46 protein-coding genes and 1 pseudogene (1 of these 47 running past the window's edge) are annotated in these 57,671 nt (G+C 52.5%); 20 read left to right on the top strand and 27 right to left on the bottom strand.

Annotation, left to right across the window (positions count from 1 at the left end):
• The 7 genes from VE954_RS29255 to VE954_RS29225 form a co-directional block, all read right to left on the bottom strand.
• On the bottom strand, window positions 1-91 hold the 5' portion of the coding sequence (locus VE954_RS29255) for a hybrid sensor histidine kinase/response regulator (protein ID WP_324959615.1). Its footprint begins 1,457 nt before the window's first position; 91 of the gene's 1,548 nt are visible here — the first part of the coding sequence; it begins with the start codon at window positions 89-91; the stop codon falls past the left edge of the window.
• A 78-nt stretch (window positions 92-169) separates the two neighbouring features.
• Entirely contained in the window at window positions 170-1,270 is a 1,101-nt protein-coding gene (locus VE954_RS29250; RefSeq protein ID WP_324959613.1) for an ROK family transcriptional regulator, read from the bottom strand.
• A gap of 415 nt (window positions 1,271-1,685) precedes the next feature.
• Entirely contained in the window at window positions 1,686-2,414 is a 729-nt protein-coding gene (locus VE954_RS29245; protein ID WP_324959612.1) for a PA14 domain-containing protein, read from the bottom strand.
• Window positions 2,415-2,657: 243 nt separating this feature from the next.
• Window positions 2,658-3,191, bottom strand: coding sequence for a hypothetical protein (locus VE954_RS29240; protein ID WP_324959611.1), 534 nt, complete (start codon window positions 3,189-3,191; stop codon window positions 2,658-2,660).
• Between the two features lie 319 nt (window positions 3,192-3,510).
• Entirely contained in the window at window positions 3,511-3,882 is a 372-nt protein-coding gene (locus tag VE954_RS29235; RefSeq protein ID WP_324959610.1) for a DoxX family protein, read from the bottom strand.
• A gap of 66 nt (window positions 3,883-3,948) precedes the next feature.
• Window positions 3,949-4,548: a tRNA-uridine aminocarboxypropyltransferase gene (locus VE954_RS29230; RefSeq protein WP_324959608.1), complete on the bottom strand. Its 600-nt coding sequence runs from the start codon at window positions 4,546-4,548 to the stop codon at window positions 3,949-3,951.
• 43 nt (window positions 4,549-4,591) lie between these two features.
• Window positions 4,592-5,614 carry a GGDEF domain-containing protein gene (locus VE954_RS29225; protein WP_324959606.1) on the bottom strand — a complete coding sequence of 341 codons (1,023 nt, stop codon included), beginning with the start codon at window positions 5,612-5,614 and terminating at the stop codon, window positions 4,592-4,594.
• Window positions 5,615-5,816: 202 nt separating this feature from the next.
• On the opposite strand from VE954_RS29225, the gene VE954_RS29220 reads away from it, so the two are divergent.
• On the top strand, window positions 5,817-6,743 hold the full coding sequence (locus tag VE954_RS29220) for a histone deacetylase (RefSeq protein ID WP_324959604.1): 927 nt from the start codon (window positions 5,817-5,819) through the stop codon (window positions 6,741-6,743).
• A gap of 72 nt (window positions 6,744-6,815) precedes the next feature.
• A complete protein-coding gene (locus tag VE954_RS29215; protein ID WP_324959602.1) occupies window positions 6,816-8,171 on the top strand; it encodes an aromatic amino acid ammonia-lyase in 1,356 nt (451 codons plus the stop codon).
• On the opposite strand, the gene VE954_RS29210 is transcribed toward VE954_RS29215, so the two are convergent.
• Window positions 8,172-9,422, bottom strand: coding sequence for a hypothetical protein (locus VE954_RS29210; RefSeq protein WP_324959600.1), 1,251 nt, complete (start codon window positions 9,420-9,422; stop codon window positions 8,172-8,174).
• Window positions 9,423-9,807: 385 nt separating this feature from the next.
• Between VE954_RS29210 and VE954_RS29205 the strand changes: the two genes are divergently transcribed.
• On the top strand, window positions 9,808-12,567 hold the full coding sequence (locus VE954_RS29205) for a TonB-dependent receptor plug domain-containing protein (protein ID WP_324959598.1): 2,760 nt from the start codon (window positions 9,808-9,810) through the stop codon (window positions 12,565-12,567).
• Between the two features lie 118 nt (window positions 12,568-12,685).
• Window positions 12,686-12,967 carry a hypothetical protein gene (locus VE954_RS29200; RefSeq protein ID WP_324959596.1) on the top strand — a complete coding sequence of 94 codons (282 nt, stop codon included), beginning with the start codon at window positions 12,686-12,688 and terminating at the stop codon, window positions 12,965-12,967.
• A 10-nt stretch (window positions 12,968-12,977) separates the two neighbouring features.
• Here VE954_RS29200 and VE954_RS29195 read toward each other — a convergent pair whose 3' ends face one another.
• Complete coding sequence (locus VE954_RS29195; protein ID WP_324959594.1) at window positions 12,978-13,841, bottom strand: hypothetical protein; 864 nt, start codon at window positions 13,839-13,841, stop codon at window positions 12,978-12,980.
• Between the two features lie 216 nt (window positions 13,842-14,057).
• Here VE954_RS29195 and VE954_RS29190 point away from each other — a divergent pair, with 216 nt between their 5' ends.
• From VE954_RS29190 to VE954_RS29170, 5 genes are all read left to right on the top strand, one after another.
• Window positions 14,058-15,251, top strand: a complete 1,194-nt coding sequence (locus VE954_RS29190) for a saccharopine dehydrogenase family protein (protein ID WP_324959590.1) — start codon at window positions 14,058-14,060, stop codon at window positions 15,249-15,251.
• A 32-nt stretch (window positions 15,252-15,283) separates the two neighbouring features.
• Window positions 15,284-16,453, top strand: coding sequence for an acyl-CoA dehydrogenase family protein (locus VE954_RS29185; protein ID WP_324959588.1), 1,170 nt, complete (start codon window positions 15,284-15,286; stop codon window positions 16,451-16,453).
• Between the two features lie 15 nt (window positions 16,454-16,468).
• Entirely contained in the window at window positions 16,469-17,590 is a 1,122-nt protein-coding gene (locus VE954_RS29180) for an acyl-CoA dehydrogenase family protein (protein ID WP_324959586.1), read from the top strand.
• Window positions 17,591-17,608: 18 nt separating this feature from the next.
• A complete protein-coding gene (locus VE954_RS29175; protein WP_324959584.1) occupies window positions 17,609-18,400 on the top strand; it encodes a crotonase/enoyl-CoA hydratase family protein in 792 nt (263 codons plus the stop codon).
• Window positions 18,401-18,511: 111 nt separating this feature from the next.
• On the top strand, window positions 18,512-19,594 hold the full coding sequence (locus VE954_RS29170; RefSeq protein WP_324959582.1) for a BamA/TamA family outer membrane protein: 1,083 nt from the start codon (window positions 18,512-18,514) through the stop codon (window positions 19,592-19,594).
• Here VE954_RS29170 and VE954_RS29165 read toward each other — a convergent pair.
• A complete protein-coding gene (locus VE954_RS29165) occupies window positions 19,591-20,214 on the bottom strand; it encodes an HAD family phosphatase (RefSeq protein WP_324959580.1) in 624 nt (207 codons plus the stop codon). The genes VE954_RS29170 and VE954_RS29165 overlap by 4 nt on opposite strands.
• A gap of 65 nt (window positions 20,215-20,279) precedes the next feature.
• On the opposite strand from VE954_RS29165, the gene VE954_RS29160 reads away from it, so the two are divergent.
• Window positions 20,280-21,050: an SDR family oxidoreductase gene (locus VE954_RS29160; RefSeq protein ID WP_324959577.1), complete on the top strand. Its 771-nt coding sequence runs from the start codon at window positions 20,280-20,282 to the stop codon at window positions 21,048-21,050.
• Window positions 21,051-21,354: 304 nt separating this feature from the next.
• Here VE954_RS29160 and VE954_RS44485 read toward each other — a convergent pair.
• The 6 genes and pseudogenes from VE954_RS44485 to VE954_RS29135 all read right to left on the bottom strand — a co-directional run.
• Window positions 21,355-21,699 (bottom strand): annotated as a pseudogene (locus VE954_RS44485) (response regulator); the annotation flags it as partial.
• A gap of 443 nt (window positions 21,700-22,142) precedes the next feature.
• Window positions 22,143-23,195 carry a hypothetical protein gene (locus VE954_RS29155; RefSeq protein ID WP_324959575.1) on the bottom strand — a complete coding sequence of 351 codons (1,053 nt, stop codon included), beginning with the start codon at window positions 23,193-23,195 and terminating at the stop codon, window positions 22,143-22,145.
• A 528-nt stretch (window positions 23,196-23,723) separates the two neighbouring features.
• Entirely contained in the window at window positions 23,724-24,611 is an 888-nt protein-coding gene (locus VE954_RS29150; protein ID WP_324959573.1) for an endonuclease/exonuclease/phosphatase family protein, read from the bottom strand.
• 146 nt (window positions 24,612-24,757) lie between these two features.
• Window positions 24,758-26,023 carry a serpin family protein gene (locus tag VE954_RS29145; RefSeq protein WP_324959571.1) on the bottom strand — a complete coding sequence of 422 codons (1,266 nt, stop codon included), beginning with the start codon at window positions 26,021-26,023 and terminating at the stop codon, window positions 24,758-24,760.
• A 66-nt stretch (window positions 26,024-26,089) separates the two neighbouring features.
• A complete protein-coding gene (locus VE954_RS29140) occupies window positions 26,090-26,752 on the bottom strand; it encodes a hypothetical protein (RefSeq protein WP_324959569.1) in 663 nt (220 codons plus the stop codon).
• A gap of 72 nt (window positions 26,753-26,824) precedes the next feature.
• Complete coding sequence (locus VE954_RS29135) at window positions 26,825-28,159, bottom strand: hypothetical protein (RefSeq protein WP_324959567.1); 1,335 nt, start codon at window positions 28,157-28,159, stop codon at window positions 26,825-26,827.
• Window positions 28,160-28,501: 342 nt separating this feature from the next.
• Here VE954_RS29135 and VE954_RS29130 point away from each other — a divergent pair, with 342 nt between their 5' ends.
• A complete protein-coding gene (locus VE954_RS29130) occupies window positions 28,502-29,248 on the top strand; it encodes a hypothetical protein (RefSeq protein ID WP_324959565.1) in 747 nt (248 codons plus the stop codon).
• A 76-nt stretch (window positions 29,249-29,324) separates the two neighbouring features.
• Here VE954_RS29130 and VE954_RS29125 read toward each other — a convergent pair whose 3' ends face one another.
• The gene (locus VE954_RS29125; protein ID WP_324959563.1) at window positions 29,325-30,113 is read right to left on the bottom strand and encodes a TerC family protein; all 789 of its coding nucleotides are present in this window, start codon (window positions 30,111-30,113) and stop codon (window positions 29,325-29,327) included.
• 162 nt (window positions 30,114-30,275) lie between these two features.
• Between VE954_RS29125 and VE954_RS29120 the strand changes: the two genes are divergently transcribed.
• Window positions 30,276-31,472: a hypothetical protein gene (locus tag VE954_RS29120; RefSeq protein ID WP_324959561.1), complete on the top strand. Its 1,197-nt coding sequence runs from the start codon at window positions 30,276-30,278 to the stop codon at window positions 31,470-31,472.
• Window positions 31,473-31,501: 29 nt separating this feature from the next.
• Here VE954_RS29120 and VE954_RS29115 read toward each other — a convergent pair whose 3' ends face one another.
• Window positions 31,502-32,245: an SDR family oxidoreductase gene (locus tag VE954_RS29115; RefSeq protein ID WP_324959559.1), complete on the bottom strand. Its 744-nt coding sequence runs from the start codon at window positions 32,243-32,245 to the stop codon at window positions 31,502-31,504.
• Window positions 32,246-32,255: 10 nt separating this feature from the next.
• Window positions 32,256-33,548, bottom strand: a complete 1,293-nt coding sequence (locus VE954_RS29110; RefSeq protein WP_349263844.1) for a family 1 glycosylhydrolase — start codon at window positions 33,546-33,548, stop codon at window positions 32,256-32,258.
• Window positions 33,549-33,679: 131 nt separating this feature from the next.
• On the opposite strand from VE954_RS29110, the gene VE954_RS29105 reads away from it, so the two are divergent.
• Window positions 33,680-35,353, top strand: a complete 1,674-nt coding sequence (locus tag VE954_RS29105) for a hypothetical protein (RefSeq protein ID WP_324959555.1) — start codon at window positions 33,680-33,682, stop codon at window positions 35,351-35,353.
• Window positions 35,354-35,460: 107 nt separating this feature from the next.
• On the opposite strand, the gene VE954_RS29100 is transcribed toward VE954_RS29105, so the two are convergent.
• From VE954_RS29100 to VE954_RS29090, 3 genes are read right to left on the bottom strand one after another with little or no spacing between them, the layout of a single operon-like run.
• Window positions 35,461-35,961: a hypothetical protein gene (locus tag VE954_RS29100; protein ID WP_324959553.1), complete on the bottom strand. Its 501-nt coding sequence runs from the start codon at window positions 35,959-35,961 to the stop codon at window positions 35,461-35,463.
• Window positions 35,958-36,689 carry a hypothetical protein gene (locus VE954_RS29095; RefSeq protein WP_324959551.1) on the bottom strand — a complete coding sequence of 244 codons (732 nt, stop codon included), beginning with the start codon at window positions 36,687-36,689 and terminating at the stop codon, window positions 35,958-35,960. The genes VE954_RS29100 and VE954_RS29095 overlap by 4 nt, the downstream gene beginning before the upstream one ends.
• Before the next feature lie 22 nt (window positions 36,690-36,711).
• The gene (locus VE954_RS29090) at window positions 36,712-37,749 is read right to left on the bottom strand and encodes an alkaline phosphatase D family protein (protein ID WP_324959549.1); all 1,038 of its coding nucleotides are present in this window, start codon (window positions 37,747-37,749) and stop codon (window positions 36,712-36,714) included.
• A 438-nt stretch (window positions 37,750-38,187) separates the two neighbouring features.
• Between VE954_RS29090 and VE954_RS29085 the strand changes: the two genes are divergently transcribed.
• The gene (locus VE954_RS29085) at window positions 38,188-40,695 is read left to right on the top strand and encodes a 7TMR-DISM family protein (protein ID WP_324959546.1); all 2,508 of its coding nucleotides are present in this window, start codon (window positions 38,188-38,190) and stop codon (window positions 40,693-40,695) included.
• Window positions 40,692-43,334, top strand: coding sequence for a 7TM diverse intracellular signaling domain-containing protein (locus tag VE954_RS29080; RefSeq protein ID WP_324959544.1), 2,643 nt, complete (start codon window positions 40,692-40,694; stop codon window positions 43,332-43,334). Before VE954_RS29085 ends, VE954_RS29080 begins: the two co-directional genes overlap by 4 nt.
• Here VE954_RS29080 and VE954_RS29075 read toward each other — a convergent pair whose 3' ends face one another.
• Window positions 43,335-44,123 (bottom strand): HEAT repeat domain-containing protein, encoded by a 789-nt coding sequence (locus tag VE954_RS29075; protein WP_324959542.1) that lies wholly within the window; start codon window positions 44,121-44,123, stop codon window positions 43,335-43,337.
• A gap of 22 nt (window positions 44,124-44,145) precedes the next feature.
• Window positions 44,146-44,802 (bottom strand): glycoside hydrolase family 104 protein, encoded by a 657-nt coding sequence (locus tag VE954_RS29070; RefSeq protein WP_324959541.1) that lies wholly within the window; start codon window positions 44,800-44,802, stop codon window positions 44,146-44,148.
• A gap of 637 nt (window positions 44,803-45,439) precedes the next feature.
• Between VE954_RS29070 and VE954_RS29065 the strand changes: the two genes are divergently transcribed.
• Both VE954_RS29065 and VE954_RS29060 read left to right on the top strand, forming a co-directional pair.
• On the top strand, window positions 45,440-47,629 hold the full coding sequence (locus tag VE954_RS29065; RefSeq protein WP_324959539.1) for a glycoside hydrolase family 9 protein: 2,190 nt from the start codon (window positions 45,440-45,442) through the stop codon (window positions 47,627-47,629).
• A gap of 229 nt (window positions 47,630-47,858) precedes the next feature.
• Window positions 47,859-48,116: a hypothetical protein gene (locus VE954_RS29060; protein WP_324959537.1), complete on the top strand. Its 258-nt coding sequence runs from the start codon at window positions 47,859-47,861 to the stop codon at window positions 48,114-48,116.
• Window positions 48,117-48,124: 8 nt separating this feature from the next.
• Here the strand turns inward: VE954_RS29060 and VE954_RS29055 are convergent, their stop codons facing one another.
• Window positions 48,125-49,171 carry a CorA family divalent cation transporter gene (locus VE954_RS29055; RefSeq protein ID WP_324959535.1) on the bottom strand — a complete coding sequence of 349 codons (1,047 nt, stop codon included), beginning with the start codon at window positions 49,169-49,171 and terminating at the stop codon, window positions 48,125-48,127.
• Between the two features lie 215 nt (window positions 49,172-49,386).
• Between VE954_RS29055 and VE954_RS29050 the strand changes: the two genes are divergently transcribed.
• The 3 genes from VE954_RS29050 (at window position 49,387) to VE954_RS29040 (ending at window position 53,685) form a co-directional block, all read left to right on the top strand.
• On the top strand, window positions 49,387-50,526 hold the full coding sequence (locus VE954_RS29050) for a glycerophosphodiester phosphodiesterase (protein ID WP_324959533.1): 1,140 nt from the start codon (window positions 49,387-49,389) through the stop codon (window positions 50,524-50,526).
• Window positions 50,527-50,695: 169 nt separating this feature from the next.
• Complete coding sequence (locus VE954_RS29045) at window positions 50,696-52,657, top strand: alkaline phosphatase D family protein (protein ID WP_324959531.1); 1,962 nt, start codon at window positions 50,696-50,698, stop codon at window positions 52,655-52,657.
• A gap of 200 nt (window positions 52,658-52,857) precedes the next feature.
• On the top strand, window positions 52,858-53,685 hold the full coding sequence (locus VE954_RS29040) for a S1 family peptidase (protein WP_324959530.1): 828 nt from the start codon (window positions 52,858-52,860) through the stop codon (window positions 53,683-53,685).
• Between the two features lie 42 nt (window positions 53,686-53,727).
• On the opposite strand, the gene pepN is transcribed toward VE954_RS29040, so the two are convergent.
• Both pepN and VE954_RS29030 read right to left on the bottom strand, forming a co-directional pair.
• Window positions 53,728-56,349, bottom strand: coding sequence for an aminopeptidase N (gene pepN / locus VE954_RS29035; RefSeq protein ID WP_324959528.1), 2,622 nt, complete (start codon window positions 56,347-56,349; stop codon window positions 53,728-53,730).
• A 170-nt stretch (window positions 56,350-56,519) separates the two neighbouring features.
• A partial coding sequence (locus VE954_RS29030; protein ID WP_324959526.1) for a M20/M25/M40 family metallo-hydrolase occupies window positions 56,520-57,671 on the bottom strand: 1,152 nt, incomplete at its 5' end.

The raw sequence follows: 57,671 nt of genomic DNA, 5'->3' as shown, positions 1-57,671 counted from the left end.
CCAGGGCCTGTTCAAACAGCACTTCATCGGGAAGAAGGACGAAATCCGTGTCGAGAATCTGCAACACATCCAATTGGGATTTTGGCTCCATACTCTCTTCCTCGGTAGCAACGGGCAATTAAGTCCTTATGATAGCAACCCCTATCCCATTTGCATACCAAGAAGGGCCTCATGGCGTGACGGTAGGCTCGCGGCTCCAGGACCAGGCGTAGCTCATCGACGGCGTCGTCGGAAAGAGCGTAAAGTCTTCCAGAGCGTGGTTCAGAATCTGGGTCGATGCGCCCAGCGCGACCTGACGATCCCCCATGCTGCCAAAGTCAATGCGCGGCATCCTTTGACCCAAGCCACGCAATGCCCCCAGCACCTCATGACGGACATCGCTTAAACGTTGCTCACTGCGATCCAAAAGACTCTGATCCAACACCACCGTATCAAGATCAAGGACAGCCAAAAGATTGGACAGGAGTTGGACCAACGCACGATCGTCAGCCACCGGACCGTTTTTGGTCAAGAGTGGGCCCAGGTCGCCAGCAAGGCCATGACTGCCGCGATGCATCCGACCTTCAAAGACCAGGCCAGCATGTTTCTGGGCATTTATGTAAGCAAGGTTACCGGGTCCTTGGGGATTCTTCCACCAATGCTCGGAGAGAGCACCAAGGTTGGCATCTTTTTCCAAGGCCAGGGGCAATTGAATCTTATCGCGCAGAATATTTTGCAGCAGTCGGCCTTGCCACTTGGGAAAAAGATCCTCGCTCATGGCATTGACGGTTTTGTCGGGATGCACGGGTCCCGGCAGCCCCAGGCCGATTCCAATCAGAGGCTTGCCGTCATCGGCACATTGGGTTTTGGCTTTTTGAATCAAAGCAAACAGCATATCGAGACAGGCATCGGGATCATCCCGTACCGGACAGGGCTGCTGCCACCAGTGCCGAATGCCAGCACGCAGGTTGGTGATCGCCACACGAACTTCATCCACCTGCAGGTCGATTCCCAGAATGGAATAAGCATCCTCATTAAAAGACAGGATCACGGGTCGCCGGCCACCATTGGAATGCCCTGTGCCTGTTTCGGTCACCAATCCGCGACGAATCAAGTCGGCAACAATGGTGGAAACCGTTGATCGACTCATGCCTGTTCTTTGCGAGATATCGGCCCGCGATATTTCCCGATCGCGCCAGATCATTTTTAAAAGTGTGCTGCTATTGAGAACGCGCATGTGGGCCGAATCCAAAGTCTCCATATCAGGCTTATCTCCACTCACAATATCCACGACATTCCCCCATCGTTTGCCCTGAAACGAAATGTAAGGGCTCGGAGATTGATACCTTTTTGCGTGCACTCGGGCAAAGGGATTTCCACCACCTGACATCGGCGAACACAAACGCATTCGTCATGATGAGCGATCTGAGTCGCGCGATGAGCTTTTGATTTCATACCGATGTGAAGTGGGGAGAGACGTCCATCCGGCCCTTAAAAATTGCGCTATACTTCTTACGCAATCTCCAGGAAGCGACTGCTATATAAAGGATTGGTCAGCGTATATTTTTAAATAAACGCAGCTCGGCGGGATACTTTTTGGGAACGACCACTATCAAAACTGACGATTCGTACGGTCGTCGCCCAAAGTATTTTCCAACTTTTCTCTTGCTCTACTTACCATTTAAAGTTCAAGAATCTCGGCCTTGTTAGTTCAGGGGCCGCTTCATGAAGGCTCGGGGTATATAAGTGAATTCCGTATCGTTGGGACCTTTCCACATCAGCTCCAGAGCGATATCAAAACGCGGGCCCTGAAAGTAACTGACGTGAAAGTTCGCATCGCCAGCTTTCAACTCAACGGCACCGGTTTTTTCCGTGGCCGGATGAAGGCCATCATTGTTGACGATGATCTGATCCGCGATGTAAAGATTGGCTCCATCATCAGCAACCAGTTTGAACGTCCAAAGGCCCTCTTGCGGCACGTTGACGATAAACTTCATATCGAGACTGAACCATTCGAAAAGGTTGGCGACGCCGGGAAATCCGTCGGAAAATTTTCGAACTTTAATATCAAGCTGCGAGAGGCAGATCTTTTTTATGGATTTCAGCTGAGCATAATCAGGCAGCTTCTGCGTCTCGGGTGCTAGTTGGTAAAGGTCAGCGACGATCATGCGATCAGGTTCATTGGCGCAATCGGCGAACAGAGGTTTCTTCGGAACTTCAGTCGTGGAGGTGTCCACTTCTTTCGCTTCAACCTCGACCGGCACCGGTGAACTCACGTCCTCAGATGTGGTTGGAATATCTTCCTCGACCGTCAGGTCTTCACTGGCCGGTGGCAGAAGTCCGGATATTTCCGTACCTTCCTCGAACTTACTTTTGGAACAGCTGAGGCTGAGCAGCGTAACCATTACCGTTGCAGACACTTGAAGCTTGAGCATGGTCCCTCCATGGCTTGCATCACCGTCTCTATAATATCGGCGATGCCGGACCGGCCCTGCAGGAAGGCTTTTTTACATTGTGGAAATACAGGTCTTTTCAGGATGATTTTCAACGCTTGAAATACGCGGGCAGAGGGTCGAGGCCGCGAAAGGACTGCACTTTTACCGCAAGGCAGAAACCAAAAAGGGCCTCTTTTTAGGGGAGGCCCTCGCCAGTCAATAGAGGTTGCAAACCATCCGGACTTACGCCCCGATAGCCGCGACGAGATCCATAATAGCATCTACGATACCAGCCACATCAGCGTCCGCTGCAGCTGCAATCAGATCCATGATCGCAGCGACGATGGCTGCAGGATCCACCAGACCGAATCCAATAATACCTTTGCCAAGCAAAGCCTGCTTCGCCAGTTTATTGGACAAATCCTTAACAGCGGCTTGATCACCAGCATTGGCGGCGGCAATCAAAGCCATCGAAGTGTCAGACATGGCACTGTTCTGCTCAGGGGTCAATTTGCTTTGAGCGAAAGCGGATTGAACCTGCTGCCCCATGGCAGCCATATCCATGGCTGCTGGTGCTGCAGAACCGGAATTCATCGCAGCCTCAATATCGGCCGCTGGAATCTGATCAGCGGCGGATTCAGCAGCAGCGTCTTCAGCTGTTGCGGTCGACGTTGTGGACACTGCAGGTGCCGAGGCAACTGGTTTTCTCTGAACGGGTTGTGGTGCCTGGGCACAGGCCACACAAGTCATGATGAGACTCAGGGTAAGAATACGCATGCGCTCATTCCTTTCACTAAAAAAAGTTCGTCAAGCCCTTGAGCCTAAGACTATTCAAGTTCAGGGCCAGATAACTTGCCCGGCAATGTCCTGGGGTTGACGCACGGTATTCCGTTTGAATATGCGCAGGCCTAATCGCATTTCCAGACGATCTCCATTTATCTTATGAATTTTGCTTGGGATTTGCCGGCTGTTGAAAGCCCGAGAGCAATTCGAGTGAGCTCAAACCGATTCAAATCTGCAGAAGGGCTGGAATATCCGAATCTTAATGGTCCAAGCGTGTTTTGGAAAGAGGTTGGCAGCGGATGCTGCCAGGACTTCAGCGAGTGGGTTTTCGCATACCGAGCAAAGGCAAAACTTCAGAATAGTGACGCAAACCGAAACCGATCCAGATGAGAAACGCCACCGCAACCTGCATGAAGTAGGGATCGCCCACGCGCACATGCGTGAAGATCGCCCCACCCATCCAACCCGTAAGCAGGATCGCACCGATGAAGGAAGTGCGTGGAATGAGATAAAGAAGAGTTATCATAATTTCCAACACACCAAGGCCTTTGATGTGAGCGGGATCGATACCGAAGTGCGTAAGACCCGCGAGCACTTCCTCAGTTGCCATGATTTTATTGAATCCACTGAAGAGCAGAAGCAAACTCGGCAAAACGGACAATACCCAACCTATCTTTGATCTCATCGTCGAATCCTCGCATAAAAGCTGCTATAACTCGATGATAACGCCGTGGATCGATGAGTGCAATGATCAACCTTTCTCAACGCCTCGGCTGGCCAACGTGCGTTTGACCATCAAATGAAACACATCTTCCAGCGCCTTTTGGATCGCCGGGCCTTCCAGCACACCCAGAGCGCGGGCAATCGCTTCGATGGTGGCGAGGCCTTCCGTTTTCGTTTCCTTGCGCACATGATATTCGGTCGGCGCTCCTGCTGGCAATCGCACGCAAGGCAGCGTGGCCATGACGGGATCACGGCGTCGCATCTTGCTGGTCTGCCGCCAATTCCCATCGGGAACCACCAAATGAAACGGCCCTTCCGCAGCGACCCACTCCGGTGTCAGCAGCGTAGCGTCATCGGCGGGATAAAGCAGAATACTGGGCCGATCCCTGGGCAGATGGTCCGCAAGATCATAGGGCGCGTCTTCCACACCCCGACTGAGAATCACGCTATGAGGTAACGCCAACGCTGCCAGCCGACCGGTATTGGTGGGAACTTTGATTTCTCTTTTATTCATGACGATGATCAATTTCGTCGCCAGATTCAACTGGGGGATCTGGGCGCAGAGACACAGTTCCTGCCGCATCAAACAACGCGTGCAACGGGCCTCGTATTTTTTTCGTGAACTCATGGCACCCCCTTAGGCAAAGGGAGGCAGGTTAGCACAAAGCTTGTCACGCCGCCAGGATCAGGCGATCACGTCCTTGCTGTTTGGCATCATACAGAGCCTTATCCGCGCGTTGCAACCACTGCTCCATCGGTTCCCCTGGCTGGTAAAGAGCGACGCCAGCGGAAGCGGTCACGGCAATATCCTGATCATTATGACTGATTTTCAGCGCCCGGACCCGCACCAAAACCTTGGCTACCAGTTCCCGACTTTCTGACAAATCCGTGCCTTGCAGGATGATCGCAAACTCTTCGCCACCATAACGGGCCACAAAATCGGTTTTACGGGGAAAGGATTGCGCCAGGGTCCGAGCCAGGGTTTGAATCACCGCATCTCCGGCCGGGTGACCATAGCTATCGTTCACCTTTTTAAAATGATCGATATCAAGCATGATCAAACAGGACTTCTGACCCGTTAAAAAAGAAAACTGAGCCGTTTTCCGCAGCTGCTGATCGAAGGTGGCCCGATTGTAAACCTGCGTGAGGCCATCGAGCTGCAGTTGACTTTGCACCGTTTGCAGTTCGGACTGCAAGGTTTCCATTTGTTTTTTAAAACTATTCTGCAAGGAATTAAAAACCTGCTGACGACTTTTTTCGAGTTCAGCCAGTGAAGTCAGCACCTCTTTGACCGTCTGCCGGGCCGAGGATAGATCCTGGGCCACCAAAGCTTTCTGCAGATTCGAGCGCACGTTCAAAAGCACGCCATCATCCTTTTTGTGGACGTCCAGCAGCGAAAAAACCTGATCCACGCTTTGCCACATCAGACCGCGCAGTTCGCTGAGGTAACGTTTGCCGTGTGCATTCTCCTGCAAGCGTGATTCATGGAAGCTTTCCCGCAGGCGATCCAAGGCCTTCTGCGCATCACCGCCGAAGCGGGCTTTGATGACATTTTCAAAGACGTTTTTATAGTCCCACTTGTCGAGCTTGAAGATCTGACTGCGGGTCTGGCTATAGTAATCCAGCACATCGCGAAAGACGGCTTCAAACGGCGAAAGCAAGGGGGCTTCATTAGGGTCTTTGCTGCGGCTCATGCGTCTTCTTTCCAGGAGTTATAACAGGATCTTCGGCACTTTTTTACCGGTGATTGAGCGGGACCCATGGCCATCCAGGCAGGAGACTCTTGATACGACTGGGATATAAGTCTCTTTTAGGTGAAAACAACAGCGCTTTACAAGCCCCTGACCTTTTGCGAGAATACGGCGTTCATGGAACCCACCGGAGGATTCGTGCGTTATGGTCTGCGTTATCACCGACCCGCTTTTTGAAAAACACCGCACAGGGTATCACCCCGAGTGTCCCGAGCGCGTCCAGAATACAGCACGTTATCTGGAAACTGTCCCCTGGTTTACGAAGCTGCCGCGCGCCCGCATCGCTGCCGCCAATGATGAGTGGATCCGCCGCACGCACAGTGAAGCGATGCTGGAGCGAGCTCGTGACATGTGTGCCGCGGGTGGTGGGCATCTGGACCCGGATACCTTTGTATCCCCGGATTCGTTTCAAGTGGCCATGCATGCGGCGGGCTCCGTTGTGGCTGCTGTGGATCGCGTGCTCAAGGGCCCGGATCGCACGGCCTTTTGTTTGATCCGTCCGCCCGGGCATCATGCGACGTCCACCGAGAGCATGGGTTTTTGTATTTTTAATAGCATTGCCATCGCCGCGCATTATGCCCGCGATGTGCTGCATCTGGATCGCGTGTTGATTGTGGATTTTGATGTGCATCATGGCAACGGCACACAGGATATTTTTTACAGCGATCCTGCGGTGCATTTTTTCAGTATCCATCGCTATCCCTTTTATCCAGGAACCGGTCATGAATCCGAAACCGGAACCGGCGCAGGACTCGGTACGACCCACAATATTCCGGTTGAATTCGGAACCTCGCGCGAGAGCTATCGGGATCAGTTCAGAAAGGGTCTTGAAGCCAGCGTGGAACAGGCTCGGCCGCAATTGATCTTAATCAGTGCCGGCTTCGATGCGCACAAGGATGATCCGATTGGGTCTCTCGGCCTTGAAATCGAGGATTATGAAATCATGACCCGCTGGATCCAGGAAGCCGCGGATGTCCATTGCGAAGGGCGGATTGTGAGCTGTCTGGAAGGTGGTTACAATCTGGATCAGCTGCCACTTTTGGTGGCGACGCACCTGCAAAATCTAAGCTGATGTCTTCCCTTGTCAGGTCTCCCATTCCTGCCTAAGCTATCGTTTTTATGCAAAGGCTCAAGGGAGAGAATCATGCAGCTGCGCCTGGATCACCAAACCGAATTGGCCGATCTTTATCGTCTTGGTGAGACAGAAACCCGCTGGACCCTGGATGCGGATGCCCCGCAGCGCATTCAAAAGGCTTACGAGCGCCTGATGCAGCATCTGGAAACCGACGGGGCCGCCGTTTATGGCCTGCATACCCACTTTGGGCACAATCTTTCCACCCGTGTTCCCATCCAGGATTGGCAGACTCATCAGGAAGCCTTGCTACGCTATCTGTGCGTTGGTGTCGGTCCGACACTTCCCATACGTATTGTACGCCGGGCCTTGCGCCTGCAGTGTCATAAAATGGGTCTGGGATTTTCCGGTCTGCATCCTGCTACGTTTCAAAAACTCCAGCGCCTGGCGGATGATGTTACCCTGCCCTCCGTGCCCAACCTCGGCAGCCTCGGCGCCAGTGGGGACCTGATTCCCATGGCCCACGCTGTCCAGCCGATTTTTGCTGAAGTCCGGCCCCAGGGACCGCGTGATGTCCTGGCTCTGGTGAATACCAATGCGATGATGGCTTCGCTTGCCATTGATGTTTGGCATGATCTGACCACTTTGCAAAACCAGGTCAGCTACGGGTGGCTTTTGCATGCCGAAGGTCTCGGTTGGCAGAAGCAGGGTTTTGGACATGCGGGCTGGCAGGCCGGCAATCAATTTTCGGTGGCACAGACCCGCTGGCTCGATCAGGTGCGCACCTGGCAAACCGAATTGCAATCGAGGCGCACACCTGAAACGCGTGCCCCATCCATTCTTCAGGAGAGATATTCGATTCGCTGCGCGCCGCAGATTTTTCTGGATATTGAAGATAACTTGCAATTCGCAGCGGGCAAGATTCAAAGGGAAGCTCTGAAATTGGCCGACAATCCTGTCGTCCTGGACGAAGGCATCTGGCATGGTGGGTTGTTTTATACAGCATCGCTGGCCAGTGCCGCCGAGCTGATGCAAAACGCGATCGTGCGCCTCGCGGACCTCATGGATCGACAGATTCTGCTGACGGTCACCCCGGAAACCAATCATGGCCTGCCGGAAAATTTAAGCACGGATGAGCCCGGCAACCATGTAAAGGGTTTGCATCAGCTGGCTTCAGCTGTTTTACAAAAAATCAAAGGCATGAGCCTGCCCGCCTGCCTGCTAAGTTTCTCGTGTGAAAGCAATAACCAGGATGTGGTGCCGGCTTCCATGTCGTCGCTGCTGCTCGTCCAGGAATCGCTGGTCCTTTTGAAAGACGTGGCGCGCATCCACCGCTTTGTGGGTGAACGCGCGATCCGCCAGCGTCACGGCCACGCTTTGCCACCGGAACTGAATCTGTCTCAGTTTCCGGTTTTTCAAGTGCCGTGATCAGGCGCCGCAGGCGAGTACGGTCGGCTGATCCGGATTCGAAATATCGTCCAGCTTCACATCGACCTTACCAATCAGAGGCACGTCCAGGATGGTGATCTTATCCGCGCTCAGCTCCACGCGCTTTAGCTTGAGGGGGATGCCGAGGGCTTTTTTCGCGCTCGCTTCCACACCGTAAAATTCAAGACCCAGGGTCGACGGACTCGGTTGATAGATCCGCTTCACACCGAATTCAGGCGAGAACTTCACCTTGATCTCGCCGTTGTTCATATCACACTTTGCCGTCATGCCTTTGACCAGCGACACCGCACCCAGATTATTCTTCGCATCACTGGACGTACGCAGCGTCTCGAACCGGCTGAGCAGATTGCCGAGGGCCTGCCCCATATTATCCTCGGGCAAAAGAACGCCGAGCTGTCCTGAAGCCGTCGCAAAGAACGAGCGCTGCAACGTGATCTGCCGCGAACTTTGATTCAGCCAACCCACAAGAGGCGCACCGGCCGCGATGAGATCAGGCAGCGCAATCTCCTGATCGCTGACCTTGGTCACATCCAAACCAAAAGCCAACAGGAGATTATCCAGGGCAAAATCCAGCGGGACCTGCTGGACCGAACGATCATTCAATCCAAGACTGAACGTTTCATCACTGGCCACAGTCATGGATTGCAGCACGGTAGCTTCCTTGGCTGCATCGGCGCTCAGACCCAATCCGGAGAGCTGAATCGCACCGGGCATGAACGTCACGTTCTGCACAGGTTCAAGATTCCAAACCAGACCCTCGGCCGTGCGAAGGCTCGTCGCAGCCGCATGCCGGGACACCAGCGCTCCATTTTCCAGCCCAGCCGACTGCCATTGGCTGGCATCGAGACGAGTCTGTATATCCTGGTAGACAGCCTCCAGATGCAAAGCCGTCAGCGCTTGCTTCAGACTGTCAGCACCCAACTCCTGGCGGGTGACACTGAACACCGAAGTACTTGTCAGGGCGCTACTCAGAATCGTACTGAGCGCCTGAAACTGAGCGGCGCTCAGGCTTGTTGTTTTTCCCGGATCAGGAACACGACAGTTCAATTGCCAGTCTGCACACCATTCCTGATAAGATTGCGGCGTAGCCCCTTCCTGTTTAAGAGACGTCTGCTCCAACGAAGCCTGCGTCCCACATGCATTCAGACCCATTCCCAGGGCCAACAGCAAACTCACAGAATAACCCGCACCAACACCAAAGCTTCGACTACGAAGACTCGTGACGCTCATTGCGCTCTCCTTTGTGATACTGAACTGTCAAAGACGAATTTTTTTCTACACTGCAGAAGGCTGTTCCGACAGAAAAGGCATTTTTTCTAAATTGTGGTAAGGGTTTGATCGTTCGCACACCCTGCACATGATTTCGCAGTCTGCATGGCTCGATACGCTGACAGCAAATCCTTCTGCACCAAGATTTACAAAGTTCATACTCTCTATAGGTTAAGCATCACGAGCGATCCAAGCAGTCGGCATGATTTACGACTCATCAATTTTCATTTTTTGTTTACTCCAAGCAGCCCTTTGTGTATCCACACAATTACATTTAATCGCATTCTCATATACCGCTGGAAACGACGGTCCGGCGGGCTTTTTCGCGATTTACTAGGGAGTCCGCATGTCATACCATACTGCCAGGAAGCAACACCTATTGTTTGCTTGTGCCATCGGGGGTTTACTGCCTCTTAATAGTTCTGTGTTCGCCCAAGACACGGGAGTCATCGAGAAAAAACCTGAAACAACCCAGGAAAAAAAGGCGCCCAAAAAATCCGACGAAAAAACCGGCGAGAAGGTGCAAGTGACCGGCTCACGTCTGAAAAAAATTGATATTGAAGGCAGCGTGCCGATCAAGGTCATTGATCAGGCAGAAATTCAGAAAGCTGGTATTACCAGCATTTCGGACCTCTTCCGCAACCAGACTGAAAACTCCTTCGGCAGTTTCAACGGTGGTAGCGGCAATATCTCCGAAGGTCAGGCCACGATCAATTTGCGAGGTATGGGCGCCGACCGCACCTTGATCCTGATCAATGGTCGTCGGCTACCTTCCGAAGCTTCGCTGGGTGGCGTGAACGTCAACAATATTCCCATCGAGATGGTGGAAAAAGTTGAAATCGTCAAGATGAGTAATTCTGCCGTTTACGGCGCAGATGCTGTAGCCGGCGTAATGAACGTGATCCTGAAAAAGGATTTCCGCGGAGTCGCCACAGCCTTGACCAGCACAACCACGCAACAGGGCGGTGCTGACAACCAGACCATCAGCGTTGCGGGTGGAACGGATTTTGGCAACACCAACGTCACCGTCTCGGTCGGAGCAGGGAGAACCACTCCCCTCTACTCGCGCGATCGCGATCAGCTTTGGGCTTATAAAGGCAACTATGGTTACAGTGCTTATTCCAACCCCGAAGGGACCTATAGCTGGGCGATCGTCGATCCCAAAAACGTGAACAACACCCGTGGTGATTACGTTTACCGCCCCAGCCCGAACTGTCCTGTTGAAAACCAAATTGCCTTTGAGAATGCACCTCAGACCGTCATGTGCCGCGGTCTGCGTCGTGATGCGAGTACAGCCCAGATCAGTTCAGAAAAAGAAACATGGAACGCGATGACCAATACCAACACCGAATTGAACGGTGGCGTGCGGCTCAACACCACTCTGTTGTATGCGAATACCGAAACAACCAGTGGCAAGGTCAATCGCTTGGATACCTCAGATCCGTTGACTGGCATGGATTACATGATGCGACTGGGCGATGCCCCAGCCGATCTCCAGGCCGAAGTGGGTCGCCTGGGACTCGTTGCCAATCCCGACACCATGATCAAAGTCGCCACACGCGCGTTGCCTTATGTGAAAGGCAATACGGAGACCCGTGATACCGTCGTGGGCGCGATGGTCGGCGTCGGTGGCGCGGTCAATAACGAGTGGGACTGGCAGGTGGATCTGTCGAACTTTAGCACCACGCGTGAGCGCTTTTACAATAACGTCGACGACAAACAGGTTTTCTCGCAAAACATGTTCCCGAACAATGGCACGACACCCAACCTGAACCTTTTCCAGCCGGATCCAACGGTTCTTGATGAGTTCTTCGTTGATCTTTACGGCAAGGAGCGTAACGGTGTTAACGCCGCCACGGCTTTTGCCAGCGGGAGTGTGGGCACACTGCCGGCCGGTGATATCGGTCTGGCGTTTGGCATGAACTACCAGCACGAGATGTACGAGCTCATCGCGGATGAAAAAGACAAGCTGACCTTCAACGAGGGTCCTCGCTACTGGGGGAGCATGAACTCCGATGGCAAAGGCGAACGTGATGTGACTTCGGCCTTCGTCGAAGTCAACCTGCCTGTTGCCCCGCGCACGGAAGTTGGTCTTGCAGGACGTCTCGATAATTATAACGATTTCGGCAGCACCTTCAACTACGCGAGCAGCATTGGTTATTCGCCATTCACCTTCCTCAAGCTGCGCACGAACTACGGCACCAGCTTTAAAGCCCCGTCGCTATCGATGCTTTATGATAAATCGAGCGGCGGCTACTTGAGGGTAACAGACACGCAATACTGCAATATCAACCTTGGTGCTGATAACCCTTGCGGTGAAGATGCCCAGAGCTATTCGGTCTATGTTAACAATCCTGGCAACATCGATCTGGAGGAAGAAACTGCCGTAGCCTATAACTTTGGCTTTATTCTGCAACCGGCCGAGTTTTTCGATTTTACAGCGGACTACTGGGCTGCCAAAATCGAAGGTATGCATGATCAGGAAAGTCTGAATACCATCGTCGAACGATCGATCGCAGGCCAGCCCATTGGCAGTTCACAGGTTATCCGCGTGGAGGATCCTAACCGCGCGGATGCTGGCAAGATCTCTCGTATAGAAAGGAGTTATGCTAACATAGGCACAATGACGACCAGTGGCTTTGATCTCGAATCGAACTTCAACTGGAACGTCACCTCCACCCGCATGAATTTCAGGACTCGCTATTCCAACGTCATCTCACGCAAAGAGCAGGTCGCTTCGGGCGCTCCTAATGAGGAATTCGTGGGGTCCTATGGCGTTCCTCGTTACCGTAGGTCGAGTACCCTGTCGGCACGGAATGGTGGACATGTTGTGAGCCTGGATGCGCTGACCATCGGTCGCATGGAAAGCTCCGAGTTCGATGATGATCCGACCTATAGCTACATCAAGGCGTTCACTCGCTATGATACGACTTATAGCTGGGATCATCCCTGGAATGGCACCCTTTCTTTGGGCGTCTTCAACCTGGAAAATAAAATTGGTGGTCTGCATACCACGGATCGCGAACGCGGCCTGGTGTCTTATGGTAGCAATAATTACGATGCATTGGGTCGCCGCTTCTACGTGGCGCTCCGGCAGCGTATGTAAGAGCTAAGAAGCCTCGCCGTTTTCGGAGAGGGACAGGGCGGGATTTCCCATGGGAAGTCTCGCTTTTTTTATGGTACGAGTGGAAGGGGCGACAGGAATTCAACCCAGGAGAGATGGCATGGCACGTCGATGGCTGAGCGCAATATTTTTGCTGACCACACCGGTTTTGTCCGATCCACAAACCCCGGAAACCAAGGACAATGTGGATATAGGGGGACTGCTGCAGGACGGCAAGAAGCCTTGTGATGAGGATAAGAAGAAGGCTGAGGCCGCCGCGGCAGCCAAGGCCAACGAGCAGGCCATCCAGGGCTTGCTAGGCGATAAGCCACCGGAAAAGAAGCCCGAACCCGCGAAGGCGAGTTTGGGCGCCGTCCCGGCACCTATGGCGAATTGTAAGTGACGGGGCGGGCTTAAGCACCCGCCGGCTTAGGCAAGAGGCACCCCGGGGTCGTCAGATCCACCTTGCCCGCACTGTTGCGGCAGGTGTAGATCCAATAGGTCTGCTGCGCGTAGCCCGTGCCTTTTTGATAAGTAATGTTGCCGTTCTTATCCACCTCGCAAGGATTGTTCACCTCACACTTGCGTCCTGATTCATTGATCGTATTGTTCACCGCCACGACGATCCGGGTTCCCTTGCCAACCACAGGCGAGCCCGAGGTTCCACCGATCACTTCACAACCAGGACGACTGTAACGAACCGCTTTCGAGAATGTCCAGTTCCCCTCTTTCAGCGTATCTGCGATCGCTTCCACCTGACAGCTGTAGCCCCGTTTCCAGTAACCCGAGATGACTTCAATATCACTGCCGACCACCGGCTCACCGCTCGCCAGTGTCAGCGCCTTCGTATCGTATTTATTCAGGATGTCCTGATAGGTTTCCTTCAGCAGATAGAGGCTCATATCCGTCTTGGTCATCGTCGCATACAAAAGTTTCGTAGCCGTCACCTTACCCAATCGGGAGGCGCTGCTGCTCAGGATATCAAAGGTGCGACTGGTATTCTGATTGCTCAGCACCACTCCTGGCTGAATCATGCTCACGCAGTGACCGTTACTCAAAACCATGGCCTGATCGGAATCGAGACTATCTTCGAAACGAACCAGACTGCCCGAGCAGCCCGATAACGCGACAATCCCTTCAAAATCGTAGCTCGCAACGGCTTCCATAGCGAAGTCAGGCGCATGGGGCAGCGGCTTGCCAAATTCAGGAAATGTGATCGCCTGTGCAGAACCTAAGGAACACAAGGCAAAAGGAACCGACATTAAGAAACGCTTCATGGGCATCCTCTCAAAACGAACATTAAAAAAGTGGCTCTTCTTCTTTATGGCTATCGATTTCGACAGAGGAAATCAATGCAGGATTATTGAATGTTTGCCGCGTTTATCATCGTTTTTTGGGAGCAAGCGCTTCTTGCAAGGCGCGAACGAAGCGCTTTGCCACCACGAAAGCTTGTGCTAAAACAGGCTGCTGCTCTCAAACTCTCGGAGGAAACTATGCAGACCGCTTTTGATCTCGTTATCTATGGCGCCACTGGCTTCACGGGCCGTCTTGCCTCCCAGTATCTTACCCGTGCCGGCAGTGCTGAAGGATTACGCGTGGCCATAGCCGGACGAAATCAAGAAAAGCTGGAAGCGATTCAACAGTCCTGCCACCGAAAGCCGCAGATCGTGATCGCTGATTCCACGCGTCCCGAATCGATTGATGCCATGGTGCAAAAAACCAAGGTCGTTCTCAGTTTTGCAGGCCCTTTTGCCATCCACGGCGAACCCGTGGTCGCAGCCTGCGCGAAATGGGGACGTGATTATCTGGATATTACCGGCGAGACTCCTTTTATTCGCTCCATGATCGAACGCTATCAGAAGGAAGCGGAAACCACCGGAGCCCGCCTCATTCCTTTCAGTGGTTTTGATTCGATACCGGCGGATCTTACTGTATACCTGGCGCTCGCTGCCGCCCGCAGTCGCGGATTCCTGTTGGACGAGCTGAGCCTTTACTATCAGATTCGTGGCGGCCTGAATGGAGGCACGCTGGCGTCGGCTTTAAATATTGCCGAACACAGCACCGGCCGCGAACTCTTCGATCCCAATATATTGATTCCCGATTCCAGCTGGCCGCGTGGTCCCAAACCGGATTTGAAGCCACGTTATGAACCCGTGCTGGAACGCTGGACCGCGCCGTTTTTCATGGGGCCCATCAACAAGGCCGTCGTGCGCCGCTCGTCATGGCTGCGCGCGCAGCAGGGCAAGCCGGATCATCCTTTCCAATATGAAGAACGCATGGTCGTCGGCCGTAATCTCGGTCCGGTTCAGGCTGGTCTCACAACGGGAGTGCTGGCGGGCTTCAGCGTGCTCACGGGCAATAAAATGGGCCGCAGTCTGCTCCGGCGCTTCGGTCCCAAACCCGGGGAAGGCCCATCCGATGAGGCGCGCAAAAACGGATTTTTCCGCGGGCAACTCGTCTGCCGCAGCCAGGGTCTGTGCAAACTCATCGTCCGTATGGAACGCGAAGGCGATCCAGGCAACGATGTGACCGTGGCCCTTTCCTGCGAAACCGCACGATTGGCCGCAGAAAATGCCTATCAGCAGCAGAATCTGAAAGGTTTTGTGACACCAACAGTCGCCTTCGGCGATCAATTAACCAAACGACTTGAACAGGCGGGTTTCCGTTTTCGTACGGAATTTGTCTGAGCCCTTACACAACACTCGTTAAAGGGGGAAACATGCTTCAGGATTTTCGCGTAGAGGTTCGTCAGTGGCTTGACGCCAATTGTCCGGTATCGATGCGAACACCGATAGTGGAAGAGGAAGAGGTTTGGGGTGGCAGTCAGGAAAAGTTTAAAAATCCCGACTCCAAAATCTGGCTTGAGCGCATGTCCGCCAAAGGCTGGACCGCACCTGAGTGGCCCAAGGCTTATGGCGGTGGAGGACTCAAGCCGCAAGAGGTTTTGATTCTGAAAGAGGAGATGGCCAAGCTGGGCTGCCGGCCGCCCCTTCTCAGTTTTGGCATCTGGATGCTGGGTCCCGTTCTTTTGCAATATGGAACGGAAGAGCAGAAAAAAGCTTACCTGCCCAAGATAACCCGAGGTGAGGTCCGTTGGTGCCAGGGTTATAGTGAGCCCGCCGCTGGCTCGGACCTGGCGAGTCTGCAAACGCGTGCCGAGCTGGTCGGCGATCAGTTTGTGATCAACGGCTCAAAAGTCTGGACGTCGTATGCGGATTCTTCGGACTGGATTTTCTGCCTCGTCCGTACGGATCCCAGCGCTGGCAAACAGCAGGGCATCAGCTTCATGCTGATTGATATGCATCAGCCCGGTGTGAAAGCCGAGCCGATCCGTTTGATCAGTGGCGCCTCACCCTTCTGTGAAGTCTTCTTCAGTGATGCCAAAACCTCACAGGATAACCTCATTGGTCCTTTGAATGGCGGCTGGCAGATTGCCAAAGCCCTGCTTACGCATGAGCGTCAGGCCATCAGCGAAATCAATAAAAAAGCCAGTGAACTGCCCCTTGAAATAGTTGCCAAACAAAAAATGCCGTCCTTGAACGGCCGTCTCGCCGATGAACATTTCCGTCAGCGTCTGGCCGCCTGGCACATGGACAACACCGCCTTTGAATGGACTCTGGAACGCGAGCTGTCCTTGCAAAAAGCTGGACATTCCCCGGGTGCAGCGTCGTCGATGTTCAAGCTCTATGGCACGGAACTGAATAAGCGCAAATACGAACTGATGATGGAAGCGGCCGGATTTCAAAGTCTCGTTTGGGAGGGAACCGGTGATGAGAAGGATCGGCAAGCCACCCGTGATTGGCTGCGATCCAAGGGCAATTCGATCGAAGGCGGCACCAGCGAAATTCAGCTGAATGTCATTGCCAAACGTGTGTTGGGATTACCCTGAAGGAGAGGTGGCATTATGATGACTTGGGAATTGACGGACGAACAAAAACTACTGCAGGTTTCAGCGGCCAATTATTTTCGCGAAAAAATGCCGATCAATCACTTGCGGCGCATTCGCGACACCAATGATCCCATGGGCTTTCCGCGCGAAGCCTGGCAGGAAATGGCCGAACTGGGGTGGACCGGTATTCTTATTGACGAGGATCATGGCGGATTGAATTTTGGGTTCCGCGGTCTGGGTCTGATCCTGGAAGCAGCCGGCCGACAATTGGCTGCCACACCCCTTCTGTCCACCGTTGCCGGGGCCAGCCGTCTCATACAAAAACTCGCATCTCCAAATCAAAAGAAGACACTTCTGCCGGCGATTGCAGCTGGTGAAACCATCATCGCTCTGGCCCATGATGAAGGTCAGCACCACGACCAGGATCATGCGACCACCGCCCGGGCGCAAGGTTCCCAGTATGTGCTGAATGGCCGTAAATCGCTGGTTTTGGATGCAAGGTTAGCCGATCAAATCCTGGTCCTGGCCCGCACCGATCAGGGACTCTCCTGGTTTTTAGTGCCGCAGGAAAACCAAGGTTTACGCTGGGAACACTTCCGTCTCATCGATGGCCGTCCAGCCGCTCACCTTGAATTGCAGCGTGTGGAAGTTCCCGCCTCGGCTTTGCTGGGTCCTTTGGGTGGCGCGGCCGCTTCGTATGAAGATCTGCGCAACGCCGGAGCCGCGAGCCTCGCCGCCGAGATGCTGGGATCCGCCACGGCTGCCTTTGAAATGACCCTGGCCTATTTGAAGGAACGCAAGCAATTCGGTGTGGCGATCGGGTCGTTCCAGGCTCTGCAGCACCGCATGGCGAACCTTTACTGTGAACTGGAAGTCTCGCGTTCGGTGGTCCAGAGAAGCCTCGCGGCCCTGGATGAAGATCATCCGAACAGCACCATGTTCGCCAGTCTGGCCAAGAGCAAACTCAGTGATGTCTTCCATGCGGTCGCCACAGAATCGATTCAATTGCATGGCGGCATCGGCATGACCGATGAACATAATATTGGATTTTTCCTGAAGCGCAGTCGCATCAATACGGAGCTGTTCGGCAACGCCAGTTTCCATCGGGATCGTTATGCGCGCGCTTTGGAGTTCTGACACGAGAAAGGACAGCAAATGATGAGCGAAGCAAAAATATTGGTCGAGCGTCATGGTTCCATTCTATCGATCGGCATCAATAGACCAGCCAAGCGCAATGCCATTGACGTTGAAATGTTCTTTGAAATGGCCACAGCGTATGGCGTGTTGGATCAGGACCCGGAACTTCGCGTGGGTGTGGTCTATGCCGTGGGAGATCACTTCTGTGCGGGTCTTGATCTTCCCAAGTGGCAGGATATTATATCCGGCGGTCACATGCCCGAATATCCGGAAGGATCCTGTGATCCCTTCGGCATCGCGGCCGGGCGTATCTGCCGTAAGCCCATTGTTTTTGCAGTCCAGGGGATCTGTTATACCTTCGGCACCGAAACCATGTTGGCCGCGGATGTTCGGATTGCCGCGCGGGATACCCGCTTTGCTCAGTTGGAAGTCAAACGCGGCATTTTTCCGTTTGGAGGTGCCACGGTTCGCCTCGTGCATGAACTGGGTTGGGGCAATGCCATGCGCTATCTTCTGACCGGCGAGGAACTGCCGGCGGCGGAAGCGTATCGTCTGGGTCTGGTTCAGGAACTGGTCGAACCTGGTCAACAGCTGACGCGAGCCATGGAAGTCGCCTCCTCGATAGCAGCTCAGGCACCGCTCGCCGTGCAGGCGACCTTGGCTTCGGCCCGGGAGAGTCTGCGCGATGGCGAGGACCTGGCCTTTGCGGGCCTCTTTCCGCGTCTGATGCAATTGGCAGGCACCGAGGATGTGAAGGAAGGCTTGCGGGCCTTTATGGAACGCCGGCCTGGGGATTTCGCAGGACACTAAGTTTGGTCGGAAGTCATCATCAACCCGCACTGAACTCATTGCGGCCAGAGTTCGCTTGCTGTAGAAGGGACTCTGGTATCCGGGCATTCACGGCCCATCATTGAGGTCATCATGCGGGTTTTGCTCGTTCTGCTTTGGGTTGCCTTATCCTGTCCGCTTCGTGCAGCTTCTGCAACACAAGCCCCTTCCCCGCCTCTTTCACGCTTTCTGCCCGTTGTGTTTTTCACTCCTGACACCGGATTGGGTGGCGGCGGTTTTCTCATCCGCAACCTCAACGATCTCGAACAGGGTGATCCCTCGCAGCTAGTGGCCTTTGCTACCGTCACTCAAAAAAAGCAGGTCATTGCCGTCGCTGAACCTAAGATCTATTGGGACCAGGGACGCTGGGAATGGACCGGTAAACTTTCGGGCCAGGATTTTCCCAGCGAATACTATGGCAGCGGCAGCGTCACTCTGCATCCGGATGATGCCGAAAGCTATCGAGACAAACGTTTCAGCGTGGAAACACGGATCAAGAATATTTTTTATGATGGTTTGTTTTGGGACGTGGAATACGGAGCGGGTTGGCAGAGATTCACTGAAAATCATGACGATCCGACTCCGCGTGTTGACGCGGAATTTTCCCGTTGGGGACACAAGGGTGAGCAGCATTCCATGGGACTGGGGCTCGGGCATGACAGCCGCAGCAGCCGGGTCCGTGCGACATCGGGTCATCTGATTCGGAGTTTTTATCAAGCCCAACGCTTCAAAACCGATCGCGATCAGGGACATTTTGGGCTCGCCGGCCTGGATTGGAAACACTACCTGCCCCTGGACGAGCGCCAGACTCTGGCTCTGCAAATGCACGCCGCTCAGATGAATCGTGTGGACGTGCCTTTTTATCTTTTACAGGGACTGGGCGGCAACCAGGTCTTGCGCGGTTTTTATGGCAATCAGTTTCGCGACTATGCCATCAGTTACGGACAGGCGGAATGGCGAACTCTGTGGCGTCAGGACTGGGGCTTTCGGATTTTTGCTGGAGTCGGTGCGCACGCCGGACGCCTGCGCGATCTCAAGGCTGAGGACACCAGGACCGCCGGAGGTCTTGGCCTCGATTATTTCCTAGATCGCAAAAGCATGAATAATCTACGTTTGGATGTCGGATTCAGTCAGGATATCGTCGGCGTTTATGTGCTGTACGGCAATGCGTTTTAATGGAGCAAAAAATCAAGCGGGGCGAGCAGCAGTTCACCCTGCAAATGGAAGGCCTGCAGTCCGGCCAGGCGAGCCCCTTCCACATTGGATTGATTATCATCGATAAAGAGGGTACGGGCTGGATCCAGGCCATGGCGGTCGGTGACATAACGATAGATGGCCGGATCAGGCTTGCGAAGGCCAATCAAATGCGAATAGTAAGCGGCTTCAAAAAAATCATCAAAAGGCTGGCCCGGCAGGTCCGCCGCAATGATCTGATCAAACGCCGCCTTATGAATGGCGTTGGTATTGCTCAAGAGAAACACGCGACGCCGTGCGGCAACCTTTTGCACAAAGGCCATCCGGGCCTGGGGCATACGACCCAGCATGGCGTTCCAGGCCTCAGTGATCGCTGTGGAACTGAGAGTGATCCCAGCCAGTTCGCAAAGACCCTGATGAAAGTGATGAGGTTCGATGCGGCCCGTTTCCAAATCATCGAAAAGGGGGCTCTGTTGAGTTTGCAGGTAATAATGGTCACTGCGCGGACCCAAGAGACCACGCAAAGCCTTTTCCGTCGCTTGGTAGTTTATATCCAGCAGCACGCCACCCAAATCAAAAATGACAGCATTACACTCTTGCATGCTTGTCTCCCCGCCCGTCCAACCTTAAAATTCATTGCAGATCCAGAACATGGAAAGGAATCATCATGACAGAAAAATGGGCGATCGTCACCGGCGCTTCGGCAGGAATCGGCTTGGACATTGCGAAGCTACTGGCGGAGCGCGATTATCATCTGGTCCTGGTCGCTCGGTCCAAGGATAAACTGGAAGAGGCCCAAAGGCAGCTCGCGTCAGGATCCAGGCAGGTTCGCATTGTGGCCATCGATCTGGCCAAGGCTGGCGCCAGCGAAAGTCTGGTCCATCAAACTGATAAATGGGGCATCGTGCCGGAAGTCCTGGTCAATAATGCAGGCAGTGGGGTCTATGGACCTTTCCTGGACAGCAACATCGACGACGTCCAGGGCATGCTCAATTTGAATATCGATGCCCTGGTCCACCTTACCTGGCTCTATGGTCGCAAAATGCGGGAACGCAAAAACGGCTATATCATGCAGGTCGCTTCCACGGGAGCCTTTCAACCCCTGCCGAATTATGCCGCCTATGCGGCCAGCAAAAGTTTTGTGCTCAACTTCTCACGGGCTTTCAATTACGAGTCACGGGCGGACGGCGTGACCTCGACCGCACTCTGTCCAGGCCCAACCTTGACAGGCTTCTTTGACAAGGCGCAGCACAAACTCAGCCGCTCCTTTCAAACGATCATGATGTCCTCGCAGGACGTGGCACGGCATGGTGTGAACGCGATGTTCGCGCGCGAGGAATGCCAGGTGGCAGGCCTTCTGAATAAAGTCTCGGCCAACCTTCCTCGTCTGCTCCCAAGTCGTCTGGTTGTCCGCGGCATCGCCATGTTCATGAAGTAAGTCAATGCTGGCCTGCCGCTTTCAGGCAGGCTTGCCGCCCCATTCGTCCTCTGCAATTGGAGTTCTACCGTGCAAGATCAGCCATTGAAGACAAAAGAAAAGGCTGGGCCTTGGCATGCGTAGAGTCCGGAGCATGACTGAAGCGGGGCGCGGAAGCACTTTCCATTTTACGCTACCCGTCGGTCGCAAGTCCACACAAGCTCCCAGCCAGGAAACCGTTGCATACTGATGGTATCCACTCCTGCTCGAAGTACGCCTTGGATAAAAGTCACTGACTCGGGTCCTCAATTGTGCAGGCTCTTTGTTAGGCGCAGTCTAGAGTTTGAATAATTGCACCCAGCCAATCAAGGTCAAAAGGCTTGCCCCTCATCACAACTGAATCATGATCCTCCAACCTTAGCTCAAGCACTTTAACGGATTTGGCCCCTGCTGAAAATAAAATCACAGGAAATTGCAGTGACCTTGATCGGCACCAGTCAACGAGAGTGGCTCCGTCCATATTTGGCATCATGAAATCAGTAATGAGAAGATCAACAGTATTGGATTTCAGAATTTGGGTTGCAATGATTCCGTCCTCCGCCGCGATTACATTGAGCCCTAAATTCAGTACGAATCGCTTCAGTATGGATCGTTGGTCATCTGCATCTTCAACAACAAGAACTGTTTTTAAACTGCTTTACATTGCCGTCACCTCTTCACGGCACACTATCACGCAAAATATAATTTCAATCTATCAATTGTCCTACAGTAGGCGTGCTTCCGGGCGCTTCAGCTTGAAACCTGCAGGCAGCCCTGGCTATCGAATCAAATTCGAATCATGTGCACAACTCCAGGTCTGATGCTGCGAAGGTTAGGATCTGCGGTTGAGTTGGCAGAAAATGGCAAGGTCTGAACGCGGCCACGAGAAGGACCACGGCCCAAAAGATGAACCAGCTTAGACTTCCTGCATGAGATGTTCCGACATTTCACTCGCTAAAACTGCTGCTTGATGCGGCATGTATTGAAAAAGGAGACCATAACGGAATGGTCTTTCCGTTGTCTCCAGCACTCGTTTTGCCTGGAATGGGCGATGATTCAAAACGAAAGATCTATTTAAGAATGCAGAACTGTCTGCCGAAAATTGGTGCCTGACTTCTTGTTGCGAGTCAGGAAATTTATATCAGACATGACGCCTATGAAGCCGCCAATTGCAGCAGCAATAGCACCCAATACCAGGGCAACAAACCCCCAAAGGGAAGCTTTCGATAGACCTTTGGCTGCGGCATCTCCCGTTTCGCGTGCTTGCTGTTCCGCGGCAACCTTGGCCTTTTCAAAATTGGCCTGGGCACTCAGGAAAGTCTGATGCCAACGATCCACCGTGGTCGAGGCTTCCTCTTTCGTCATGTCGGTTCTGGCAACAATGACATTGGTTAAGGCTTCTTTGTCAGCTGCATCCAATGTTTGCTTTCCTTGAGTAAAGACGCGGTTGACAAGCGCGGAGAGCTCCTCTGATGAATTGTCAGGATTTCTCAGTGTGTTTTCAGTACCGGTCTGGGCCTGGTTGGCCACTTCTCTTGAATCCCTGGCCATTTGTTCAGGTTGCAATTCCGCCTTGCCTGTCTGGCGAAGGATCTCTTTGGCTTCACGCTGAATATCACTCATGTCGATTCCCCTGGCAGCCAGTTGACCTTCCACGACATCGGCAATTTGTGATCCTGAGGATGAAACGCCCTGGCCGACGAGATTGGCTGCACGACTGACCATGCTAGCCGCTCCACTCACCAGCCCGCCTACAGCGGAGGTCATAAAATAAAATGTGAGAAGGGTGGCAAGTCCCCATGTGAGTATTCCATGGAGCGATCCATCAACTTTTCTTTCCATTCCTGACAGTCTTCCGGCAACCCAGCCGCCCGCAAAAAGAGCAATCAACGTGGAAATCGCAAGCCATATTCCGCTTCCAACCCCCATCCCAGCTACCGGATTTTTTTCTGTCAAAGGATCAACGGTACTTGCCCCTATGCCGATACCCAGAAGACTTAAAGCGAGCTGAACGACGAGAACCACAACAACGCCTGCCAGGACTGATGCCCACGAAACTCTTTTGTATAAAGATGAAGGGGATTGGGAGGCAAGGATGTCTTCTTGATTACTTTCACTTAAGGTCATGGGAGTTTCCTCTGCTGAAGTAAATTAATTAAATAGGTGAGGAGAGCTACTGGCAGAGGATTAATAGCAAGATGCAGTCCAGCGGATTAAGCGCGTCTGAATTGAGTACGAAACGAACAGTAGCTCATTGAAGAGGCGATGGAATCCTTTTTACCATAACGATAGAATGGAGAAATATTCTGTGAAGTGCGTTCCACTGAACATCGATTATTCATAGTCTATGCATCATGCAAGTCTATTTTACATGGGTTTTTTATATGTTTGTTCACGAAGACAATGTACAATCATTGTGCCGCAAATGACTTCTGCCAAATAGTGCATGAAAGATTTTTCACATTTGCTGGAGACAACAGACCCCCGATTCTCGAACCTGGATGAAGACTCAAGGAACTCGTGCTTTTCCACCTCAACCACGAGAGGTTTCTTGTCAGCAGGTTGGCAGCCGATCTCAGCACTAAAATGGCATGCAGATTCTGAAAGCGAGGTCGTCATGCACTGAAGCCGACTTCCGCAACCGACACCCCATACCTAGGGTTGATTCCAATGGAACTTCAGCTCGGCTGCGACTGGATTATGATCGGATAAGGGCTGGCCTGCATCATCCCGAAAAATATCAAAAGGCACGCTGTAATCCACGACAGAGATCTGCAGATTCGGACCGTTGCGGAAATAAATTTTATCGATCAGCTCACAGGTCGCGCTGCTCGGCTCTGTGGCACAGGATTCATTCAGCGCCCCGCCCTTGGCCGGGACTGTCGTCAGACCATGCGTCACCATCCAGGAGTCTTGAAAACCAGCCTCGATGATCTGTTCGGCAATATCGCCATTGCGTGTGTATCGGGAATTGAAATCGCCTACGATAATAACCGGTTTGCCCTGGGACCCGGTATGGATCAGTCCGAGCAGTTGTGTGATATTCCGGCGTCGCGCGTCCAGTGATTTTTCATCCGAGCCAGCATCCGCATGCAGATTATAAATATCGACGACGACCCCTGGCGCAATTTCATATTGAGCCAGCATAATGCCTTTGGGCGTGAGGCAATCACTGCCATCGGTAATAACCCCATGACAGTTCTTCCATTTGACCCGTTCCACATGAGTGAAGGGCACGTTCGAGAATATGTTCAAGCCATCGCCAAACACAGCCCATCCTGAGGTTTTGGACTGATACGGATGCTGCGCGGTTCCTGTCAGTAAATGATGATAATTAAAATCCTCCTGCACCAGCACAACATCATAAGAATTGATGAGCTCACCAATCTTTGCCGTGTTCCTGGCGGGCGAACTCGATGAGATGGGTTCAGGAAGTCCCGCGACGTTATAGGTCATAAACTTAAGCGTGCGTTCGTGCGAGGACTGACCAAAAAGGGATGGGGAAATCAGGACGAGCGGGAATAAACAGGCGCAAAGCCGCATAGCTTTTTCCTTTAAACAAAGTCATGGATGGTAGGGGCGGACAATTGGGGTGAATCTAACAGGGGTGAAGGAACGTGACACTTCAATAATGATGAAATCCCGGTGATCCCAAGTTCACGTTCCATAGGAGGAGACTTGACTCACGCCTATTCAGCAGTCGCGGTTTCGGGATTGGCCACGATACCCTGGAACAGGAGCGCGCCGGTCACCCGATCACGCAGAGCCAGAAAGAAAGGCCGATCGGCAACAAAGCTGACGGTTGCCACCGGAGCCGACGTTGTCCCAACCACCACGGCCGTTACCGCAGCCGCTTTGAATCCATGCTCATCCATCTCCACAGCTGTTTTTTGCAACACGTCACTGATATAAGCCTCACCGCCCTGCGTGGGTGTACCGAGCGGCCCCATTTGCGCCTGGCCTGGACGGAAAGCTCGCTGCATGCCCAGGGCCTGCAGGGCCTCAATCAATGATTTTTCAAATGAGAATGTGAATTTGGGAACAGCCACTCGAGCAACTTCCGGCCGAAGGCTGCCGATCAGAGTTTGATAATCACTTTGTTTCATATCAAAGATACTGCCTTCGGTTGTTTCCGGCAGCACCAGATCCAGCTGAAAGCGCCCTGGCTCACCTTCGCCGCTGGGTCCTTCACCTTTGCGGAAAGCCAGACTTATCATTTTATACTGGCCATTGCTGGCAAAAGGCACCCCAAATTCGTTGGCCTGCATCATGCTCACGGATCTGGTCGAGCCGTCCGCCAGCTGGAAAGCACCATCGGCTGTTAGATTCGTGGCGAAGGGAGTCAGCCATTGCGCTTGAAAATAAAGAGCATTGAACAGCAGCGAGGCCATGTCGGGTTCCAGCTGCTCCACAATGCTGGGAATCATGCCGCCCGTGCTTTTATAAACCCAGTCGTTGATATGCTGAACCGTCGAGATCTCCTGGAACGATTCACTGGTGACGACCTCCTGCTCGGGCAGGATTGCATAAAAAGTTTCTGCATCATTTTGAAATTTTTCGGCCAACTGGAAGCTGTCGCTATTAACCCAGATCGCATTCGCAATCCGCAGCACTTCTGTGCCGTTGGTATCCGCCAGCAAATCACGCATGAAGTCACGCACCAAAGGATTGGCCTCGACCAGGGAATACGGATTCGTGCGAAGGACAGTTTGGATTTCCTGCAGGGTTTCCTGCTCGGTTCCGTTGCTGGCTAAAGACAGGGCCAGCCAGGCGCTTAAAGGCGAAAAGAGCATATTTTCGGTTCGAACCTGGGGCTTCTGCAGTTGTTCGAAAATGCTCCAGCCAAATTCATTATTGGCCCGCGCGGCATCGCTGGTGACCGGAGCGCCCGCCATGACAGGCGCCGATAGAACGCAGACGCTCAGGATGCCGGATACAAGAGATGGGAATTTCATGATCGGACTCCTTATGGAAAAAAAGGGGGTTGATGACAACCCCCCATGTTTTAAAATTGTGTGGTCTTAGCTGGCTTCAGCTTCACCCTGCTGACCGGGAGCCTGGTCTCCAGGTGCCTGTTGTCCAGGTGCCTGCTGACCAGGTTGCTGCTGTCCAGGCTTCTGCTGGGTTCCAGGTTGTTGTGCCTGGCCCACTTCCTCAATCTGTGATTGACAGCCATTGGTGAACTGGCTGCCGGTTTCCTGCTCACCGACCTGCTGCCAATCGACCAGCGATTCGGCTCCGTCTTTGCTCACAAAGCCTTCTGCACAGAGGGTTTTCAGGCTGCTGACTTGCTGAATGAATTCGTCGCAGCTGAGTTCCACATAGCCTTTATAAAGAATGGTTTTTTCCTGATAGTTCACGCACTCATATTCCTGAGGCGCAAGGTTTTCTTTGACTTTTTCAGCAGCGATAATGCCTTTGCCGAGGCCTGCGGCATTATACTCGACCCACATAGGGAGGGGTCTCTTCTGGGAGATCGCGTCCCAGCGGTTTTCTGTCTTCGAGCATTCAATACGGATGGAGAATGGCTTCAACTGTGCCGAGCCTTGGAACAGTCGGCAGCGGTCTTTCATGCCATCGATGGTATAAGTTTGATCACTGCCCAGTTCCACCTGTTGGGCGCCGGCGGCGAAGATAGGCAAAGACATTAAAAGCAATCCAGAGGTCAATACGGCGATTTTCATAGTTAATCCTTTTTCTCGATATTCGGTTTATCCGACAACCCGGGCCCCTGGGATGTTCCAGGGCCAGAGAATCTATTCAGGGTTATGAAGAAAACTTGCAGGATGGCGCAACAAAGCCAGGATAGGATCCAGATTACTCTGCAGCCAGGTATTGTGGGATGCGGGCCAACCGTTATCCTGCGGCAGCACAACATAATCAGGATGATTCTTGCGCGATGTCCCGAGCCACTCCCCGGCGATCACCAGCAAACGGCCTTCCTGAGCTTTGATCGCGGGATCGACGAAGAGCCGATACTGATACTGTTCAAAGGCATAATCATTGCGGTTGGTCAGGTCCTCGCTGACCTGGGAGCGCATTTTGATTTTCCAGAGGCGCATCGACACTTGGTAGGCATCCTGGATCGATTCGTCCTGATGGATGACCCATTCCACCTTAAAAACAGGCTGCTGCCACACTTCAACGCCGGCGGTATCGTCGATGATAAAAGGCCTTTGCAGATCGCCCAGCACGCTGAGCATGATGCGATGCAAGGCCTCCGGACGGATATCCTGATAGGTTCCATCGCTGATATAATCACCGTCATACCGCACACCGAAAACGGTCACAGGAAACGCTTCGTAGAGTTTGGTGAAGATTGCTTTTTGATCTGAAATCGACAGGGACTCACCCAGCACGTCGATCGAGTTTTTGGGTTCAGGTTCCATCATCGCGGCATTGGACCAGGCGTTACAAAGGCCTTCCCAGCTTTCCGGATGACTGGAGGACATCGAGTTTTCCAACGCTTGAGCCTGGGATTCACGGCCGATCCGGGTCATCATACGGTCGACCTTGGCGAACACAGACATATCACCGGTATAAAGGATGGGATCATAACGCGGGTACCAATAGCCCGCCCAGGGCGGTGTGACTTCCCGCTTTTGCCAACGCGGAGTATCCTTGCGGCTGATTTGGTCAGGACTGATTTCCAGCCTACCAAAACGATCGGTAACCTCCTGAACGGCCTTCATCTCCAGATGGTGATAGGCAACATCCGGGGCCTCGGCCCACAGGTCACGGGGCGTATTCTGCAGGATTTCCGCCAAAGCCCGATATTTTCGATCGATAGCATCGCGTTGCTGGGGATCATCGCCACGCTTGAGTCCATCCAACGTTTCCATCGCACGGTTGATCTGAAGTCGGATCAAAGCGCGTTCGCGAGGCGAGAGCTTGGGAAGAAGACGACTCCACAGCGTTTGGATTTCTTGTTTTAATTCTTCACAATGTTGAACATCGGAAGCTGAACAGTTCCCAACACTCAGAAGCGATGTGGGATCAGCGTTTGCAGTCACCAGGGCCAAGGCCGTCTGGTGAAAAATAGGCAATAGAATGCAAACGAATCCGACGAAGCACGTCCGAAGTTTATCCATGGCTCACTCATTTTTTACAAATTCATTTCAGAAGAGACAGTTCGATAAGTCTGATTGATGTTTAAGTTTGAGAAACTTTTGCGTCAAGATATAAAAAAATCTATTTTTACTGATAGCCATGTTAGTTAGGAGTTTTTCTATAGCTCGTTCCGACTCTGATGCCATCCCTTCGATCCGTTAAATTCTGTAGGAAACTTACATATACGGAATTCTGGCAGCTGCACCCGACGAATCCCACCAATTCGCAGTTTTTAAACTTTCTTCATCCGAAATTTTTCGACAAAAACCTTCCCGTTTCCTCTTAAATCTTGTAATTTTACTACATCGACAGGAGGATAAGACATGACTGGCACACACTGGTTACGGACAATGGTTATGCTACTTGGTTGCAGTCAAGGCCCTTCGGCTGTCGCGGGACTCGACGTTTCCTTTCTGGAAATGTCGAGCATCAACACCCAGGCTTACGGTCAAACGTCGCAGAGTGTTCATGTCAAGGTTTTGGTTCCTAATACGAGTTTTGAAAAAAACGTCAGCATCATCTTTCAAAAAGAAAATGGTTCTCCTCACCGAGTGGTGGCCCGTTATCTGGGGCCAGCCGAGGCCGGGTTGGAAATCTGGGAAGCCTTTGCCAACCTGGGCCCTGGCAGCTTTTTGGTTCAGATTGATTTTGCAGAGGCGCCCCAACCCGCAGCCGAGCGCACCACGATCCTTCTTCGTCAGGGATCAGGACCGGTGCTCTACGGTGAACGATCCTTGATGGCGATTTACAATCCTCAGGTCATGAGCAAGGGCGCGGCCCAGTTCCATGCTGCTATCAAAAACTTTGCCTACAGCAAACGCGTGCGGCTGCACTTCAGCCATGATGGTTGGCAAAACAGTGAGTCACTGGATCTGGGTTACGAGAGGGTGTTCAACTATGGACGGGGCAGCGTGGTGCTGCCGAACGACGACGGATTTGAAATCTGGTCAGGCAAGCCGGATCTGAACGAGACGATCGATGAACTCAGTTACTACTTCACCTACGAGGTGGCAGGACAGACTTTCATCGACAACAACTTTGGTCACAATTATACAGTCCATTTACGCTAATTCAGCGGAAGTAATTCCTCTGTTTCACATGAGAGGCCCGGCAAGTCCCCCCGCCGGGCCCTTTCTTTTTTTCTGATCAGGATCTTGAAGCTTTAGGGCTAATCACCTTGCCTTTGCCCTTGCCTTGAGTCTTGCTAGCTTGGGCCTTGAGCTTGGCTTTCTTATTGGAACGCAGGTTCAGCATCTCAACGGCCACACTGAAGGCCATGGCGAAGTAAATGTAACCTTTCGGGATATGCAGACCGGCAGCATCCGCGACCAGCACCAGACCAATCATAATCAGAAAGGATAGGGCCAGCATCTTAATCGTGGGATGACGCTCGACAAAATCGCCGATGGATTTACTGGTAAAGACCATAACACCGAGGGCGATGACGTTGGCTGCGACCATGATGGAAATATGCTGACTCATCCCAACCGCTGTAATCACCGAATCGAGTGAGAATACGATATCAAGCAAAGCGATCTGCACCAGAACACTGCCCAGGGTCACAGCGCCTTTCACATTGTGACCATCCTCGTCACCTTCCATCTTGCCGTGGATTTCCTTGGTCGCTTTCCAGATCAGGAAGAGACCGCCCACAAAAAGGATAATGGACTTGCCTGAAACCGGATAACCGGCAACCTCAAACAGCGGATGCACCAGCCCTGCGATCCACGTAAGGGTAAATAGCAGCAAAATCCTTGAGACGAAGGCACCCATGAGGCCCAGTCGACGGCCCTTATCCCGATCGGCGGGTGGCAGCCGGGATGAGAGGATCGAAATGAAAATGATGTTATCGACGCCAAGGACGATTTCCATTGCCGTCAGGGTGATAAGACTGAGCCAGGCTTCCGGTGAGCTAAGTAATGCCATAAAGTCCATAAAAATCCATCCTGAAGTGATGAAAAAAAGACGAGTTATTATGCCGGAAAAATCGAACCTCGCCTAGGTTTCATAAAAATTCTTTATCTCAGACTGGCAAATTCAGGGGCCACACGGCAGACTCGGGGGTATTCGCGACCAATCTGTCATAAGGAATTCGTTATGTCCTGGAAATGCCTTGCCCTTGCCCTTGGTGTGTCCTTGTCCAGCCCTGGTATTCTCGCTCAAACGCTGCAGCCTTTGGGGGCCAAGGATTTGGCGATTGCACTCCCTATGACATTTCGGGAATTGCCGCGGGACACGCTGTTCCCTCGAACATGGTTTCAGACCATCTCGAACGGTTTCAGCCAAACCAGCGTAGGCTCGGCCTTGGAAACGGAGAGTCCTTATACCGATTGGCAAGTGGTCTCCCTGCGACTCGCGCCCTGTGCGCCGCTTGGACAGACACCTGGGGGTGCGGACCAAAATTGCTGGCCGGAAATTCGTCTGGTCTGGCAGCCTGTTCAGAGAAAGATCCGTTTGCATGAACGTTATATGGAAAACGCTGGTGATGATCGCGCGGTCCATGCGCTTTATCCAGTTGAACCGGCACGCTTCCTGAATGCTTCGGACGCGCTTCGCGTGCAGACGCACATCCGCACCTTAACTGAAGGCAAAGCGCTGGACGCTGCTTCCCGCAAAGAATTTCAGTCAGCCCGGGACCTGGTCCTGCGCGAGCTTTTGCCGGCCATCGCCAACCTACGTGAGCGTACACTGCCTGCCGCAGTCTTCCTCGGTTTCGGCATTCGCCCCGAAGCGGACGATTCCAGCTTGCAAAAAAGTTTTGGTCAAAGGCTTACCAATTTTCTCAATCGCTGGGCGAGCCCCACGGATCTTCGCACCCTCACCGCTTTTTCCCTGCCCGAGGGTCGTGAACCGGCTCATCTGGATGAATGGGTGTTCCTCGCGTTTCGCGGCGAAAAAAGCCGCCTGATACCGGACCCGATTCTGATTCGTTCGGCTCGCGATGGCCGTGTGCTTGCCAATCTGGGTCCTTCCATGCGTGGATCGCAGAATCGTGATGATGATAAACTCTATGATCTTTTAAATGGCTCATTTGATGCCGAGGAATTGGCATCCTCGGTGATGCTGCGGGTGAATGATATTGAACGTCTGACGCCCGTGGTGCGTGACCGCGAACGTCTGCTCGTGGCCAATACCTCCTGCGTGTCCTGTCACAAGATGAATGATCTGCGCTTTGATTTTCATAATTTCAGTTATCTGGAAGACCGCGACATCACCATTTCGCCACGCGTGAAAAGAGACGTTGAGTTGGATTTGATTTGGCTGCAGAAGTCAGGGTTCATCACGCAACCTTAAAGTGCCGTGGGTTGTCGCACCAGACCTTCTCAAAGCGCCGCAAGGCGCCCGCCATCCACGTGCAGACTCGCACCTTGAATAAATTTGCTGTCGTCTGAAGCCAGATAAGCAATAGCTGCCGCGACATCCTCGGGCTGACCCACATCACCCGTCTGAATCGTTTCAAGACCCGCTTTGATATTCGGATTTTCCCATAGCATAGGCGTGTCAATGGCACCCGGCAGGATCGCATTCACGCGGATGCCTAGGGCCTTGCCTTCCAATGCCGCGGACCTGGTCAGGGATATAAGAGCCGCCTTCGCCGCGGCATAGGAGGCCACCAAAGGCGTCGTTTCCTCGGCATGAATGCTGGAGACATTGACGATGGCACTGCCTGGCTTCATATGCAGAAAACCCTGCTGGATAAACAGAAAGGCACCCACCAGATCCACATTCAGAATATCGTGCCAATCTTCAACCGTATGCTCGACCAGCGGCTTAAAAATCATGAGACCGGCATTGTTGACGATAACATTCACCTGACCAAAATTTTCCATGGTGCTCGCAAAGGCAGCCTGGATTTCCTCAGGATTTTTGATATCGCAAACCTGAGCCAAGGTATGCCTGGCCCCTACGCTCTTCACGTCCTCCTCGGCCTTTCTAATTTTGTCGGCATCGCGATCCACCAGCACAACCGATGCCCCTTCACTTCCAAATCTTTTCGCCGTCGCCAGGCCTATGCCGCTGGCGGCTCCTGTAATGATGACCACGCGGTGGGCAAATCGATGGATCATGATGTCCTCCTTAGGCGTTGGTATTGGCCGGTGCATCCGTGTTCGAATAGAGGTCCTCAATCGCTTTCAAGCGGTTGTGCTCCCACCAGGGAGTTTTATAAAATTTAGGTGGAACGACAGGCACCTTCAAACACACACTTTGCGTCGGCAGGACCTTGCACCAGTCATCGATCAATTTTTTATAAGCCAGGCCCACGGGTCGAATCTTTCGATCCATATCGAAAAGCCCCAGAGCGTTCACGTTGCCGTTCTCTTCCCGAAGCGCGGTATCCCAATCCATCTGATCGATGAGGGAGTACCAGGTGAAGCCTACAATCGGCACACCTTTATTACGAATCCTAAGGACGTTGGCCCATTCCTTCCAAAGCCAGTCCACCGCTTCGTTGCCAAGAGGCCCCTGAAGAAAATTGGTCTCGGTATGCATGACCGGCAAAAGATAACGCTCGTAGTACTGCATGGTAATCTCATCATAGCCAAAGACTTCACCAGCCGCACGGGTCATCCCATCCGCGGACACGCGATGCTCATTGGTGATGTAATAATCATTGCCCATGATGCAGTGATGTTTACGATGGTTGTCCATGAAGAAATGATATTCCTTGCGGGTCATGCCATTGTCCATCAGGAATTCATACATCTCGGAATCCACGCGTCGACCATAATTCAGATCCAGGCTTAAAAATCGCCGTACATTCATCGTCTCAGCGTGCTGAATAGCGGACGGGCTTTCCGCATGGAAATATTCAGAGGATTCGCTTTGTATAAAGATGGCATCCGGCCTGACCTCAAGGATCGCGTGCATAGCCAGGACATTGGCTTTCACGATGTGCTTCAAGGCCGTGACAAAGGTCAGGTCGGTCGTGCCTTGCTCGTTCCACCAGCCGTAAGCGGCGGAAAATGTCGCGCAAATAAACATTTCGTTAATAGGCGTATAGAGCTGAACCCAGGGAAAGCGCATGGCAAAATCTTTTGCGTAGCGCGCGAACAGCTCGGGAAAGTCGGGATTCTGAAAATTTTGAATCCAATCCGGAACCCCAAAATGACAAAGGTCCGAGATCACGATGATGTCACGTTCTTTAAGTTCGGCATACGTTGCGTCGGCAAAGGACCAGTCGTAGCGCCCTGGGCCCAGCCAGGTATGATGAATCGGTGGTCCGTACCGAAGACATGACACCCCAATGTCTTCCAGAAGCTCAAAGTCCTTGCGCCAGAATTCATAATGCTTGCACTTTTCCATTTGGTCGATGCGGACCCGATTTTTGCCTATGGTCGGGTAACTATTCTCGATACCCGTTGCGAACATAAAGGAATGTAAACTGCGCACGAAGACCTCCCTGATCGTATTCGGGAGTTATGCAAAAAGTGATCCGGTTAAAACTTGCAACATTCCTTCCGTCGCAACGTCTTGCTGAGGCACCATCATGCGAGGTTCCTATGGAGCGTTCCCTATTGTCTCTGGTTGTTCTGCTGGTATCCTGTGGCGGTGGCCATTCCAGTGGCTCGCAGCCACCAGCCGATCCGAATCCCCCGGCCGGTGACAATCCGAGCGAGGCTAAAAACGGTGACAAGGATCCTCCACCCAGTCCCGGTGCGGGTCAAACCGTTGGAGGCGCTGTGCAGGAACTCCCCGAGGCCTACGCCAAGGAATTCAGGAGCTGGTTGCAAAAGCCCAAAAAAGCCTGTGCCATCCACGGTATCTTCAGTGCTGTGAAAGGCGATAACACGCCACCGACCGAGCATCATGATTTAACCATGCTGCTGACGGCCCTGAATCATAGACTCTGGATCACCAATGCCTTAGGTGAAACGCTGCTTCTGACCAAACCCATGGGACCCAGGCAGACTGGCTTTGGAGAGGCTTCGCAGACGCACAATGGCCAGACCATGAAGTTTGAAAGTGAGCTCACGTCGCAGGGCACCTGCACAATCAAATTCAATGGCCAGCAGCTCGTCTCCCTGCCTTTGACCGATGGTTTTGGGGTGACAGCTCTTTTGAAGTCGCAGACTATAAATTCCCGGACGGCCATGAATGTCAACGCGGTCGAGCTCCCATCCGATTCCAGTGTTGTCGACTTTGCTGATCTCGGCGACATGAGCGACCACTTGAAGTTTGATGCGACCCAGGATCTCGGCCGATTTAATATTCCCAACTATGACATCAAAAGCCTCGTGATGAAGACTTATCATCCCAGTCCGGATTCCGTTGTGTTCAAGAAGGGCGACGATAACTTTCGTGGATGGTTCGCGGCTTTGGGCGGCCTGGATAATTTCCTGCCCAAGTTAAAACCCAGTTGGACCCAGGACGCTGTTACGGTCTTTGGTTTCGTCCCGACCGCCATTGACAAGAGCGCCTTGGACCGATTCCGCCTTGCTACACCGGGCACGGCTGTGGCCCCCATGGCTTTGGAATGGAAGCTGGGATTTTCAGCATGGGAGAGCGATAAAACAACAGGCGCCTGGCAAGCGAGCCAGGCTGAGGTCAGTGTCAACGCCTCGCTGGAAAGTTATCGTCCGGGCCCCGTGCAGAACAAGGCAGAACTCCGCGTTATAGGAATCAGCGGCCCCACGTTCACTCGAGTTCCCGCCCAAGCGATCAGCGATTGCGTGAGAGATCAAGCGTATTTCTGGAAAGAAGCCAGCTCGGGCGCAAACATGACGACCTATCCACCGGAGTCTATCCTGTTTCCTTGCGAGCGATTGCCGGGAATGGACAAGGCAGCGAGTATCGCCAGTCTCTATCAAAGCGATGCGAGGGTTCGTGAATCCATCGATGATGTTCTTGCCGATATGCATATCTCCTTAAGCGCAGCCTGGGAGAAGTTCGATCTGGATCTCGCCTCAAAAATCAAAACGGATGATTTTCCGTTTTCGCCAAAAGGTGCGCTGCTGACCAATTGGAAATACCATTTTGACTATTTTTCCGCGAAATCCTTTCCTCACGATCAGGCGCTCGCTTTAGGATCGAAAGTAGCCCATGGAAATTCCTGCAGCACGAAATACACAGCCGAGAATTTGGATAAGTTTGCCAAGGAATTCATGGCAGCGCATTCGGTGCAAGCTCAGCAGCAAATCCTCAAAGTGCTGCGGGCCAGCTGTGTAAACTCTTGAACTTTATGAAAGCGCGCCTATTGGCGAAATCCCATCGAATTTTAAATGGGCGATGGAAGACCGCCGGCGGGAGACTTTCTCCCATCGGCGGCAAGTCGACCAGCGAACTACCGTTTCTCCTCCAGTATGATATCCATCAATGCATCCCAGTGCTTTCGTATGTTTTCGTCTTTGATCATGGACATGGATGAGTTGCCATCAAGGACGGCAAGTCCATGAGCATTCGTCGGAAGATTCCTTATCGAAAAGGCTTCAGAAGGAGCATGTCTAAGATATTCGGTAACAGCATCCAGATGAGGCCTGGCTTTGAGGTTGGACCGAAGTTCTTCCAGAAACGTCAGCATGGCTTCAATCTTCGCGTCTTCGGCATGCCTTCTGCTGTCTTCTCCTGACGACCTGGCCCCACCAACCCATTCCTTGTGTGCCTCATGAGGCAAGGGCTGTGCCCTTGACTCATGAGGCAAGGGCACAGCAGAGCCGACCTCAGGAGACTCCTCGTTGCTGGTCTGAATCGCTCCCTGTTGACGTCTCTCGGTCGTATGCCGCGCATGCGTAACCCAGATGAGCAGAGCCGAAACTGTCACGATCAGGCCGCCTGCCACTTTCATAAAGGTCGCTCAGATTGGATCGTTGTCTGTCCATTCCCGACGACCACCTTATAGCTGCCAACATCGTCAAAGCCGGCCGCCTGCGCAATGCTGTCATAAAATGCGATCCAGCCCGGGTTATTGCCATCGGCCTGGGCCGCTTCAAACATTTGATTCGATTTCCAGGCGTTCATGAAAGCCGGATAGTCATGCGGACTGTTGGTATTCACTTTCTCAGCGCCGTTAACAACCCAAAAGCCAGCGTTCAGGAAATCAGGAGCATGGGACTTTCCATAGCAAGCCGTGGAGTAAAGGGCCCTTAGCTTCGACGCCTGGGACAACGTGGACTTGAGTTGATGGCCGAGCTCTTCAGTCCTTGCATCGCGGTCTTCAAACCACAGCCGATCAGGTGATCCATGCAGATGAATGAAGACATCAAGCGCGGTCAGATCCGGGTCCTGAGTCAGGCTTTGCAGGGATGTCGCAAATTTTTCCGTGGACGAGTTTTCGCCCGCAAGCACATAGAGATTTCGGTAGGAATCCTTAAGGGTCTTTTCCGCCAGGGATACAGACATGGTTTCAAGGAAACGATAGAGCCAAGCATAATCCTTGCGGCCGTGAGTTTCCAGATTCGAAACCACGAGAATATCGCGATTGGCGGTTGATACATTTTGAGCAGCAGCCAGACCAGGGAAATGGAACGTGAGGGCAAGGCCAGAGAAGAAGGAGATCAATTGGAACTTTTTCATGGTCTTTCTCCATACGAAGGGTTCAATTTTTTTGAAAGTTGGCCGCGAGCTGACCGAGCAATCCATAGCGGTCCGCAGAACGGATCTGCATCCGAACCTGCGGTCCGCTCAATGTCCAGTCAATCACCAGCATTCCGTAGTTTTTATGCCCGACGACAGTCAACACCTGACCGGGATGAGGCAGCTTTACACCATTGGCATGGGTCAGCCCACTGGACATGACCTCATGGATAGGTTTCCCACTGCCGAGCTGAATACGGGTGATTTCTGCGAAATGCCGGTCGCCACTGAGCAGGACAATCGGGGCATCGACGGAGGCCAAAAGTTCATAAAATTTTTGCCGTTCGGCTGGGAATCCAGCCCAACCTTCCAGTCCCAAGCCAGCCAAAGGTGAAGTCACATTCAGGCTGGAGCCAATGATAATAAGATCGGCATCCGAACTGGATAGCTCGTCCTGAAGCCATTGCCATTGGTCGTCGCCCAGGATTTTTTTGTCGACCCACGAGGTGTCCATGTTGAAGCGAAGGTCGAGCAAAATAAGATGCGTCTTGCGGCCAGGCGGTCCCATCCTAAAGCTTTGATAGACTCCGGAATGATTCCACACTTTCGCATCGTGGCCCACGTCCAGAAAGTTCAGCAGGGCTTCCTTGCTGGCAGCCTTCTCAGGAAAACGGCCATTCATATTGTTGGAGGCAAAGTCATGATCGTCCCAGGTCCCCAGGATGGGTACGGTCTGCCGAAAATCCTTGTAGTAGCTGTTGTCCTTAAGAGCAGTGAAGCGGCGAGCGCGTTCCTCGATCGTGGTGTTGTCCGCGTAGATGTTGTCACCGAGCCAGACCCACAGATCAGGCTGATCCTGGCCAATGAGCTGCCAAAACTTTTGATTCAGATGCGACTGGTTGCACGATCCGAAGGCAATCCGCTCCAGAGGCTTGTCTTCCAATACGGACAGCGCAGTATCATTGCTCCTTACCCAAAAGTCCTGGGCCAGGGCTAAATCAGGCAGCATGAGGCTGGCAACTCCACAGGAACCAAAGCGCAAAAACGTTCGTCGATCCATAGTGACCTCTCAGTATTGAAGAAAAAAGCAATACGCTACCGCATGCTGAGTCCTTCGATGGGGGCTTCAGAATTGTGAGATTTTTTAGAAAAGTTGGACCTTGAGGAGTCCAACTTTGAACGGTAGGTGGGACTCCAAATGAGCCCATACTTTTGCATGAACCATGAGCCAACATCGGCCAGAAAGCAGTCCGCTGCAACTTTCCAAAATCATGACTACGTGGTCAACTTATTGGAATGTTGTTTCAAGTGTCAAGACAAAAGAATTTATTGGGCCCGATCACTCATCTGGCGGAAATTGCCCAGGAGCGCCGGCATTTTTGGAATTTTGACTTAAACAGCTCGTCGTGCGCGGGATATTAGGCTTTATCGGTCGAGACATATTATAATATGGAAGACTCACAGAGCCTTGTAACTGGAAAGACAGGTAAAAAGCGTGATGAAGTATTCCCTGTGGCTACTCCTGGTTGTGCTCGGAAGCCTTCCCTGCTTTGCCTTCGCGGCTCCTATCATCCAGACAGAACTCTCGGAACAACGCGAGATCTGGAAAGAGGCCACGTTTCTTAAAGACGACTCCAGGTCGGTGACGATCGACCAGATCCTGACGAACGGGACCGCGAAACCGTTCCATACTCTGGATAAATATCCGAATTTTGGTTTTTATTCCGGCGCCATATGGAGTCATATTGAACTCGCGAACCCTTCGCAGAGTGCCATCACCACTTACCTTGAAATCCAAAGTGGAATGCTTTCGCAAATTGATGTCTACGAAGTGGAGGGGCAAAAAGTTCTCAAACACCGCGTGAGCGGTCTTAAGTATCCAGGTCGACCGAATTACGATATCAACCATCGGCTGCCGACCTTCAAATTCGAGCTACCTGCGCATTCCCATAAAAAGGTCTATATTCGAGCTGAAAGCAACTACAGCATAGAATTCCCTATGACCCTGTCGACGATGCCCCAGCTCTATCAAGCCCATAGCGAAAGCCGTTTTTACTTCGGCCTGTTCATCGGACTCATCGTTGTCATGGCCGTGTATAACCTCTTTATCTTTGTCAGCCTTGGAGATGTGACCTATCTCTTTTACAGCCTGGCTATCGTCGCCACACACTTCGGGGCGGTGCTGGGCTCCTATGGGATCCTGCACAGCACCATAGCCTGGCTTCTGCCGCGCTATTCGGATATTCTGATCGTGATCGCGGAAGGCCTTTCGTGCATCTTCGCCATCCTCTTCTTTCAGCATTTCGTCAATGTTCGGCAGCGGATTCCAAAAATCTACCGCATGCTCGATTGCCTGGCCCTCGCCGGCATTGTTGTCTGCGTATTGCCGTTCTTCCACTTTAATTTGTACATTGCAGTGGCCGCCAACGTCGTCGTCCAGGTGGTCATCGTGGTTCTGCTCATAGCCTCCATTTATATGTCGATTCAAGGCCACCAGAAATCCATCCGATTCTTCATCGCATGGTCGCTCTTTCTAAGTTCCGCTTTTGTTTATATGCTGAGAAACCAGAATCTGATGGCGACCAACTTCTGGAGTCTCTATTCACCCCTGTTCGGCGGCTGTGTCGAAGTCGTGCTCCTATCTTTGGCTCTGGTGGACAGGGTGAATGAAAGTCGACGGGAGAAGTTCGAGGCCCAGAAGGACCTCCTTCATGCCCAGGAAGAGATCAATCAGGAGCTCGAACGTCAGGTCCAGGAAAAATCCGGGATCCTTCAAGAACACAATCAGAACATACAGAATATTCTCAATGAAGTGCCCGTTGGGATTGTATCTCTCAGGCCCGATTTCACCCTGCACCCCAGGCGTTCCGCCTTTGCCCGGACTTTTTTTCCGGAAGTGGATAGCCGCGATATCAATTTTTTGGAAGATTTCATAGGTTACCTGCGACTCGGCGGGGATCGAAAGCATAGGATCATCGAAGTTTTGAATGCGTGCTTCGGCGAATCGGCATTAGGGTTCGAGCTGAACGAGGGCAATCTGCCCAGGGAAGTTCAGATTCAACTTCCGAACGGTGCAACCTTGGAAGTCAAGCTGATTTGGAGCCCCATCCTCGACCAGGATGGGCTTATTTCCATGATCATGATCACAATCATCGACTTGACTGAGCTCAACGTCCTGCGGAAAACCCTGGATAAGGATCGTACGACCCGCAATATCTATGATGAGATTTTCGCCGCTGGCAGCGACAAGACCAGACGCTTTCTGGAGGCCTGCGCATGGCTGAAGGACGTCCGCATCAGCAGCATCCTCGAACCTGGCAATAACGACCTCTACAACGCCCTGTTTCGCAACCTGCACACCATGAAGGGAAACTCCCGAAGTCTCGGTTTCGATACCCTTAGCCAGGACATCAACGATGTCGAGCAGCTTCTCCAGGATTTCAAGCGCAAGGCTTTTCAGGACCCGGACATCGCCGCATTGATTGAAACTCATTTTCAAGAGATCAGCACTGTCCTCGACGCCTATGAAATGAACTATGCGCTGCTCTGCGGCTATTCAAAAGGTGCATGGAGCACCTTGGGACCGTCGCAGAAAAACCTCAGCCTGCAGGGACTCTGTCTGGATATGATTCCGGCCATCCGTCGGCTCGCGGAAAAACTCAAAGCGTCGTCGCCTGATTTGATTTTGAACGGCGAACCGATAACTTTGCCAGAGAAATGGCAGCAGCCTCTCCACGAATCTTTGATCAATCTTATGGCCCATTCCCTGGATCACGCCGTTCGAACGATCGAGATCATCGCCGAAGAGACAACGGAGCGTCTTGTGGTTCATTATCAGGCTGAAAGCGAGGCAGTCAAAAGCTTTAACCTGCAGGCTGCCAAAGATCACCTGAACCCGCACGGCATGGACTTGGAGCCACGAGGTGCGGAGGATCAGAAGGCAAGGATGGCCTTCGATCTCACGTTTCCAGGACGTTCGCATATGGCAAAGGCAGGCTCCCTATGATGCGCTTTCTCTTCGTTCTCGTGGTCTGGGCTCTCCTGGGATCACCCTGCCCGGGTCAGAGCCTCGTGGCCGTCCAGGGCAGCGACAGGATCGAAATTTGGAAGGAGGCGGTTTATTTCCGGGATGATGCCAAAACGCTGACCATTCAAAGTCTCCTGGCCAACCCCGAGGCCTTACAGTTTCAACCGTCCAAGGGATTCCCCGTCATCGGCTTTTACAATGGCGCGGTATGGGCCAAACTTAGACTCCGCAACGGATCCCAGGAAGATACCCAGCGCATGCTGCAGCTTGGCTGTGGCATCTTTTCGAAAATCGAGGTCTTCGAAATCATCGATCAGAAGGTCGTGGCCTATCACAAGGGCGGCCTTCAGTATCCCGCTTATCCAAACTATGACGTTCATAATCGACTGCCGACATTCAGCCTGAACCTGCCGGCCGGCACGAACAAGGACGTCATCATCAGGATGGAAAGCCGCTACTCGACCGAAGCCTCGATGAACCTCTATACCCTGGAAAGGTTGAATGAAGAGGAGGACGTTTCGGGGACTCTCTTTGGAGTCTACTCGGGCATCATCCTGGTCATGGTCGTCTATAACTTCATCATTTTCCTCAACCTCAAGGACCTAACGTATCTTTACTACTGCTGCGCCATACTCGTGACTCACCTCGGCGCTTTGGTAGGATCCTTTGGCTTTTTGCATTCGCATCTTGGAATCCATGCTGGGGCTTACTCGGAACAGCTCTTGACCATAGCTCAAGCTCTCGCTGTCGGCTCTACATTCAAATTCTTTCAGAGTTTTGTTAATGCTCGGGCAACTGTCCCTCGGTTGTATAGGATATGCGACGGCATCGTCCTGGGTTCGCTCGCCCTTGCCTTGCTGCCGCTTTTCGTTTTCAATATTCAGATCTCGGCGCTCGCAACTCTCGCTATACAAGCCGGACAGCCCTTTATTGTGGGAACCACTCTCTACTTGATGTGGCGTGGCAACCGCGAAGCGAAGAGTTACTTTATTGCCTGGTCGGTGTTCCTCTCGACCGCTTTTATATATGTGCTCCAGGTTGAAGGATTCATACCTGTGAACGCCTTTACCAAATACTCGGCCCTGGTTGGGGGCTGTTTCGAAGTCGTGCTGCTCTCGCTGGCTCTGGGTGACCGAATTAATTCCATGCGAAAGGACAAGTATCTAGCCCAACGCGAACTTCTTGAGATACAGAAGGATCGCAATTTGAAACTTGAATCCATGGTCACGGAAAAAACAGCCAGCCTGACAAGCACCAATCATGAGCTGCAGCTCATCCTTGATAATGTTCCCCTCGGGATTGTTTCGGTACTGCGGGACGGCAGGCTCCATCCCAGTGCATCGGTGGCAGCACGGCAGTTTTTTCCGGATAAGCCTTTTGATCAAATCGATCTTCAATCCGATTTTCTAGCCCGGGTTCAACTTAATAGTGACCTTAAAAGTCGGCTGTTGGAAACCCTGGCTATCAGCCTCAATGCCGACCTGCCGAACTATGAGGTGAACAGCCACATGCTCCCTGCTGAGGTCATGTTCGCCACGAATTCAGGGCAAATGCTCCACGTTAAAACTCTGTGGCGACCGATTCTGGGTTCCGACGCCAGCATTGACCGGATCATGCTGTGCTTAATCGATGTTACCGAACTCCGCAAACTGCAAAGCCTGGCAAGAAGCGATCGAGCCAGCAGCGCTATCTTCAATGAAATTCTCAAATCCAACGGCCAGGAGTCGCAGACTGTCCTGGATGCCTGCTCCTGGCTGCACAAGATGCCTCAGATTCCCGGGGATCTGGATCGCATGCCCGAAAACATTATTGCGGCCAAGGATCTTGCCAACAGGCTTGAATTTCATAGTCTAAGCCAGGCTCTCGATCAATTTCAGAAGGCCATCGGCATGGGGCCCCTCGCCGTCCAACCAGCCGTGCAGCAAGTTCTCCGGGTAATTAAAGACTATGAGCGTCAGCTTCTGCTTCTGCGGCACTTCTCACTTGACGTGACCCATGCCGCATCTGATACCAAAAACGGTTCCGAGGGTCAGCCAGCCGTTTTCAAGCTCAACAACTTTATTCTCGACCTTCTACCGGTATTATCGCGGACCGCGCAGTCCATCGGAAAACCCACACCCTTGATCAAAATATCGTGTCAGGAGGTGGAGCTGCCTTCGGCATGGTATCAAAACCTCATGGATTCCTTCATTCACATGATCACCAACAGCATGGATCACGGGGTCGAATGGCCCGATGAACGGCAGGCCTTGGGCAAATCAAGTGTGGGTCGCATTGATATTCTGGCCCGTGTCAGCAGCTCTGGCTTTCATCTGACCTACCAGGACGATGGGCGCGGCGTCGATCCGGATCTCTTTCGTAAAAAAAGACCCGGCACCACAAAGAGCGATGAGGATCTCGTCCGCGACCTGTTGTTCGAAGATGGCTTCTCCACGAAGGACCAGGCGACGAAGTTCTCGGGCCGGGGCTATGGCTTGGCCGCTGTCAAGAGTAGCTTGGAATCCAAGGGCATTAACATTGATATCACTCTGGAGCCAGCCCAACCCGGGAGCAGACGCCGCTCCCTGCAGTTCGTGCTGTTCGCTCCAGCCTTGTCCATGCAGCGGAATTCTGCCTGATCAGGGGTTATCCCGCGCAATCTTTTCCAGAGTCGATTGCGTCAGACGTTGCAAGTCTTCATAAGCCAGCTTGAAATGCTCAGAAATGTCGGCCGGACGTTGCCGGATGGAAGTCGCGAGTCTTTCCAGGACCGGTACCGCCTCCTGCGCGTTCATGCGTCCGAGCGCCCTGACGATGGCCGCCTGCATCACAGGATCATCGGTTGAAACCTCCAGCTGTTCAGTCAGAAACTCCACTGCTGATGGATGACGCAGGCTCCCTATCGCCTTGACGACCGCAAAGACGTTGCCTTCGGCATCATCCGCCTGGCTGTTCTTCTCCCGTTGAAAAATCCTTGTGAGGGGCTGCAGAATTAAATGACCCTGGGATCCCACGGGAGTCCTTTCCCCAATTCCAGCAAGGGCCGAGATAACGCCACGCAGAAGCAGAGTGTCTTCAGTGTCCGAGAGTCGCACGATAGCCGGCACGGTTTCTGCGTCACCAATCTTATGTAATGTAGCCAAAACTTCGATCTGAATCATCCTGTCCTGAGTTTCCAAAAGTGGCAAAAGAGTGCGGCTATCGCTTTTTCGTCCGGATTCTCTCAACTGCCTGAGCCTCTGAAAAACTTCGTCATCCGCCACTGGGGAATTCGGCGCAACGTGATCCATTGGCTTTTCCGAGGTGACAGGCCGAACGTCGGGAGCTTGGGGCACGGCAACCTCGTTTAGCCTGGCAGGCTTACGAACAATAAAGGCAATCCCGGCTATGGCCAGGACACTGGCAACAACAATCACATTCGTCTTCACCACATGACTCCTGCCAGGTTAATTATTCATTCGAGTATTGACTGTACTTCGACCACATCTGCTCGAAACTCTTGAACCCTTGACCGTACCGTCCTGGTGGAAAGGAAGCCCATTCCCATGACATGAGTTTTAAGTTTTCGACCAGCTCGGTGTAACTCAGTTGCTGCTCGTAATTGTCGACTCCTCTTCTCTGAAGGAGATAGATGGCGCCGCTATCCTGATTGGAAGGCTCGAAGGTTTGATAACCCTCAACCCGCTTGATTTCGTTCCAGGTGCGCCCCAGGAATTGATAGCGACCAGCGGCTGTCGAGCAGGTGTTGCCGAACGGTCGGCATTCGTTAGGATGCTGCGCGTAGCTGGTGAAGGTCTTATAGCCGAACATGACGTTATAGCAGTTTCCCGTGCCTTCGGCGTAACCGATGATCGACAGAAGAGCCCGCGTGGGGCTGCCCATGGCGGCAACCGCAAAGGCGTCATCATATTGAGTGGAACATGGAACACCGCCACCGGGAACCGCAGCGACCTTCTTCAACCAACGGATATCCACCCAGCCGCGCCCAATGTTTGCATAATACTGATGAGAAACTTCATCCCACTGCATGTCCTCGACCGTCACGTCTTCACCAAAATTCAACGCAGGTGAAATTTTGGATGCCTGAATCGAAGGCTCAGCTCGCACATTAAGAGACGGTTCTCCCGTACACTGGGCTTTTCCTCGATAATCTGCGGTAACCCTTTGACCTGCCGATGCCATCGACTTGATCAGAGAATCTTCTTTTTTAGGTGATTCTTGCAATCCGCAGGACATGGACATTGCAAGAAGTGAGACGACCAGCCATCCGCAATTTGTAAACGGCTTCCCAATTGATCCAAATTTTTTCTTGTGACAATTCATTCGTTCAGCCCTCCGATAGCCCTTGTATCTCAAAAACATCTTCTCGACTTGGTTTTTATTTCACGTCCGCAAGGCTTGACTGGCTTCATTTTGCGACAGACGCACGCGATCCATCACCCATAGCAATGAACTGTCTTGCATTGAAGACAACAATTATCAGTCACCCGAGGCTCTAATTTTAATGGATTGAGCTTGGCTCCCATTTCGGATATCTATCGGCTGCAAACGCGAGCCTCATCATCGTTGGCAACACGTTCTTGTTGGCCTGTTCCTAACATTTTTCATAGGATGAACAACAATGACAACCAGTCCAAGACCCCGACCTCATCGATTTTTCAACCTTCCACTGAGCCTAGGCATCGTTTCTTCAATGGCATTCATGACTCAGATTCTCGCTGCAGAGAAGCTGAAGGAACGCCCCATGGTTGCGCCAGCAACTCAGACGGCACAGGTCCTCATCGTCAATAGAGATTGGATTCAAATAGTCCTGCCAGAGCGCGAGTACAATGCAGGGGAAGTGAGCAAGGCATCCAATTACGTCATCTCAAGTGTGGACGATCCAACCTTTAAAGGTGGTGTCTCGCCTTCTGTCATCCAGCGTCGGCATTGGCCAGAAAGCGCTCCTTGGAGTGATGATGATAAGTTCGACGATGCGGCTAAAATCAATGTCACCTATCGAATCTTTCTGAAATTGCCCAGTCCCCTCCAGGAAGGCAAAGCCTATAGGCTGAGTGTGAACAGTAAGGTTAAAATTGGGGGGTCCTACGCATTCACTTGGGATAAAAACACTGCGAACGAAGCGATTCATGTGAACCAGGTTGCGTATCTGGCGAACGGCCCTAAAATCGCCTACCTTTCGTCATGGACTGGTCAGGGCACCATCGATTTCGGTGCCGCCAAAACTTTCGAGGTCATTGATGAAGCCGCACAGCGAATCGTTTATAGCGGTGACATCAAACTCGATGTCACCGCCGACAAGGAGCCATGGTCCAGGAGCAATGTCTACTCATTGGATTTCTCTTCGTTCAGTATTCCAGGCCGTTACCACATTCGCATTCCCACAGTAGGCTCCTCATATTCCTTCCAGGTAAGTCCTTCGGCCTTCAATGACATTGGCTACACTCTGATACGCGGTATGATGCATCAGCGCGATGGTGAGCATGGCCTTGATTCTCAGGATACGACCCACTGGAACCGACCGCCCGCTCATCTCGACGACGCCATCATAGAGAGCACGGGTCAGCAGGCCGACCTCAGCGGCGGTCACATGGATGCCGGCGATCGCGGAAAATATCCGCACAACTCAGCGGACATGTCGGCATCATTGCTGACAGCCATCAGGTTGTTCCCTGGAGAAGTCGAGGCCCTGGGTGAGTCGTTGCAGATGCCCGAGTCGGGTAACGGCATTCCCGACCTGATCGATGAAGTCGTTCATGAACTCGACTTCCTCCATAAGGTCGTGATGAATACCCCTAAGGACGGGACAGTGCCCTTCTATTTAAGGCCCCAAAAGCAGGATGGCAGCGGAGGTTACGAAATGGGCCAGCCGCCCGAGGGAAAATCGATGCGCAAGCTCTATGATAAGACCATGGGCCCCAATCGTTCCGAAACGCTTTATGCAGCTGGCGTGCTGGCCATGGCCTACAATACGCCGCTGATGCAGCAATACGTGCCTTCCAAGTGCAAGGATTATCTGATTGCCGCTCGACGGGCTTTCCATGGTTTTAAAAAGCATCACAAGGAGCCTTCGTACTTCAAGGATGCTGGATGGTATGACCCATGGCAAGCAGGACCGAACCCATGGTCTGATGAAATGCTGGTTGCGGCTGCCAACCTGCTCGAGGCAACCGGAGACCAGGCCTACGTGGAGCTCTTGAAGTCGGCACTACCTGCTGACCTGAAGAAGGTTAAACACTGGAGCTGGTCGTTGACCGGGCCATGGCTTGCGGCTTATGTGTCTTTGTATTCAGGCACAGACGCGCGGACGGAAAAGGCTATCCCGGGTATCCGCAAGCGGGCACGTGAAGCGATCATGGATTGGGGCGACACCACCATGGGCCATAGTGGGCAGCCCTATGCAACTCCATTCGGAGCCCCTCTGCCGCGATTCGTTTCCAAAACCGTGGGCTGGTATTTCAGTGGTGACGCCATAGCCTTTCCCGCCATGGTCGCCTATGGGGTGACTCATGATCCGAAATACCGCGACGTCATTATCAAGACCTGGAATTACCTGCTTGGTTCGAATCCGTTGAGTCGAACATTTATCACGGGACTTGGTCATCCGCAGCGCAGGCCGAGGTGGATGGTCCATGAAATCGGCCACTATAAGTGGCAGGAGTACAAACGTGGTGAAGCCGATGGGTGGCCTGAGATCGTACCAGGCATCCCGAGCGCGGACATTCAAAATGGTGAATACGATGGCTACATGAATGCTCCGTGGAACACGGCTCGTAAGAACAAAAAATTTCCAGCCCAGGCGCAATATCCGGCGCTCTATCGCTACCACGACAGCTGGACTGTGAAGAACGAGTTCACAATCGATCGAATGGCGCGCGGAGCGGTTTCAATCCTGCCGTTGATTGCCAGGCCAAAGCCTGACTCAACCAACTGAGACACTGGTGCGCAAGATTCCTTGAAGACCTGGACGACCCGGTTGAGGCTTGATAACGTTCTCGCCTCAATCTTTCCTCAAGATCCCCGCCTTTCAAGCATTCAAGACTTCACACATTTTTCACCATAAATTATCGATATCTTTACACAATAGCACCAGGCTAAGGTATAAATATTGCAGGGGTGAGAAACAGGTTCTGTTCATACCATCCACTATTGTGGAGCACGCCATGAGAGACGAGGTAGGTAATCTTATCAATGCGTCGGATTCCTTGAGAATCGAACTCTTGAAAAAGACCTTTCACACAACATCATTCAAACTCGCCAGAATTCAACTTTCAAAAGCGCTTTACGAATGCATCGTGGAACTTGATAAAGTCAAAGACAATATCTACAGAAAAGACTATTGGGAAAATGTGCATACGCTGATTGCAGAATGTAGAAAAATGCTGGAGTCTGCCTATCAATTTTCCAATACATATGAATAGATCAGCACTTACGGATCCCGTTTCATCCCTGCCAGATTAGGGAGCCAACGCCGGTCCGGCAGTGCATCCGCAAGGAAGCGCCTGGTCAAATGCAATGCATCCGGTTCAGCGTTGCGATGCAGCCATCCCTGCCTGCGAAACCAAAGCAGAATAACGCATGTGCTGGCCGCCATCAGAAAAAGCGAAAGCCAAAATCCCCAAGGGTGCTGGAGAAGGGGCATTCGGTTGAAGTTCATCCCATAGACACCGGCGATGAAATTCAGCGGCATAAAAAGTATCGAGAAAACCGTCAAAAAACGCATGATCTCATTAGTGCGCTGCGAAGCCTCATGGGTCCTTTGCGCTTCAAGGGAAATCTGCAGCTGGAGGATGCGGTTGGTATTCTCTTGAATATCCTGCACCCAGAACAGTAAGCTTTCACCGTCTTCCTGGATGTCATTGTAATAAGGACGGCTTGCGTCTGGAATGTAATCGATGCGATCGATGATGTGAACGCTCATGGACAGCATGCGTTTGATGACCGAGGTTTTGGCTATCAAGCTGTAGGCATCCTCAGCCTGAAGGAGCTGAAAGCCTGTATCCTGGAAGGTCAAACGCTCCAGACGATCCAAGCGTGATTGACAGTTCTCCAGAGGATCCATATAGCTTGTGAGCACAGTGTCCAGGATTTCGTTCAGGGGGTGTGCGACGGAATCCAGGTTTCCAACCTCCCCTTTGCTCTTCCAACGCTCGACAAGCTCGTCAATGCAGCCCTGTCCCTGGCGCCTTATCGTGATAAGGGTCTTCGCATTCAGGTAAATGGAGAGCTTGCTGGTCATCTTCTGCAGGTCGTCCTCAAGCACGTGCGCCGCGCTATCGTACAGCCGGACAATCAAAAACACACCATTCTTGAAACGCTCCAGCTTCGGCAAGTGCTGAGGATCCAGACTATCCAAAACAGCCGTTTTGTGCAGGTCGTATTGATCCATGATCGCCATAAGATCATGGGCCGTGGGTCGACAGAGATCAATCCATGTAAACTGGTTGCCGTTGACCGGCTTTATCACTGTCTCCATAAGCATGGTCCTCCGTACAGAAGTCCACTCAAAGTAAACAAAGGTATTTTCGATTGCAAGGCACGGACGCACTCTTCACAGGATCTTCATCGGACCTTTTTATTTTCAGCCCACGGGGGCTGCATACAATTCCCGAAAAGCGGAACTTCACAGCAATTTTAGCCGTGCTTCATAATACGGTCCTAAGCTCCACTGAAATTGAATCAGGAGATTTTATGAAGTTCCTAATCTTGAGTGTTGCTCTTCAGTGTGTTGCCTGGAGTCATGTCGCTGCCGCCGCGATTCCTTCGGTGAGTCGACCTTTGGTCATTGCCCATCGTGGAGCGTCGGGCTATTTGCCTGAGCACACGATCGAGGCCTATTGGGCTGCCATGCAGATGGGCGCTGATTTCATTGAGCCGGATTTGGTTATCACGAAAGATGGTGTGCTCATTGCGCGGCATGAACCCAACATCACAAGCACGACCGACGTAAGATCCCGGCCGGAATTTTCTGATCGTTTGAAGCGCAAGTGGGTTGATGGCGTTGAAGAGGAGGGCTTCTTTGCCGAGGATTTTACGCTGACCGAATTGAAAAGCCTGAGGGCGGTCCAGCGGGTTGCGTTCCGTGATCAGAAATTCAATGGTATGTTCACAGTTCCCACTCTGGTTGAGGTGATTGACGCCATCAAGAATTTTGAATACCAGACGGGCCGACACGTAGGAATCTATCCAGAAACCAAGCACCCAACGTATTTTCGCGACATGGGCCTGCCCCTTGAAGAAAAGTTGATCGCAACTCTTATGGAGCAAAAGTTCACCGATCCTCGGCGCGTCTTCATCCAGTCGTTTGAAGTCTCCAACCTCAAGGATATCCTTGTGCCCCTTCTGAAGAAGAACGGACTGAAGATTCCTCTGGTTCAGCTTTTAGATGATCGGGATGCCCAGCCGTATGATTATAAGAAAGCCGGACGTACGGAAAACTATGGTGACCTTATAAGAGCGGCGAGTTTGAAAAATTTCGTGGCCACCTATGCGGCGGGAATTGGGCCATGGAAGGGAAGTATTGTCCGCCGTAAACCAGCCACAGCCACCGACCTCAATGGCGATGGCAAGGCCGAAGCGGTGGAACAACTCTCGGGAGAAACTTTGCCAGTGATCGCTGACGCTCACGCCGCGGGTTTGCTGGTGCACCCCTATACCTTCCGCGATGAGGAAGTTTATCTCGCGGTCGACTACGGTCGTCCAGAGGCTGAATATAATGCCTTTTTCAATGCTGGAGTGGATGGTGTTTTTACGGATTTTACGGACACAGCTGTAAGGTCCAGGGCGTTGTTTCAGAGTATGACGGGCGGAGCGAGTCAAGGAAAACTTTAGGCCGCAGGCCAGCACAAAAATAAGCAAGAGCAGGCTGTCGAAACCCTCGACCTGCCTGCAATCTTTATTGAGATTTTACAAGTCCAGGCTTGCCGTCGCGACCTGCCTTCGGTACAAGGCACTTGAACTTCAATGCAAAGCAATAAACGTCAATCCCAGGAGGTATTGTATGCTTCAATCGCGACGCCGTCTGTTCCAGGTGGGCGGTGGGCTTTTTGGATCTCTGATCATGCATCCAAAAAGTTTTTCCAGCGAAATTCTCAATAACGAGGAAAGCAAAAGCCGACGAAATCTGGAGCAGATTTCAACAACGTTTGCCTATGGCGTCGCGTCGGGTGATCCCCTGGCTGATCGTGTTATCCTGTGGACGCATGTTACTGGGGATGGTTCTCCCTCAGTCAATGTCCGATGGCAAGCTGCTTTGGATGTAGCTTTCACGCAAATCGTAGCTGAAGGTGATACCTCGACCACCGCGGAGCAGGATTTCACCATTAAAGTGGACGCCCTCCTGCCGTATTCTGGAACCACATACTATTATCGCTTTTTTGCCATGAACTGCTGGTCGATGATAGGGCGCACACGGACGGCCCCCTCAACCATGTCCAACATACGTTTGGCTCTTGTCAGTTGCTCCAGCATATGGTCCGGGTATTTCAATACCTATGAAGCGCTGGCAAGACGAAGTGATATGGATGCCATACTCCACGTCGGCGACTACATTTACGATTTCGTAGACGAGGATGAACAGAGGAACATGCCGTCCGATCCGGTCAACACCCAAAACCCCGATACCTTGGCCGCCGTGCGCCAGCGCTATCGGTATTACCGTAGGGATCCTTTCCTGAGACATGCCCATCAGCAACATCCATGGATCATCGTGTGGGATAATCATGACATCGATCATGCCGCGGGCAAGGCAGACAGTATCCGTGCGTTTCACGAGTTGGTCCCGATTCGTTCCCCGGAATATGGGAATCATGATCTGATCTACCGACGTTTATCATTTGGTCCCATGCTGGATCTTATCATGCTGGATACTCGTCATATTGGTCGTGACGCTATCAGTTCTGAGACAGGCCAGATTACCATTCTTGGTGATCAGCAGTTTCAGTGGCTAAAGAACCAGTTGACGGAATCGCAAGCGCACTGGCGTATTCTTGGCAATCAAGTCCTGATGGCCCCGTGCAAGATCCTGGGCAAGCCGATATCAGAGAGCATGTGGGATGGCTATCCTGCAGATCGGCAAAGGGTTCTCCAGGTGCTCGTGGATCATGGAATAAAAAACACCTTGATTGCGACTGGTGATGCCCATCTCTCGTTTGCCGCCAATCTTGAGTGGGGTGGTCGAGCTGCGGCTGTTGAAATTTTACCCTCAAGCGTGACTCGCGGCAACCTCGACGAGCAAGTCAAGGGAGTTCTCGGCGCGATTGCCAAAGGAGGGTTCGCGGCAGCTATCAAGCTATTCAACCCCCACATTCGATATTTCGAAAGTACCCGCCATGGATATGGAATCATTGATCTGAAAGAAGAGGGCGCTCATCTGGAATTCTGGTACGTCCCGCACGAGGAACTCAGCCAGGATCAGGAAATGGCTCAGGCTATTGACGTGGCTAGCGGCCAACAACGCATCACCCAGGAGAAATCCAGCAAATCCGAAGGTGTTAAACGCGCATCGCCCGCACCCGAAGAGTCACGGCTCTACGACAGCCCCGGTGAAGTCGGTGGTCAAGGCGGATCCTACTTTAATGATGGAGAGCGCCTGCATGTTCAATCCCGATTGGTCCACCTCAGCATTCGCAGTGGTGACCGGGTGGACGCTATCACCGTACGGTATGAGGACGGAAATGCGTATAAGCACGGTGGGAATGGTGGCGGTGAGCATGCGATGGATCTCCATGTTGGCGAGTATCTCAGGCGTATGACGGTGGGTGTAGGTCACCACAAAGGGACGACTTCCATTCATTATCTTAAGCTCGTCACCAGCCAGGGACGTGTCCTGGAAGCAGGCAAAAATCCAGGAAGCACGATGGACTACTCAGCAGGACCCGGACGTCACATCGTGGGATTCAGAGGACGGCAAGGCCGGGAATTGGAAAAAATTGGACCTATTTACGCGCCGGATTTCGACTAATACCTCATCTGGACACATTTCGGTAAAAGGCTAATGGAAATTCTTGATCCTTGTTTGTTCTGCAAATGAAGGCATTTCCGAGCCTGCGTCAGCCAGATTCCGACCTTGCCTATCGGCAGCGCGCGTAGTAGAAGGGTGCAAGTTTTACCAAAATATAACTCGCATAGCTTCGAGCATTTTACAAAAAATGAAAGGTGGAGATGATGCGTGCTATTTCCCTGGCGATGTTCGGCAGTCTTTTGGCATTAACAGCTTGCGGTGAATACGCAGGATCTCAGCTTAAAGTCACCAATGGTCAGATCATTCAGGAAACGGATCGACCCGAGGTCGTCAATCTCTATCGTCGCGTCTATCAAAACGGTCAGCTCAAAGGCGGTGCGACCTGCACGGGAACCTGGATCGATAGGAATACAATCCTGACCGCAGCCCATTGCATCGGCGATGGCTCATCGGATGCGGAAGGCAAGGTCCTGGATTTGGAAATCATGGTCTTTGAAGTCACCGATCACACCACCATGCCGAAGAAAACGCAGCTCGTGACACGCGTGACGGAAGGTTATCGGAATAAACTTTGGGAAGCCAAGAAAGGCTTCAATCGTTATGACCTCGCGATTCTGAAAACGGAGGACAAGTCTTCAGACGAACGTCCTCGCGGCGAAGCCCGTCTCAGCACCACGGCGCCGATCAAAGGCGATGCCATCGAAATCCTTGGCTATGGTTACTATGATATGTCGACCTTTGGTAAAAAAGGTGATGATCAAAAGCGCGTCGGCCGCAATACAATTGCCGAAGTCAAAGATGGTTTCATCAATATCACAGGCGAAGTGAAAGAAAAGAGCGGTGGCGCCACAGGCGAAGCGGCATCAGCTGGTAATGGCGATTCCGGGGGTCCCATGTTCCGTCAGGGAGCTTTGATCGGTGTGGCTTCAGGCGGTGGCACCGGTGGACTCTTCGCACGCGGCGAAGCCTCCTACGTGGATCTCAATAGCAGCGAATCCAAAGCATTTCTGGGTCGTTTCGGGTATTGATGCCAAAGTCCCCGGCTGCACCGGGGACCTTTGTCCATGGACTTAACCCTGGCGTGAGCTCAGAAGCCGCGCCATTACTTTTTGGCAACGCTCATTGTTCTGTCGTGCCACCTTCAGACCATCATTGATGGCTTGCGGGTAAGGCTTCGCCAGCAGCTCATTGATCAGCGGCAAACTTGACGAGTCGCAGCTGACCGGCAGAAGGCTCATCACATACGAACGGGAAACGCCCGGCTCCGCCTTCGCCACGATGCGATCCACTTCCGCCCGATAGGTTGGCTCATAGCGCTTCAAAAGCTCGCGCTGCGATCTTGGAAAGAGGTTGCCCATGATCGCATAACGCTCAGCGCCCGACATCTTCCGCTCAGCCTTGACAATCGGATCCAACATTTTCATTTTCTGATCGTAGTCCGGGAACGAAGCCTGGACGGCCAGATATTTGCGCTGACCCATGCTGGTGGGATCCTTTTGCTTTTCGGCATCGGCCCAGGCCAAAGCTTCCTTATGCCCAAGCTGACTCAACGCTTCGAGAAGACCCCAACGCTCATCCTGATCGATCATCACACCAGGAAACGTGGTCTTGCCCTGCCAAAGGCTCAGAATGGTATCGGTACGGCCAGACATGGTCAGCAGCTGGCGATAGGTGCCCCACTGAATTTTTTTGCTATCCGAGGCCAGCGAAGACTGCAGCTGACCTTCATAAACCTTCAGCAGGGCATTCAGAATCTCCTGCTTCACAGCCTTTTCTGGGATCCAGTCCACATAGCCCAGAAGTTCCCGCCCAATCTTGGCATCGATGGCGCGCAGAACTTCATAATCCTTCTCCAAAGGCAGCTGCTGCACGATAAAGCGCGTGTAGTCCTTCAAGGAAATATCCGTGCTCAGGATCATATCCGATACTGCATTCCAAACCATGATCCGCTGCATGGGGTTTTCGATCGCCTGCAGATGCGAGGCGGCATTCTTATAACTGAAAGGATCCAGAACCACTTTCACATAATCATGATCGTTCTGGTTGGGGAAGACCAAATCAGGACAGGCCAAACCCTTGGCTTCACGCCACGGGGTTGAAGCGGACTGATAACCGACGGCTGCTTCCTTGATCAGCTCGAAACGATCCTTTTTCCATTTATAAAGCGCCACCTGAGTCTTATGCTCGCGCAGAGTGGGCTGTTCGGGAATCGCCGATTGCTTCAGATGGAACTGTTCGATTTTACCCTTGCGACAGGTGAAATCGGCTGTCAGTGTATTCACACCTGCGGTCTGCAGCCATTCCTTGGCAAACGTCTGCAAACTTCGACCTGTGGCTGTTTCCATGGCCGCGATGAAATCATTGACTCGGGTGTTGCCGAACGCATGCTTGTTGAAATAAATCTGCAGACCTTTTTGAAAGGCTTTTTCACCCACCAGAAAGTGCAGCTGCTTCAAAAACGAAGCGCCCTTGCCATATGTGATGCCATCGAAATTGGTCGACATCGTGTCGGGCACATCGGCTACGATCGGATGCGTGGTCACCAGCTGATCGGCAAAATAGGCCCCGCTTTTACTGCGATGAAAGCCAATCCAGGTATTGGGGAATCGGGGATCAGCCGCCATCGTCAGCGTCGCGGCATAAGTTGCAAAGCTTTCGTTCAGCCAAAGGTCATTCCACCAATTCATGGTGACGAGATTGCCCGACCACATGTGGGCCATTTCGTGTTGAATCGTACCAGCCAGCCCCTGCTCATCCGCTTCGGTGCGTTGCCCACGGACTAGAAAACGCTCGGAAAAGGTGACAGCCGCCACGTTTTCCATCGCGCCGGCATTGAAATCCGGTACCACGACCTGATCATATTTGCCAAAGGGATAGGCATAACCCATATATTTATCGAGGAAATCAAAGCCGTGGCGGGTGGCGCGGAACCACTGATCCACCGGCATGTACTGAGCCAGCGATTGACGCGACATGATCCGCAGGGGAACGCGGAAGGATTTATCTTCCCAAACCTTATAGGCCCCGGCATGCAGCGAGAAAAGGTACGTCGAGAATTTCAATGTCTCTGGAAATTCCCAAATGTTCTTGTCGCCGTCAGGGGTCACTTTGGTTTCCCGGGCCGTGGAGACCACAGTCCAGGTTTTGGGTGCCTTCACTTTCATCTGAAAGGTGGCCTTCAGGTCCGGCTGATCAAAGCTCGGAAAAAAGCTGTTGGCGGCATAAGGTTCAAAGTGAGTGAAGGTATAAACCTGCTGATCGACGGGATCACGGAACCAGTAAAGGCCATTGCCGTCCTTGCTATAAGGATGCTCGTAGCGGATTTCGAGTTCATTTTTTGCGTTCGCCTGCAGCACATCCTCGCCTAATCGAATCGCCATCTCATCAGTTTCGAACTTCACCGCGCGACCGTTAACCTTGACGGATTCCACCTTGCCCTTGGCGAAATCGACGCGCAGAGGCTGATTCTGGGGGTGAAAGGTGAAACCGATGCGCACGGTTCCCTGAAAGGGCTTGTCAGACTCCGGCAGGTCAAGATCGAGAGCATACCGCACATCATCGACCTGCTTTTTTCGCAATTCGGCTTCGGATTGCTTCAGAACCGCTGGCCCGGCCAGCACGGCCTTGCCAGCGGGGTAGAATAGGCAACCCAGTCCCAGCATCAGACGGGCGAGAGACGGCATGCAACGCATAACGGGAGTCTCCTTAAGCGCTTGCTCGTTCACGTTTGGCGAATTCACAAGTCAGGTTTAAAAAATCATGAATTCCCCCAGCTTTATCCGGAAGGCGAAAAATTGTCAACTCAGCTTGATTGCTTAGTTCTGCATCCCTGTGTTTCATGGAAACACAGGGTCCAGGAGGCTCAGCGAGACGGTTGAAGTCCAGCGTAGTGGACGAGGAAGCTCAGGGAAAGTTTCACAAACTCGGCTGACTGCGTAAAAGCGCCTGAATTGGCAATCACATCATCAGGCGTGTGGATCTTGCGATTGTAGTTGTTGGGATTTTCGGTGGGGAATACCACGGGAATCCCCTGCCGATTCCACGAACGATGATCGCTCGTACCCGCCGTCAGCCGGTTTTTGTCCACCTTCACTGTTTGATAAGCGCGCAGCAGCTGCTCCATATCCCGCGTCAACGCCGGGTCGCTATCATTGGTGATCAGCCAGACCATGTCTTCCTTCGTGGCCTTGAACATGTTCATATCGTTCTGCATCATGGCGATCACATTCCTGCCGCCATTCACGTAAGACCTGGCAATGGCCTGGCTGCCGATCAACCCCAGTTCTTCCAGGGCATAGCCATGGATTTCCACTGTCCGATCAAAGCGTAGATTCTGGTTGATGATGGTTCGAAAGACCTCGACGTGCGAGGCGGTTCCACTGGCATTATCATCGGCACCCGGGGCCACATCGGATCCGCGCGCGATGCTATCGATGTGACTGCCCAGCACAATGATTTCTTCGGGATGTTTCTGACCTTCTATGCGAACCACGACGCTGGACTGAGTGTAGCCACTGTGGGAAACTTTCTCAAGACTGATGTCCGGGCGCGAGCCTGCCATGTCCTGATAAAGTTTTTGCAAAAGATCGGTGACGCTGCCGGCCTTGGTGCTGCGACCATAGCGGGTCCCGAGATCCACCATCGACTGAACCGTTTTTTGAATGGCCGCTGGACTCACGGCAGCGTGAATGGACGAAACCGCTGCAACATTTTCATCGACAGGAATCACCGGGACCGCAGTTTTCGCCAGAAGGTTGAGCGCAACGTCATCCCCAAACAGCCGCATCAATTGCCCGCAGGACCAGCGCTCTTCATGCAGCTCAACCGCGGCCTGTTCAAGCTGGGAGGCTGGGATTTCCAGGACCGCCAGGACTTCTGGCACAAAGGCGGTGACACGGCCAAAGCGTTCCAAAGTCAGTCGATCATAACGCGAGTCTTCGAGGTTCAGATAATACAGATCCTTGAAATCCTCTTCATGCGCGTCACTGGCTCGGATGATGAAATATTCATCGGT

The sequence above is a fragment of the Oligoflexus sp. genome (assembly GCF_035638955.1).
Classification (GTDB): Bacteria; Bdellovibrionota_B; Oligoflexia; order Oligoflexales; family Oligoflexaceae; genus Oligoflexus.
This window is presented reverse-complemented; position numbering and strand designations above follow the sequence as displayed.

Coding starts and splice junctions, on each gene's coding strand:
- VE954_RS29115 (WP_324959559.1), bottom strand. CDS start 32,245: ATGATCCATCGATTTGCCCACCGCGTGGTCATCATTACAGGAGCCGCC.
- VE954_RS29105 (WP_324959555.1), top strand. CDS start 33,680: ATGGAGCGTTCCCTATTGTCTCTGGTTGTTCTGCTGGTATCCTGTGGC.
- VE954_RS29150 (WP_324959573.1), bottom strand. CDS start 24,611: ATGCGGCTTTGCGCCTGTTTATTCCCGCTCGTCCTGATTTCCCCATCC.
- VE954_RS29135 (WP_324959567.1), bottom strand. CDS start 28,159: ATGGATAAACTTCGGACGTGCTTCGTCGGATTCGTTTGCATTCTATTG.
- VE954_RS29095 (WP_324959551.1), bottom strand. CDS start 36,689: ATGAAAAAGTTCCAATTGATCTCCTTCTTCTCTGGCCTTGCCCTCACG.
- VE954_RS29240 (WP_324959611.1), bottom strand. CDS start 3,191: ATGCGTATTCTTACCCTGAGTCTCATCATGACTTGTGTGGCCTGTGCC.
- VE954_RS29175 (WP_324959584.1), top strand. CDS start 17,609: ATGATGAGCGAAGCAAAAATATTGGTCGAGCGTCATGGTTCCATTCTA.
- VE954_RS29145 (WP_324959571.1), bottom strand. CDS start 26,023: ATGAAATTCCCATCTCTTGTATCCGGCATCCTGAGCGTCTGCGTTCTA.
- VE954_RS29185 (WP_324959588.1), top strand. CDS start 15,284: ATGCTTCAGGATTTTCGCGTAGAGGTTCGTCAGTGGCTTGACGCCAAT.
- VE954_RS29230 (WP_324959608.1), bottom strand. CDS start 4,548: ATGAGTTCACGAAAAAAATACGAGGCCCGTTGCACGCGTTGTTTGATG.
- VE954_RS29165 (WP_324959580.1), bottom strand. CDS start 20,214: ATGCAAGAGTGTAATGCTGTCATTTTTGATTTGGGTGGCGTGCTGCTG.
- VE954_RS29235 (WP_324959610.1), bottom strand. CDS start 3,882: ATGAGATCAAAGATAGGTTGGGTATTGTCCGTTTTGCCGAGTTTGCTT.
- VE954_RS29100 (WP_324959553.1), bottom strand. CDS start 35,961: ATGAAAGTGGCAGGCGGCCTGATCGTGACAGTTTCGGCTCTGCTCATC.
- VE954_RS29055 (WP_324959535.1), bottom strand. CDS start 49,171: ATGGAGACAGTGATAAAGCCGGTCAACGGCAACCAGTTTACATGGATT.
- VE954_RS29090 (WP_324959549.1), bottom strand. CDS start 37,749: ATGGATCGACGAACGTTTTTGCGCTTTGGTTCCTGTGGAGTTGCCAGC.
- VE954_RS29040 (WP_324959530.1), top strand. CDS start 52,858: ATGATGCGTGCTATTTCCCTGGCGATGTTCGGCAGTCTTTTGGCATTA.
- VE954_RS29050 (WP_324959533.1), top strand. CDS start 49,387: ATGAAGTTCCTAATCTTGAGTGTTGCTCTTCAGTGTGTTGCCTGGAGT.
- VE954_RS29065 (WP_324959539.1), top strand. CDS start 45,440: ATGGTTGCGCCAGCAACTCAGACGGCACAGGTCCTCATCGTCAATAGA.
- VE954_RS29130 (WP_324959565.1), top strand. CDS start 28,502: ATGACTGGCACACACTGGTTACGGACAATGGTTATGCTACTTGGTTGC.
- VE954_RS29160 (WP_324959577.1), top strand. CDS start 20,280: ATGACAGAAAAATGGGCGATCGTCACCGGCGCTTCGGCAGGAATCGGC.
- VE954_RS29200 (WP_324959596.1), top strand. CDS start 12,686: ATGGCACGTCGATGGCTGAGCGCAATATTTTTGCTGACCACACCGGTT.
- VE954_RS29190 (WP_324959590.1), top strand. CDS start 14,058: ATGCAGACCGCTTTTGATCTCGTTATCTATGGCGCCACTGGCTTCACG.
- VE954_RS29110 (WP_349263844.1), bottom strand. CDS start 33,548: ATGTTCGCAACGGGTATCGAGAATAGTTACCCGACCATAGGCAAAAAT.
- VE954_RS29085 (WP_324959546.1), top strand. CDS start 38,188: ATGAAGTATTCCCTGTGGCTACTCCTGGTTGTGCTCGGAAGCCTTCCC.
- VE954_RS29140 (WP_324959569.1), bottom strand. CDS start 26,752: ATGAAAATCGCCGTATTGACCTCTGGATTGCTTTTAATGTCTTTGCCT.
- VE954_RS29215 (WP_324959602.1), top strand. CDS start 6,816: ATGCAGCTGCGCCTGGATCACCAAACCGAATTGGCCGATCTTTATCGT.
- VE954_RS29060 (WP_324959537.1), top strand. CDS start 47,859: ATGAGAGACGAGGTAGGTAATCTTATCAATGCGTCGGATTCCTTGAGA.
- VE954_RS29125 (WP_324959563.1), bottom strand. CDS start 30,113: ATGGACTTTATGGCATTACTTAGCTCACCGGAAGCCTGGCTCAGTCTT.
- VE954_RS29180 (WP_324959586.1), top strand. CDS start 16,469: ATGATGACTTGGGAATTGACGGACGAACAAAAACTACTGCAGGTTTCA.
- VE954_RS29120 (WP_324959561.1), top strand. CDS start 30,276: ATGTCCTGGAAATGCCTTGCCCTTGCCCTTGGTGTGTCCTTGTCCAGC.
- VE954_RS29080 (WP_324959544.1), top strand. CDS start 40,692: ATGATGCGCTTTCTCTTCGTTCTCGTGGTCTGGGCTCTCCTGGGATCA.
- VE954_RS29170 (WP_324959582.1), top strand. CDS start 18,512: ATGCGGGTTTTGCTCGTTCTGCTTTGGGTTGCCTTATCCTGTCCGCTT.
- VE954_RS29245 (WP_324959612.1), bottom strand. CDS start 2,414: ATGCTCAAGCTTCAAGTGTCTGCAACGGTAATGGTTACGCTGCTCAGC.
- VE954_RS29205 (WP_324959598.1), top strand. CDS start 9,808: ATGTCATACCATACTGCCAGGAAGCAACACCTATTGTTTGCTTGTGCC.
- pepN (WP_324959528.1), bottom strand. CDS start 56,349: ATGCGTTGCATGCCGTCTCTCGCCCGTCTGATGCTGGGACTGGGTTGC.
- VE954_RS29210 (WP_324959600.1), bottom strand. CDS start 9,422: ATGAGCGTCACGAGTCTTCGTAGTCGAAGCTTTGGTGTTGGTGCGGGT.
- VE954_RS29195 (WP_324959594.1), bottom strand. CDS start 13,841: ATGAAGCGTTTCTTAATGTCGGTTCCTTTTGCCTTGTGTTCCTTAGGT.
- VE954_RS29045 (WP_324959531.1), top strand. CDS start 50,696: ATGCTTCAATCGCGACGCCGTCTGTTCCAGGTGGGCGGTGGGCTTTTT.
- VE954_RS29220 (WP_324959604.1), top strand. CDS start 5,817: ATGGTCTGCGTTATCACCGACCCGCTTTTTGAAAAACACCGCACAGGG.
- VE954_RS29155 (WP_324959575.1), bottom strand. CDS start 23,195: ATGACCTTAAGTGAAAGTAATCAAGAAGACATCCTTGCCTCCCAATCC.
- VE954_RS29225 (WP_324959606.1), bottom strand. CDS start 5,614: ATGAGCCGCAGCAAAGACCCTAATGAAGCCCCCTTGCTTTCGCCGTTT.